This is a genomic window from Pelagibius sp. Alg239-R121 (assembly GCF_947331435.1).
In the GTDB taxonomy this organism is placed as follows: Bacteria; Pseudomonadota; Alphaproteobacteria; order Kiloniellales; family Kiloniellaceae; genus Denitrobaculum.
In genome coordinates this window covers 517555-575225 of sequence record NZ_CAMZOF010000004.1, presented here as the reverse complement: position 1 = coordinate 575225, position 57671 = coordinate 517555, and the positions used below count along the sequence as shown (strand labels likewise).

Genomic DNA, 57671 nt, shown 5'->3' with positions numbered 1-57671 from the left:
ATGATGTTTCGGTTCCCGGCGATTACATGGTCGAAATCATGGCTGACGAAGGCCTGCTCGACACTTTCGAGCCGAGTGAACTGAGTAATTACGGCAACATCCAGCCGCAATGGCTTGACGTCAGTTTCGACCCGGGCCGCAAAAGCTCGATCCCCTATCAATGGGGCTCGACCAGCTTTTCCGTGAACCGCGATAAATTTAAAGGTGACATCAACACCACCAAGCTCCTGTTCGAACCACCCGCGGAACTCAGCGGCAAAATCAACGTGCTGGACACCCAAGGTGAGCTTTTGACCCTGGCCTCCATTCATCTGGGCATTCCGCAGTGCACGTCAGACCGCGAACAGCTCAAAGCGCTGAACAAGCTGGTGCAGGACGCCAAGACGCATTGGGCGTCCTTTGGCTCGGATACGGCCAAGGACGTGCTGGTCAGTGGCGACGCGGACTTAGGCATGATCTGGAGCGGCTTCTCAGCCAAGGCACGCAATGAAGGCGCCAATATCGAGTATGCCTATCCCAAGGAAGGCTATATCGTCTGGATGGACAACGTGGTCCTGTTGAAGGATGCACCCAACCGCGAAAACGCGCTGAAGTTTATGAACTTCCTGCTGGAGCCGGAAAACGCCGCCGCAGTCACCAACTTTGCCCAGTACACCGCGGGCGTCACCGGGACGGAGCCGCATCTCTCCGACGAAGTGAAGAACTCTCCTGAATCAAATCCGCCGGCGCAGCCCGTAGGCGTCTTCGTGCAGGCCTGCCCACAGGAAGTCCAGGTGCTGTATGACGCCATCTGGACCAATCTTAAGAAGTAGCCGCGAAAATCGCCAAGCAGAGACAGCAGATGAAGCTCGCGCTCTATCAGGGCCCCTCGCCCTCTGGCAATCTGGAAGCCGCTTTCGAGACCATCGAAGGCAAGCTCCTGGCTGCCGCGGCGGCCGGCGCCGATATGGTAGTGTTTCCCGAGCTGTTTCTGCCTGGCTACAATCAGCGCCAACTGCACCCTTCCCTGGCTCAGCCACAAGGCGGCCCGTGGGAGGCGCAGCTGGCGGTTTTGGCGAAATCCACAGGCTGCGGACTCACCATCGGCTGGGCCGAACGGGACGGCGCGCAGCTTTACAATGCTGCCAGCACTTTCGATAGGCATGGCCGCAGGCTAGCGCACTATCGCAAACTTCAGCTCTTCGGCGAGATGGAGCAGTCGGTCTTCATACCAGGTGCAGACTACGAGCTCTTTGATCTCGATGGTATCCGGGCCGGGCTCTTGATCTGTTACGACGTCGAGTTCGCCCCGCACTGCGGAGCATTGAAGAAACGCGGCGCCGAACTGCTCCTGGTGCCGACCGCCAATCCGGCCGGCTTTGAGCACGTCTCCGATGTCCTGCTGCCGGCACGGGCTGTAGAGACCAATATGACTATTGCCTATGCAAACTATTGCGGCAGCGATAGCGGACTAACCTTCGGTGGCAGTTCCATCCTGCTCGGTCCGGACGGCGGCATTCTTGTCAAGGCCGGTAAGACCGAAGCGCTTTTGATCGCGGATCTGGATGGATGCGCCGACATCGATCCCACCCGCATCAGCACACAATATCATGATTTCAGGGAGGCTCCGGGCAGACATGACCAGCTTTAATCCAACACTCAGCACCGACGAGATTCTGACCAAGGACGCACACCTGATCCAGTCTTTCGCAAATCTGGATGCGCTCAAGCAGAACAGCACCCGCACTGCCATCGTCCGCGGCAAAGGCGCCTATGTCTACGACAGCGAAGGCAACGAACTGATCGATGGGATTGGGGGCCTTTGGTGCGTGAATGTCGGGCACGGGCGCGAAGAGATTATCGATGCCGTCACAGCGCAGCTCAAGCAGCTCGATTACTACTCGACCTTCTACAACTTCACGCACCCTGCTGCCGCGCAGCTCGCTGAGAAGCTCACGTCACTCGCACCGGGACATTTGAACAGCGTCTACTTCAGCAACTCCGGTTCGGTCGCCAACGATACGGCCGTGCGGATGCTGCACCACTACAACAACCGCCTGGGCCGCCCGAACAAAAAGAAAGTGCTGTCGCGCGTCGGCGCCTATCACGGTTCCACACATCTGGCCATGGCAATGACCACACCGCTCTACAGCGAGGGCTGGGACACCGCCGCGGAGGGACTGGTGCACCACCTCAAGTGCCCTAATGCCTACCGCGAAGCCGGTGAGATGACCGAGGCCGAATTCTTGGACGCTCTCGCCGATGATATGCGCCAGACGATCGAAAGCCTCGGCGCGGAAAACATTGCCTGCTTCGTTGCAGAACCGGTCATGGGTGCCGGCGGTGTGATCGTGCCTCCAACGGGGTACCACAAGAAGATGGCCGCCATCTGCGCGGACAACGACATCAAGTTTATTGCCGATGAGGTCGTGACCGCCTTCGGACGCCTCGGTCACATGTTCGCGTCCAAGGACCTCTACGACAGCCAGCCCGATATCATCAATACGGCAAAGGGCCTCACCTCCGGCTACCAGCCCTTGGCCGCAACCATCGTCTCAGACGAGATCTACGACGTGATCTCCGCCCCTGGTGGCATGTTTCTGCACGGCATGACCTACTCCGGCCATCCGGCCGCGGCCGCGGCCGCTCTTGCCAACATCGCGATCATGGAGCGCGAAGGCCTGCCGCAGCAGGTGCAAACGACAGGCAAGGTTTTCGAGAATACCCTGCGCGGACTGGAAGACTTGGATATCGTCGGCGAAGTGCGCGGCAGCCACTTCATGATGGGCATCGAGTTCGTAAAGAACAAGGACACCAAGGAGGTCTTCGCCGAGGAGCATCAGGTTGGAACACGCATTGCCCAGGCGGCTCAAAAACGCGGCCTGATCGCCCGCCCGCTCGGCAACATCGCCATCCTCTCGCCGACGCTTATTCTGACTGAAGAAGAGATCGCCAAGATCGGTGGCATTCTGCGCGAGAGTATTGAGGAGGTCACGCAGACGCTGAATTTGGATTGAAAAGGGGAGTTGCCGATCCCCCGGTTTCGGGACAGTGTCACTGGGTGAAATGAAACGATCAGATTTCAGGAGCCCGCAGGATGCAGATTGATCTGACTGACGACAGAAAGGCTCTTTTCAGAGGCCAACTTCAATCGCTGTTTCGGGAAGATTTCGACGAAGAGTTATCAGACTTCCGCGCCAACGAAATTCTCGACCTCGCCATAAAAACACTGTGCCCCGACGTCTACAATCAGGCCGTGCAAGACGTGCGCGCCCATCTGCAGGTCAAGCTCGACGATCTGAACGGAGAGGTCTATGTCGACGGCTAGAGTGCATTCGGCCGGCCATCGCCATGCTTACGCGAGCTCGGCCATTTCACCGAGAATCCAATCGCGAAACTTTCTTATCTTTGGCGCGTTACGGCGGTTTTCCGGATAGGCCAGCCAGTAAGAGTAGCCGTCATCGCAGATGAGATCGAACGGCTGTACAAGCTGTCCTCGCTGCAGGGCATCGCGGCAGAGAGCAGGCGTGAGAATACCGACTCCCTGCCCCGCGATGGCGGCGTTCGCCTCGAGGATCTGCGAACCGAACTTCAAGCCTGGGCGGGCCGGAATCTGGGCATGTGAAATCCCGGCAGCTGCAAACCACTGCTGCCACCAGGGATCCGACGGTTCGATGATCGGGAGCTGCAATAGATCGGAGGGTTCCCGAAGGCCACCGGCTTGTTCGGCAAGGGCGGGACTCAGCATGGGCGTAAAGGTTGAGCGTATGAGTTCGTGGCACTTCAACCCGGGCCATTCGCCTCTGCCCGAGCGGATCGCCAAGTCAAGATCTTCAGATGCGAAGTCGGCGAGCGACTGATTAACTTCCACACGCATGGCAATTGACGGATTGTCGATTTGAAAACGGCCCAGCCGCTGAGCGAGGATGTTGGTCGCAAAAGTCGGGATCACGCTGATGACCAGCGTCTCATCGCTCTGCCCTTTGGCATCGGCGAAAGCATCGCGCAGAAGGTCAAGCGCTTCACTTGCCCGGCGCGAGAACCGCCGCCCCACATCCGTAAGCTCAACGCCCCGCGCATAGCGCAGGAAGAGCGGCGAACCGACCCGCTCTTCCAAAACCTTGATTTGATAGCTTACCGCCGCCTGGGTCATCCCAAGCTCTTCAGCAGCTTTGGTGAAAGTCCCGTGACGGGCGGCGGCTTCAAAGGCTCTGGTTGCGGCCAGCGGAGGGAGGTGAGAGCGCATAAGGTATAAAAACTCCTTATACCTTATAGCCGACATTCGATTGGAAGACAAACCCGCGATGCGACATCTCTAAGGAAGCAAGTATCGTGAGGAGTACGAACCCATGACCAAGGAGAAATCGCAGAACAGTTCCGCGAGTTTGTTGAATAAACTGGCTCGCTACCTTGTCTCCAGGAAATCTGAATCCTGTCGGAAAAAACAGGCAAGGTTGACGAAGATCCACGTACGTTCGTTACCTGAGCACACGAGACGGGACATTGGTTGGTTTGATGGATAGCTATTGAAGCAACGCTGCACCGCCGCCTGCTGAATGGCAGAATTCAGACGGACACCCGCTGCCATTATCAGCGATGCGACCAGTTGTCCGGATCATCCGAATCGTTTGGCGACAGTCCAATCTCATCGCCCTCAGTGTTGATCCCAAGCCCCAATACCGTCCGGTTGGCATATGCGAAGTAGGCCACCACCTGGTTGACTTCCAGGATCTCGCCATCGTCCAAGCCAGACTCACGCAGCGCCGCTATAGCAGTTTCGTCCATACTGGTCGGATCGACGCTCAGGACACGAGCATAGCGGGCAGCCGCCAGTTCCCGGCCCGTCAGCGCTTCCTCCGGCCGCTCTGCTTCAAGCGCGGCGCGGATCGCGTTACCCCGCGCTTCATCGCCGAGCAAACGCTGCAGGCCTTGAAAGTGATGCTCGACGCAGTAGCTGCAGCCGTTCAGCAGACTGACATAGACGCCCAACGTCTCCAGAAGTGATTTCGGCAGGCTGTTGGCCGAGTGATGCAGCACGTTCTTATAGAGTGCCATATGACCCTCCATCGAGTGCGGCCGCAGGCTGTGCGCCATCATGATGTTGTCGACGTTGTCATCCGGACCCTTGACCCGGTCATAGAGTTTACGCAAGCGGCCGGCGGCCTCTCGGTAGGGAATGGTCGTGATCCAGGTCATAAGAAAGCTCTAAAGTTCGTGTTTGATGCAAACGGCGCATTGAGACCATCCTGGGCGAGATGGAGTCATCACATCACGGAAGAAAGCCCACGCTTGGTTCAGCCAGGACGGAACGGCTAATCCCCGGCGACCTTGTCGGAAATCGCCTGCTCAAAGTCTTTATATTTGTCGTCCGTTACGTTCATCGTAATGATCAGCGCCATGCTGTGACGGATGGTCCCAAGCTGCTTTGAAGAGGATGCCGGCAGAGGAATGTTATTCCCACGGCAATAGCCCACAAGGGCTGAGAGGACTTCTTCTTCCGTCCAATCAAGAAGAATATGATCAGTCTCGCGATCCGGCGCGATGGTGATGGTAACTTTGACGCCAGGCCGGCTGTCCTGCGTGATACTGTGAATAGTGCCGGACGGTAAGGCTTCACCCTTCTTTTGGTGTGACGTTATCAACGCCCTGGAAAGTTCCTGGGTCGTGAAGATGACATAGCGAACCTCCGCTACCATGGACCCTGCTCCCGTAACAAACGCTTCATCCCGTATCCCCAGATTTTATTCGTATTTTGATTTCGTCCTAAAGCAATAATATGCAGCATAGTAGCGCCACTCTTTGGAGAAATCCCTTTCAAGCCGATTTTGACACAAACAACAAGTAATTTGATCAAGTTCAGGCAGGAAAGAAAATCGAATATTCCCTCAAGGATTGAAAATGCAAATTGACTACTACCTCTCCCTCATCTCGCCTTACTGCTACCTCGGTGGAGAACAGCTCGCCGACATTGCGAAAAAGCATGGCGCGACGGTCAACGTCAAACCGATCGACCTATCGCAAGTATTCCCCAAGACTGGCGGTTTACCTCTGGCAAAGCGGGCACCCGAGCGACAGGCTTACCGTTTCGTCGAACTTGCACGTTGGAGCAAGCATCTTGCGATGCCCCTAAACCTGAAACCCCGTTTCTTTCCCGCGGCAGAGGGCGTCGCTGCCCGTATGGTGCTCGCCATGAGCAAGACGGGCGGAGATTCACTTCGGCTGGCCAACGCCTTTGGTCGGGCTGTCTGGGCCGAGGAACGCGACATCGCCGATTCGCAATGCCTGTTGGACGTCGCGCGAGACTGTGACCTCGACGGCACCGCGTTGCTCGAAGCAGCAGCACGGACCGAGCTCGAAGTCCAAATTGAAGCGCTCACTCGCGAAGCTGTCGAACGGGGTGTTTTCGGCGTACCAAGCTATCAGTTCAACGGTGAGTTGTTCTGGGGTCAGGATCGCCTCTCATTTCTGGATAGAGCATTGAGCACCGCTTGAGCTCTGTCAGGATTATTCCCACATCTACCCAGATGGCTTTATTGTTACTGACAGGGACGCGAATTTCGGTCTAAATCGTCGCCTTAAACTTTTCGCTTTCACGGCATCTCAAAATTCATTGCCAGACAAGAGGCATTGCACTTTACCTCATGGTCGAACTCGCTCCACATGAACCCGCTGCTGTCGAAGTGGTTCGCGCCCACGGGCGTTCGCCGTTTTTCCTGACGTGCGATCATGCCAGCAAGCGAATTCCAGAGTCACTCAGTGGCCTCGGACTGCCGGATCATGAAATTGACCGCCACATCGGTTGGGATATCGGCGCCGCCGCTGTTGCCCATTCGATTTCCGAGGCCTTCGACGCCACTCTCGTTCTTCAAGGCTACTCGCGGCTGGTCATCGACTGTAACCGTCAGCCGCACGTGGAGTCCTCGATTCCCGCCGTCAGTGAAGCGACCGAGGTGCCCGGAAACGTCGGCCTAGACGCCGAAGCTGCAGCACAGCGGAAAAAAACGATCTTTGCCCCTTACCACACTGAAATTTCGGCGCGGCTGGAAGAACGGCACGCGCGGCAGCAACGCAGCGTTCTGGTCGCCCTGCACAGTTTTACGCCGGTTTATCATGGCGCCAGCCGCCCCTGGCAAATCGGTATCCAGTATAATAGGGAGCCGGGATTGAGCCGCTGCATGATTGCAGAGCTATCCACGGACGAGAGCCTGTGCATCGGAGACAATCAACCCTATTCGGTCAGCGACAAGACCGACTACACCATTCCCGTTCACGCAGAAGGACGGGGCTTGCCACATCTTCTCATTGAACTACGCCACGACCTGATCGCAGACGAAGCCGGGCAAAGCTTCTGGGCACAGCGCCTGATCGAAACGCTGCCCGCCGCACTGGCTCGTTTCGACGACCAGACCGCAAACAGCGGCTAACCGCCAAGATCAGCCCGTAAAATGAAACACGACAGACAAAGGCGCAAACGAAACGCCTGTACCCCGGGGGAATTGAGATGAATCCGAGAAACGTAAAAACAGCAGCCGACGCGCGCGCCATCGTCGAGGAACGCGGCTTCGATCACGTCAAAGTCGGTATTTTTGACGTCGACGGCGTTTTGCGCGGCAAATACATGTCAAAAGACAAATTCTTTTCGGCATTGGACAGCGGTTTTGGCTTCTGTGACGTCATCATCGGTTGGGATTCGAATGACCAGCTCTATGACAATGTCTCGATCACCGGCTGGGACACGGCTTATCCGGACGCGATGGTTCGTGTTGTTCCCGAGAGCTGCCGCGAACTGCCCATGGAGGACGGCATGCTGCTGTTCCTGGCTGAATTCACGGATCGGGCTGAAGACGTCTGTCCGCGGGGAACGCTGCGCCGCGTCCTGGAACGCGCAGATGCCATGGGACTGTCTGCCACCGCCGCCTGCGAATTCGAATTCTTCCTATTCGAGGAAACGCCCGAATCCGTTCGCGAAAAAAACTACCGCAACATGACCAACATCACGCCGGGCTTCTTCGGCTACTCCATGCTGCGCAATTCGGTCCATGCGGAATTCTACGAGGACCTCCTGAACATGTGCCAGGAGATGGACATGCCGATCGAAGGCCTGCATACGGAAACCGGTCCCGGTGTCCTGGAAGCCGCCATCGGCCACGACGACGCCTTGGAGGCCGCAGACAAAGCCGCGCTGTTCAAGACCTACACCAAGATCCTGGCGCAACGCCGCGGCTGGATGGCGACCTTCATGGCCAAGTGGTCGCCGGACTGGCCGGGACAGTCCGGACACATCCACATCTCCCTTAAAGGCAAAAAAGGCAAACCGGTTTTCCATGACCCGAAGAAGCCGCATAACATCAGCGATACCATGCGTCACTTCATCGGCGGACAGCAGGCATTGATGCCGGAGCTGCTTTCCATGATCGCCCCGACGGTCAACAGCTTCACGCGTCTCATCCCAGGTTTCTGGGCGCCGACCGACGCGGGTTGGGGAATCGAAAACCGAACCTGTGCCCTGCGAGCGATCCCAGGCAGCCCGAAGTCACAGCGGGTCGAGTACCGGCTGGCTGCCGCCGACATCAATCCCTACATCGCAGTCGCCGGCGCACTCGCCTCAGGCCTCTGGGGCATCGAGAATAAGATCGAGCCCGATGCCCCGATCCAAGGCAATGCCTACGAGCACAAGTTTCCGGCCAAGCGGAAACTGCCCGCCACCCTGATGGAAGCTGCCGGGCGCCTGCGCAAGTCCAAGGCAGCGCGTGAACTCTTCGGCGATGTCTTCGTCGACCATTACGCTGCAACCCGAGAGTGGGAAGAACGCGAATTCCGTAAAGCCATCACCGATTGGGAAATGCAGCGCTACTTCGAAATCATCTGATCCGAGACATTGGTATCAGACGAAACTTTTTAGCAAGCGTTGCGCTTAGTATAGAGAAGCAGAATGACCTTTCAGGGAAAAACGGCTGTCGTCACCGGCGCGGGCGGCGGTATGGGGCTCGCAATCACGCAGGGTTTGCTCGCTGAAGGGGCAATGGTCACGGCCATCGACGTCAAGCCTTGCCCAGCAGAGCTCCTGCAGGAGGGCGGCAGCTTTCAGTTCCTGGCAGGCGATCTGACGGACGATGCCTTTGTTGCAGATGCCATGCAACGGGCCTTTGACCAGCAAGGCAGCCTGGACTGCCTGGTCAATGCCGCAGGGGTGTTGTGGTTCGACCGCGATGTCTCCATGGTCGAGATAGACCTGGACGTCTGGGACAAGGTTCTCGAGATCGACCTGAAAACTATAGTGCACACAACCCGTCACGCAGTGCCCCTGATGAAGAAATCGCAGAGCGGCGCCATGGTCCATATCGCGAGCACCCAGGCCCTGCGTGGCGACGACAAACCGCAGGATGCCTACCAGGCCTCGAAAGCCGCAATCCTTTCTCTCTCCAAATCCCTCGCAATTCAATTCGCGGGGGATGGCATCCGATCGAACTGCGTGGTACCCGGCCCCTGCGAATCGCCCATGCAGGCTCGCTGGGTCGGCAATCCCGACAGTAAGAAGGCGACTGCGGGGGTGATCCCTCTCGGGCGGGTTGGTCAGCCACAGGATATTGCCGATGCGGTTCTGTTCCTGCTTTCTGACAAAGCGAGTTACATCACGGGAACCGATTTAATTGTGGACGGCGGCCTGACGGCGCGGCCTTAGTACCTGCAGCGCTGCCCGCAGTCTTGATATGCGTGGGTATTTTGCTAAAATTCTACGCAAAATCAGTTAGTTAAACTTTGATCGATTAATCGGTAATTAACACCCCTTCCCCTTTAATTACCCGATCATTAAAGACTTACTGAGCGAGAACCCGCGCCATGCCCAGGCTTTCGTCTATTCGACAGGGAGAAACCGACAGTCCCGCGGTGTCCGTGCCAACACGGATGCCAAGGTTCGGATTAATTGGCACCCGGTTTGCGACAATAGCCGTCGGCGCCCTGCTTACCCTGTCCTGCACGAGCACGCCGGAAAAACCGATTTCCGCCGACAGCAAGATCTACAAATCCGGCACTCTGGTTCAGGATTGCGTCGATTGCCCCAAGATGGTCGTGGTGGCGCCCGGAACCTTTGAAATGGGCTCGCGCCGCGGTGAAACGGACGAAAAACCGAGGCATGAAGTCACACTCCGCCACGGCTTTGCAGTCGGTCTCTACGAAGTCACATTTCAGGAATGGTCGACCTGCGTCGAGGAAGGCGGTTGCCGCCATACACCAAACGACGAGAACTGGGGCCGGCAACAGCGGCCACTGGTCAATGTCTCCTGGCATGACGCACAGAGCTATATCACCTGGCTAAACAAAAAGACCGGCATGGACTATCGCTTACTGAGTGAGGCCGAGTGGGAATACGCCGCCCGGGCCCAGTCGGATGCTATCGATCTGTCAGGACTGGACATTGGCAACTGCCGGTACTGTTATGCTGAAAACACTCGCAGTTCCGGCATGACCGTTCCTGTCGGTCAGCATCCGGCCAACGACTTCCGGCTCCACGATATGCTGGGCAACGTTTGGGAGTGGGTCGAAGACTGTTATGTTCCAACCTACCGCGGTGCCCCGGCGAATGGCGCCGCACGGTCAGAAGGAAGCTGCCAAGCCCACAGCATTCGCGGCGGCTCCTGGAAGAGCTTCTACGGTCAGACCCGTGCCGCCAATCGCGGGCGTGCGGAGCCTGACGTCCGAAGGAACGACATCGGTTTTCGGGTCGCGCGAACAGTCCTGCTCAAAAACGGCAGGGAAACCGCGCAGGCGACCCCAAAGGCTGCAATCATAAAGTAACGGGCATCTTTGCTTCCCGCGTCAGCTCGGGCATAATTCCAGCCCTCAATTGGGCAGGCTGACACGGGAGGTGCAAGCCATGACGGCAAGCCAGCTACGCAGCGGGGCATGCCTCTGCAACGCAGTAACGTTTGATATTACAGTCCCTGAGGCCGTCTACAATATCTGTCATTGCGGTATGTGCCGAAAATGGACCGCCGGTCCCTTGATGGCTGTTCACTGTCCCGGAAAACCAATTTTCACGAACCAAGAAGGCTTGGCTTGGTATCAAGGTACGGATTGGGCGCAACGCGGTTTCTGCGCACGCTGCGGCAGCAGCCTGTTCTGGCGGTTGGCCGAAAACCCGGACGCAATGACAATCGTGTCGGCGGAGAGTTTCGATTTCTCCGAGGATCTGAAGCTGGGCCGGCATATCTACATCGACGCCAAGCCGGAACGCTACGACTTCAGGGACGACTGCCCTCGGGTTACCGAAGCCGAACTCTTAGCCGAATTAGGCATTACGCCTGGGAGCGATTGAAGAGTGTTTCGAGGCCGGCCAGCAGGTCCACGGGCGATTCCACGACGGCGTCGGGTTTTGCCGCTTTCAGTTCACCCGGCTCGGCATAACCGTAGCTGACGGCGAGCACCTTCAGACCAACGCGACGCGCCCCCTCGACGTCGTGCTTTCGGTCGCCGACCATCGTGGCCTGTTCCGGCAAAATCCCTTCACTCAGTAGGATAAATTCGAGCAGGTCGCCTTTATTGCTGCGGGTACCATCCAGCTCCGAGCCATAAATCCCCTGGAACCAACGCGCCAGATCGAAATGCTCAAGGATGGGTTTTGCAAAGACCCGAGGCTTCGAGGTCGCGAGGAACAGACGGTATCCGGCATCCGTGAGTTCTTCCAGCACGCCAGGGATACCATCGTAGACCTGGTTTTCGAGCATCCCAATATCGGCAAAGCGCTCCCGGTACAGCCGCAAAGCCTCCTTTGCCTCGGTTTCGATCGCCACATCAGTTCGCCTCTCATTCGTCTTGTAGCCTTGTTCTGCCAGCAATCGCTCAAACGACTGCAGCAGAGGCGGTCCGATGCACCAGGCCAGTTCCCCTGCCGGCGGCGCAGAGCGGCCAAGCTCCTCAAGAGCGAAGCGGACAGAGCGCGTGATCCCTTCGAATGGATCCGTCAGAGTGCCGTCCAGATCAAACAAGATAACCAGATGCTTTTGAGCTTGAGAGGCCATTGTCACCTTGCTCCAATCCCAATTAAAACCACTGGATTCGCCTGTTCAAACCAGTTGAACCACAGCACAGGTTTCAACCCTGCACGACTTCCCTTGCAGCATCTTGTTTCACCTCTATAAAGTCACTCGGAATTTGTCAGGAGATAGAGGAATTATGGCTGACAGCCTCAAGTGTGTTTCGCCGGTCGACGGCAGCGTTTACGTGGAACGCCCGCTGGCACAATCAAGCGATATAGCGTCGGCGCTGGAAAAGGCTAAAGCCGCCCAGGCTTCCTGGAAATTCACGCCCCTTTCTGAACGGCAGGCGCTTCTGACAAAAGCAATCGACGCCTTCGTGGCAAAGCGAGACGAGATCGCTGAGGAAATCACCTGGCAGATGGGGCGGCCGCTGAGTCAGTCGCCGGGAGAAGTCGCGGGCTTCGAGGAGCGTGCACGCCACATGATTGCGATTGGGCCGGAGGTTCTGGCGGACGTCGCCGTCGAACCAAAAGAAGGCTTCACCCGCTTCATCCGCCGCGATCCCCTGGGTGTGGTCTTTATCGTCGCTCCCTGGAATTTCCCTTATTTGACGGCGGTCAATTCGGTCATCCCGGCTTTGATGGCCGGCAATGCGGTGATCTTGAAGCACTCAGCGCAAACCCCACTCTGCGCCGAGCGCTTTGCCGAAGCCTTCACGGCAGCGGGTCTGCCCGACGGGTTGTTTCAGTTTCTGCACCTTGGACACAGCGATGCTTTAAAGTTGATTGGCAGCGAGGGAATTGACTTCGTCGCCTTCACCGGTTCGGTCAACGCCGGCCGGGCTGTTCAGGAAGCAGGCGCTCAGCGCTTTATCGGGATGGGCTTGGAACTCGGGGGCAAGGATCCCGCCTACGTCCGGCCCGACGTCAAGCTTGAACATGCCGTCGAAACCCTGGTCGACGGCGCCTTCTTCAACAGTGGGCAGTCCTGTTGCGGGATCGAGCGCATCTACATCCATTCGGATGTCTACGATCGCTTTGTCGAAGGCTACGCAGACCTGGCACGCGGTTACCGGTTGGGCAACCCGCTGGAGGGCGAAACCAATCTCGGGCCGATGGTCCGTGCCTCAGCCGCCGACTTCGTGCGCGGCCAGACTGTCGAAGCCATTTCCAAAGGTGCCAGCGCCCTGATTGATACAACGGCATTCGCCATGGACCGCGAGGGGACGCCCTATCTTGCGCCGCAGGTTTTGACCGATGTGGATCACTCCATGCGCGTGATGACCGAGGAAAGCTTCGGGCCTGTTGTAGGGCTGATGAAGGTAGCCTCCGACGAAGAAGCCATAGGCCTGATGAACGACAGTGATTTCGGCCTGACCGCCTCCATTTGGACCACGGACGAGGACTCGGCGCTGACCATCGGAGACCGTATCGAGACCGGCACCTGGTTCATGAACCGCTGCGACTATCTGGATCCTGCACTGGCCTGGACCGGCGTGAAGGATTCAGGACGCGGATGCAGCCTGTCTCAGGTTGGCTACGAGCAACTGACCCGGCCAAAGTCCTTTCACCTGCGGACTGCCGTCTAGTAAACAATCGAAACAACCATCCGTCCCCGGTTCACCGGCGACCGAATTTTAAGAGCGATCGAACCATGACTGACACCAACGCGAGCTTTAAAGCCAACTGGAGCTATCCGACCCAGATCCTCTTCGGCCCTGGCCGGATCAAGAACCTAGGGGCTGCCTGCCGCAGCCTTGGCATGAGCAAGCCGCTGTTGGTCACGGACCCCGGCCTCGCGGCGTTACCGATGGTCACGGATGCGATTGCGGCCAACGCTGCTGATGGCCTGCCGACGGGTCTGTTCAGCGACGTCAAACCCAACCCAATCGGCAAGAACGTCGAAGACGGCGTCGCGGCCTTTAATGCGGGCGGGCACGACGGCGTCATCGCCTGGGGCGGCGGCAGCGGCCTGGACGCCGCCAAAGCCATCGCCTTCATGTCGGGCCAGACCCGGCCGATCTGGGACTTTGAAGATGTCGGCGACAACTGGAAGCGTGCCGACAGCGAAAAGATTGCGCCGATCGTTGCAGTGCCGACGACTGCAGGCACGGGTTCGGAAGTCGGGCGTGCCTCTGTGATCCTCGACGAAGCGAACCATACTAAGAAGGTCATCTTCCATCCGCAGTTCCTGCCCGGCGTGGTGATCTCAGACCCCGAGCTCACAGTAGGATTACCTCCACATATCACCGCGGCGACGGGTATGGACGCACTTGCCCATTGTCTGGAAGCCTATTGCGCGCCCGGTTATCACCCCATGGCCGAAGGCATTGCTGTCGAAGGAATGCGTCTGGTCAAGGATTGGCTGCCGACTGCCGTCGCCGAAGGCACCAATATCGAAGCTCGCGCCCATATGCTCTCCGCTGCCAGCATGGGTGCAACCGCCTTTCAGAAAGGTCTGGGCGCAATCCACTCCCTCAGCCATCCGATCGGCGCGCTCTATGATACTCATCACGGCCTGACCAACGCCGTTGTCATGCCTTATGTACTGAAGTTCAACCGACCCGCCATTGAAACCAAGATTACCCGCCTGGCCGCCTGGCTGGAGCTCCCGGATCCATCTTTTGACTCCTTCATGGTATGGGTTCTGAAGATGCGCAGTGACTTGAAGATCCAGCACAGCCTCGCAGAGATCGGGGTTGGCACCGATCGGATCGATGAGATCGCCGAGATGGCCGTTGTCGACCCGACAGCTCCGGGCAACCCGATCCCCCTGGAAGTGCCGGCACTCAAGGCTATGCTGGAATCATCGATTTCGGGCCAATTGTAAGGTCCAAGGAATTTGACGACCCGGCGAATTACGCAGAGTCGCGAAATAATATTTCAAAATTTGGAGAGCGGCGGATGGCGAGGAAAAGCCTTCGTCGCTTTTCTTTTTCACAAATAACGGCATCTATTCCGAAACATCTTTCCGGCCTCAATACTTCTTTTCCAAACTCTTCTCGCTGCACTGCAACAGATTTATTTCTCTCATCAACAGCAGAAACATTATTTCAGAGATGTGATTCTAATCAACACTTTCGAAAAGCGATTTCAACGACTGCATTTGCATAATAACTATCTGTTTATTCTCCATATTTTTACGTTGAATACCTATTTTTAAGACATAACACTTACAATAGCGGCAAACGAACAGGGATGTTTGAAGCGCTGCTTCGGCCAGCATCGGCCGACAGAAAACTCAAGCGGGGATCAAACGCTCCCGCTGCTGAACAGGCCACAGTTGAGGATCGCCATGACGCCCTTTTCCCATCCTGAGTTCGACGGTCACGAAGAAGTCGCCTTTTGCAATGACGCGGAAAGCGGACTGAAAGCCATCATCGCCATTCACAACACGAACCGTGGCCCTGCCCTCGGCGGTTGCCGCATGTGGCCTTACGACAGTGATGACGACGCATTGACGGATGCTTTACGTCTGTCTCGCGGGATGACCTATAAGTCGGCGCTTGCCGGCCTGGATCTGGGCGGCGGCAAGTCTGTGATCATCGGCAACCCCAAGACCATGAAGTCCGATGCCCTGTTCCGAGCCATGGGACGCTTTGTCGACAGCCTGGGCGGCCGCTATTGCGTGGCTGAAGACGTGGGTATTTCTGTCGCCGATGTCCAAATGATGGCCAAGGAAACCGAATTTTTTGCCGGCACACCTGAACGAGGTGCCGGCGATCCCTCCCCCTCAACCGCCTACGGCGTCTATATGGGAATCCGGGCCGCTGTCGCGCACCGCCTCAACCGCGCATCGGTGTCGGGTCTAACCGTTGCTGTCCAGGGACTTGGCAGCGTGGGGTGGAATCTCTGCCGCTATCTTGCCGATGACGGCGCCAAACTGATCGTCACCGATATTGATCAGGCAGCCATCACGCGTGCCGTAGAGACTTTTGGAGCAACAGCGGTCGCAACAGATGCCATCTACGCTGTGGAAGCGGATGTCTTCGCCCCCTGCGCCCTGGGTGCAATCATCAATGATGCAACGCTGAAAGTTCTTAGGGTCCCTGTTATTGCCGGATCTTCAAACAATCAGCTCGCCGAGCCCCGTCACGGTGTCGAGCTGCACAAGCGTGGCGTCCTCTACGCCCCGGACTATGTGATCAACGCTGGCGGCGTGATCAACATCAGCCACGAAGGACCTGACTACAATCAGGAAAAGGCCTTCGCTCATGTCGCGAAGATCCATGACACTCTGCGGGAGATCTTCAAGCGCTCTCAAGTGTCAGGGGTCCCAACCTTCGAGGCGGCGGATCGCATCGCGGAAGAGCGCTTCCAGAAGCAACCTCTGACGTCATCGGCCGCTTAAAGACAGAGCGTATTATGCAGAAAAGCCTGACTCTGGCTATGTGCCTTAGGCAATATTCTCGATTTTGTCGCTGCTCTGCTCGTGAATGACGACACGATCGCGGCCGCCTTCCTTGGCTTCGTACAGCGCTTCGTCAGCCCGGTTCAGAATAACGTCGGTTTTCTCTTCACCTTTGCAGACTTCGGTCAAGCCCATGCTGACGGTAAAGCGAAGAACATCCTCATCCGTATCAACCTCGGTCTCGCGAATGGCAGTAAGCAAACGTTCGCAAAATATCTTTGCACCCGTAACCTCGGTTTCAGGCAAGAGGATCGCGAACTCTTCGCCCCCCAGCCGTCCGACGCAATCGACGTCCCTGACCTCACCAGACATGAGATTGGAGAGGCGTTTCAAGACCCGGTCACCGACTTCGTGTCCATAGGTGTCATTAACCGATTTGAAGTGATCGGCATCGACCATCGCAACGGAAAAGGGCCGCCCATAACGTTGGCAGCGCGCGATCTCTTCGCGTAACTTATCCAGAAAATGGCGGCGATTGGCGAGGCCGGTCAGCGAATCTGTCGTTGCCAGAACAAGAAGGCGCTCATTGGCCTCCGCCAGTTCAAGCTGTCGGGCACGCAGTTGGAGCATGTTGTTGGCACGCGCTATCAGTTCCAGATCATCGACCGGCTTGCGTAAGAAATCGTTGGCGCCAGCTTCCAGCGCCGAATAAAGCGCTTCCTTCTGCTCGGCAGCTGTAATCACGACAACCGGAATATCGATCAATCCCTCGATTTTGCGAAAATGCTGCAGAAACTCGGTACCGTCCATCTCCGGCATGAGGTAGTCGAGCATCACCAGGTCTGGTATGTGCTCCGCGCACCAACTGAGGGCTTCCACCGGGTCGGTGAAGGTGAAAGCCTCGACATCCTCCAGACGCCTGGTATAGCCCTTTAGCAGAAGGGCGTTCGGTAAAACGTCATCAATGATCGCAATCTTTCGCATCTGCTTTCCACCTCGTTGGTCCGGCAATAGGTAGCTCGGACAACCCTTAAGCCGATTTCAGCTGATCGATCTCAACCTGGGTCTGGGTCAAGGTCTCCTCGAGATCGACGAGCTTTTGCGACACCGTATCGATATCGGGACTCTCGACCTCGATTTCGCGCGCGATGGTGAGCAGACGCATGGCACCGAAGTTGCTCGCCATTCCCTTGATAGAGTGGGCGGCCCGCTGCGCATTCTCCAGATCACCTGCAGTGATGGATTCCTTGATTTGAGCCAGCGACTTTGAGGCTTCGGCCGGCACACAGGCGAGGGCTTCGTGCAAGCCTTCGTCACCGAGTGCTTCGCGCAACTCGTTGAATTTGTCATGATCGAAAATCGGAAGTTCGCTTATCACGTCGGTATCCTTTTCTTCAACAGCGATGGTTTCAGACACCACCCCCATCGGCTCTTCACGCGAGTCATTCACAGCAATTGGCTCTGGCCGTTGCACTACAGCAGACGGGTCGTGCCGCAATTCTTGAGTCGTCTCCTGTTGAGTGCTCTCATGGATCTCAGCAGGTGCCGCGCCGGTATTCACTGGTTCCTTGTCGCGCGCGGTCTCATCATCACGAGCCTTCGCCACCCTCGCCAGGGCCGCGAAGAGTTGTCGTGGATCGATGGGCTTAGTGACATAATCGTTCATCCCCGCAGCCAGGTATTCTTCACGGTGACCGGCCATCGCATTTGCTGTAAGGGCCACGATGGGTGTTTCAGATAGCGGTGGCGCGAGCTTGCGGATCTCCATCGTGGCGGTGGGTCCATCCATTTCCGGCATCTGGATGTCCATCAGCACAAGGTCGAAGACGGCCTCCTGAACCGCAGCAACGGCCTCAGCGCCATTGTTGACCACTTCGACCTCGTGTCCGACCTTGGTCAGCATGGTCCGTGCCACAAGCTGGTTCACGGTATTGTCTTCCGCGATCAGAATCTTCAGCTTGAGAGGACCGTCATCTCCCTCCTGGGAATCCTCTGTCCGCGGCTGTTCAACCGGCGCTTCGCCGATCGCGCTGCGGATCGTGAACCAGAAGGTACTGCCCTGCCCAAGCTCACTGTGAAGACCCACGCCGCCGCCCATTATTTGTGCGAGTTGCCTGCAAATTACCAAGCCAAGGCCGCTGCCGCCGAAACGGCGCGTCGTTGAGCTGTCGGCCTGGGAAAAGCGCGCGAAGAGCTTACTCTGCGCCTCTTTTGGTATGCCAATTCCCGTGTCTTTGACGTCAACTCTGAGTTCAACTTCCTCTTCAACCATCTTAAAGGTCGCTATAACGCGAACCCCGCCCTTCTCAGTGAACTTCACAGCATTACCGATCAGGTTGAATAGAATCTGCCGAAGCCGGGTCGGATCGCCACGCAACCAGGTCGGCAGGTCAGCGGTTCCTTCTGTCGCCAGGGTCAGCCCAACATCGGCAGCTTTTGAGGACAGCAGAGAAACCACACCGTCGATCACCTGCTCGGGGCTGTAATCCACCGATTCAAGATCGATACGGCCTTCTTCCAGTTTCGAATAGTCGAGAATGTCATCGATGATCGACAGAAGGCTTTCCGCTGAATCCCTGGCCAGCTTGGTGTACTTGCGCTGATCGTCGGTCAAGCTGGTATCCGACAGAATACCGATCATACCAAGTACGCCATTCATAGGCGTGCGGATCTCGTGACTCATTGTAGCCAGGAATTGTGATTTTGCCTTGTTGGCCGCGTTGGCTTCGTCTCGCGCGACAGAAAGCTCCTCCGCAAGCGCGATTTGCTTCACTGCCTCCGCTTCAACCCGTTCCCGTGCGTCCTGAAGTTCATCCAGCCGCCTATTCAATTCCGCCTGTGTGTCGAGCATTGCAGCTTCACGCGCATTGCGCTCCAGAAGGCTGCGATGCACGAAAAACGACCAAGCCAGACCGACAAGAAGCAAAAGAGCAGCGATCCCCATGAATATATACGATCCGACATCGCGGAATTCTGCGTCCTTCGGCGTCATATCGACGTAGACTTCAATGGCACCGCGAAACACACCGGCAGTCATGACCGGTACATAAGCTTCGCTGACGACAGTCCGGTCTTCGCCAAACGCTTCGCTCTCCTCGATCTTGACGAAGGTTTCTCCTTTTTGCACCTGTGCGATGAAATACGGCTTGGTATTCACCTTACCCAGATCCTCTGAGCGCGATGCCACGGTAATCGTGCCGTCAGGACCGAACATTTTATAGCGGAATACACCACCTGCTTGGGTGGCGAAATTCAGGACCTGTGCGGTCTCCTGTGATACTTCGCCGGAACTGAGAATACTTTCGAGATCGTGAATATGGGTCGCGAGAAACATGGCCCACTGTTTAGCGGACCGCAGCCCTTGTTCCTTGAGCAGGTGTATGCGGGCCTGATCGTTCAAAAACCAAGTCGTCGACAAAGCCGCAACCGCGACAAGCAACAGCGCGAAAAGCAGGTTTCTATCATCTTTTCTGCTGAGGGCTCTGAACATGGACCACGCTGCGGGGATTTCCGCTGTTAAGGAATTGTAAAGAAGGCGGCTCCGGCTTCTGGAACCCTCTAGTTGCCTTGAATTCCTACCACCGTTTGCATTGACTTTTAGTAAACGCAGTTGCATTCCGCGTCGGGATTTCAACGGTGACGGAATATGACGTTGTCTGTTTCGACTTGAGAATTGACAGGCCTTTTCGTGCTCCCGAACCCATACCATTCAAGGTTTCGCACCGGAAATTGGAGCTAAAGCACTGTTCGCAGAGAGCCTGCAACCTGTTGTATCCTGTTACAGAACGACGGTGTTTTTCGCATAAGCAGGGGTGAATTGGGCTCCGCCTGCACACCGGAACAGTTCAGCAATATCAGATTTTAGATTTTTGCGGCGCGGCGGAAGTCAGTTCACGCAGTCGTCGGCTTCCGTCGAGACAAGCAGCGCCCTAGCGATCGCATCGGCGCCTGCCTTCAGCATAGGAATGATTTATCTCCTGAGCTGAGAAACGCTCTATTGAGATAAATGCAAATTTTAGAGAAGACTTAGGTGCAGCAGCCTTCCGGTCGTTGAAGAGCCGGGTACAGGCACACCAATCCTGTTCAAGCATTCAAACCGAATGGTTGAAGGAACACGAGAGTCTGAGCGTTTTGACCGAATAAGTAAAAACGCAAACCAGTCTCTGATTCACATTGTGAGAACGCAGTTCACATTCCTGATTGCTTCTATCAAGAATGGTCGCACTCTGGTAGCAGACCGCAAGGCCGCGTTCCGCCTTGTGCTTTCGCAAAATCCAACCTCAACCAGGATTGTGATCTGGAAGCACAAAGGCGAAACCGCAAACGATGTCTCAGGCTAATCAACCGCTACCAAGTTCTCAGCGGAGGCTTTGCCGTTCTGTCCTGGGACGAGCTCGTATTCGACCTTCTGACCTTCGCGAAGACCCGACATACCTGCACGTTCCACAGCGGAAATGTGCACGAATGCGTCCTTGGAACCGTCATCAGGTTCGATGAACCCATAACCTTTCGTGGGGTTGAACCACTTAACCGTTCCTGTCGTCATTTTCTGTCCTTTCAACCAATAACGATCCCACCGGCGACCTCGTGCCGCACTGCGGGTTTAGGCATCACGATTTCTCGAGGGGTAACGCGGCTGCGCGCAAAGGCGTCGAGGAGGACACGCCAGGAGAATGTGTAACCGAATTAATTTTTTCGCCCGTTTCGCATAAAAGTGCAAGCAAATTCAACACTTACACACCAAAGACTTCCAGAGCAAATGCACACAAAAACTTCGCACATCCATGATGTTCGTGACGTATTTCCATCCGCACCAACTCTGAGTAGCAGCTTACACTCGCAACCTCGAATTGCAACAGTATATCGGACCTGTCTACCGAAATTCTCAGCTTTTTGGAGCCTGCAAGACGTCTGCTCTGGCAAGGCGGAATTCTCAGACCTTCCAGTCTTTTAGATCGACATCAAAGACGCATTACCGCCCGCCGCCGTGGTATCAGTCGTCACGGTCCGTTCCGTGGCATAGCGGTGCAGATAGTGCGGCCCACCGGCCTTGGGTCCGGTTCCAGACAATCCTTCGCCACCGAAGGGTTGGACACCGACGACAGCACCAATAGTGTTGCGGTTGACGTAGGCATTACCGACCCGCAAGCGCTTCAGAACGTGATCCACGGTCGAATCGATCCTGCTGTGAATCCCAAAGGTCAGCCCGTAGCCCGCCGCATTGATGCTGTCGATGACATCATCCAGACGCTCCGCCTGAAAGCGGACAACATGCAGAACGGGTCCGAAAACCTCTCTTTTCAGCTGATCGATAGAGTCGATTTCGAATGCCGCCGGCGCGACGAAGGTGCCATGGGCTGTCTCAGCGGAAAGTGGCGTCCGGTGCAACAGGCGCGCCCCCTTGGTCATGCGCGCGATATGCGCTTCGAGGTTCGTTTTCGCCTCGCCGTCAATGACCGGCCCCACATCCGTCGCGAGGCGCGCGGGGTCACCGACGACCAATTCGTCCATAGCGCCCGACAGCATCGTGATGACTTTATCGGCGATATCGCGCTGCAGGAACAGGACACGCAGTGCAGAACAGCGCTGCCCGGCACTTTGGAAAGACGACGCGACCACATCGTTGACCACCTGCTCCGGCAGGGCCGTGGAATCGACGATCATGCCGTTCTGCCCGCCGGTTTCGGCGATTAAAGGCACGATGGCTCCATCGCGCGTCGCCAGCGTCTGGTTGATCAGCCGTGCCGTCTCTGTCGATCCCGTGAAGGCAACGCCGGATATCCGTTGATCCCGCACCAGTTGTGCACCGACTGTCGCACCATCGCCTGGCAAAAGGTGCACGATATCGCCTGGCACGCCGGCCCGGTGCATCAACTTGACGGCTTCGGTTGCTATGATCCCGGTCTGTTCGGCGGGCTTGGCAATAACGGCATTACCGGCCGCCAAGGCGGCGGATATCTGACCGACGAAGATCGCCAGGGGAAAATTCCACGGCGAAATGCAAAGGAACACGCCCCGCCCATGCAAGGAAATCTCGTTGGTCTCGCCAGTGGGCCCGGGCAAGCGCTTAGGCGCGCCGAAATCCTCACAGGCGCGCGCGGCATAGTAACGGCAAAAATCGACCGCCTCGCGTATTTCGGCAATAGCATCCGCGATCGTCTTCCCGGCCTCTCGAACGCAAAGCGCCATGAGATTGGCTTGATTGCTTTCCAGTAAATCGGCCAGTCGGCGCAGGCAGTCCGCGCGTTCGGCAGCCGGCGTTGAATTCCAGGCAGGGGCCGCCCTGCTGGCACGCGCCAGGGCCGTTTCGATGTCTTCGGGTGTCGACCAGCGCAGCTCACCTACTTTGCTACGCAAGTCGGCAGGATTGTGAACCGGTCGGGCCTCCCCCCCGGTTTCACGACCGGCCACCAAGGGACCACCGCTCCAGCCGCGGTCCGCCATGCGTGCCATCGCCTGTCCTAACGGTGCCAGATCCTGCGGGGCAGTCAGGTCCAAACCGGCCGAGTTTGCGCGCTCTCGACCATAAAGACCGACCGGCAAAGGGATCTTGGGATGCGGCAGGATGTCGAGGCGACGGGCTGCCATAAGCGGATCGGCGATGATCTCGTCAATCGGCAGTTTTTCATCCTGAATGCGGTTCACGAAGGAAGAGTTCGCTCCATTCTCCAACAACCGCCGGACCAGATAAGCCAGCAAATCCTCATGGCTGCCGACCGGCGCATAGATCCGGACCGGACGGTTCATCTTCGACGGACCGACGATCTGCGCATAGAGCGCTTCACCCATGCCGTGCAGACGTTGGAATTCGTAATCTTCAGAGCCCCCTGCCAGCTCGATGATAGCAGCCACCGTATGTGCATTGTGGGTTGCAAACTGAGGATAGAAGGCCGCAGGGTCAGCGAACAGCCGTTTGACACAGGCCAGGTAGGAGACATCGGTTGAAAGCTTGCGGGTGTAGACCGGATAGCCCTTAAGGCCTTCGGTCTGTGCCAGCTTCACCTCCGTATCCCAATAGGCCCCCTTGACCAGCCGGACCATGAAGCGGCGCCCGTGCCGGGCCGCGACGGACGCCAACCAGTCCAAAACAAAGGGCGCGCGTTTCTGGTAGGCCTGCACAGCCAGTCCGAACCCGTCCCATCCGGCGAGATCGGGATCGCCGGCAAGCGCCTCAATCACATCGAGCGACAGATCGAGCCGGTCGGCTTCCTCCGCGTCCACAGTCAGACCGATGCCGAACCGCGCAGCATCTGCTGCAAGCGCCTTTAAACGCGGCACCACCTCAGACATCACTCGGTCACGCTGAGCAAATTCGTACCGCGGGTGCAGAGCCGAGAGCTTTACCGAAATACCCGGCGCGTCCTGAACTCCCTTACCGGCTGCAACAGCGCCGATTGCCGCGATCGCATTCTTATAAGATTCGAAGTAGCGGTCGGCATCCGGCATTGTCCGGGCACCCTCGCCGAGCATGTCATAGGAATAACGATAGCCGCGCGCCTCATCCGGTTTGGCCCGGGTGACAGCCTCCTTGATGCTGCGGCCCATAACGAACTGCTGCCCCAGGATCCGCATTGCGCGGGTGATGGCGGTTCGGATGACCGGCTCACCGCTACGATGGACCAGTCGGCGCAGAACACCACCGAAGTCCTTGGTTTCCTCATCCTCCAGCTTGACCACCCGTCCCGTCAGCATCAGCGCCCAGGTCGAAGCATTGACGAAGATCGAATCACTGTGGCCCAGATGCGCATGCCAATCGGCGGTCGCGATCTTATCCTTGATCAGCTTGTCGAGCGTATGCGCGTCCGGAACCCTCAGCAACGCCTCGGCCAAACACATCAGCACCACACCTTCTTTGCTCGACAGCTCGAACTCATGCATGAAGGCGTCGATCCCACCCTGCCCGATGCGCGACCGGCGCACCTCACCGACCAGTGCCCGGGCACGCTCGGCAATGCGGTCGTGCGCATCGTGCGGCAATTCGACTTCGCTCAGCAGACGGCGTACCACCCCGGCTTCGTCGGCACGATAAGCGTCATGAATTGCCGTTCGAAGATCGGATGTTTGCGCCAACACCGGGTCGATGATCATTTTCTTGGTCCTCTAAGCTAACAAGGTAGAAACGCTATAATCAGGACGTTTATTAACTGAATCTCAGAAGAATGTGCTTCTGTTTTTGGCGTTTAGCCGAGATAATGAACTGCACATTTACCTATTATCAGCAGAATCCACTATGAATCAGATCACACACAAGACTTTGGACAGAATTGACCGGAGGATCCTGGCAACACTTCAGGATAACGGCAGGATCTCCAATGTCGAACTGGCCCGCGCAGTGAACCTGAGTCCGACCCCCTGCCTGGAGCGGGTCCGGCGCCTGGAGTCCGCAGGATACATTGAAGGATACAGCGCTCGGCTGTCGGCTGAAAAGCTCGGCGTGGGACTAACGGTCTTCGTACAGTTGACTTTGGACCGGACGAAACCAGACGTCTTTGACCGCTTCCGTGAAGCGGTGGCTGAAATTCCCGAGATTGCGGAATGCCATATGGTGGCCGGCGGCTTCGATTACCTCATAAAAATCCGCACCAGCGATATGAACGCCTACCGCCTTATGCTCGGCAACAAACTTGCCGCCCTGAAGTCGGTTCAGAACACCCATAGTTACGTCGTGATGGAAGAAGTCAAAAACGACCGCAGTTTACGGGTTCCGGAAACGCCTTAAATTCACGAGAGCGCAAGCGGCCAGTAAACGGCGTCACAGCGGCCAAAGCACCCGATCCGTGGCGGCGGTACCGTTATAGCCGTAGAAATAGAAGGACCAATCGTCTGCTTTGGTACTTGCCGCCCATTTCACCTTGTTCATGGTAAAGCCCAGCCGGGCTTTGGTGCCGAGCACAAAACCCATATAACCTTCATAGGTCTGCGCACCGGCAACTCCTGGCGTGGCCGCGTAAACCAGGCGTGCGACGTCCGTCGGCGCGGCGTAGAGTCCCTTGATGGCGTTCACATAGCCGAGCTTGGTCAGCATGTTGTTGTCCTTCTGTAACGGGCTCATTGCCGTCCAATCCGTCCCCGTATTGGCGTTGGCATGAACGAGCACGGTCGTACCACCCGATTCAAAAGCCCACACAGTGCAGGCCGACAACGGTCCGGTTAGAACGAGCTGCGCATTCGGGTCGATCTCCATATAAGTCACGCCGCTCGGCTGCCACGGCAAAAAGCCATAGGACTTGTTGCTGTCCGGCGCCACTTTCACCATGCCGCCGCCGCGATCCACCTTGCACTGGGCATTCGCCCAGGTAATCACTTCGGTATTGGGCAGTCCCGCTCCGGTCAACTTGGGGCGAAACTTACCACTGTCGCCGATCGACCAGTGGTCTTCGAGCAGCCATGTCGGCTGCATTGAGAGAAGGGAACCGATCGTCATAAAGAAATACCCCCATTTACCGAGTGTCTTCGCCGCATCGATTGCATTGGCCAGAGCAGACCGAACGCCCCGCTGACTATAGGGCGCCTAATTTTGCAGCACAATTGTCGCGCAGCTCAAAGCTAAGGATTGATCACCGTTTTACCAACGAGACTTATGTCTGCAGACATCCTCAAGCCAAAGCGATAGCATTTCACCCTTCCCCCGCCTTTTGGAGACTTTAAGTGACCCGGGAATATAGCTGGCCGGAAGGCCATTGGAACTGGCCCGTCCCGCTCAGGCACAAACATGGTGTTCGGTCGGGCGACATGATCTTCACCGGCGGTCAGGTCGACATGGATGCGCAGGGACAGGTCCGGAACCCGGGCGATGTGACGCTGCAGTGTGACAACGCAATGGCCTATCTCGCTACTGTCCTGCAGGATCTCGGTACGGATTTGGACGATCTGGTGAAGCTGGTCGTCTACTTTGTCGGCGACGCGTCTGTCGAAGCCGGGATCCTACATCAGATTGGTGCGATGATCGGACAGGAGGCGAAACCAGCCATCAGCACCATCCCCATGCCGGAACTCTGTTACCCCGGGCTTGCCATCGAGATCGAAGGTATTGCCATGCGCTCGCAGTCAGGCGGCCGTATGACACGCCGCTGTTTCCGCCCCGACAATATGCCACTGCTGCCACCGGCCTTTTCCCATGCAATTCACTGTGGCGATATGATCTTCACCAGCGACATCTCTGCGGTATCCCCTGAAGGCAACATTGAAGCTGTAGGCGACATCGTCGAGCAAACCCGGCGCATGATGGATCGCCTTTGCAGCCTGCTATCGGCCATCGGCGCCGACGCGCAGGATGTGCTCAAGCTGAATGCATTCTACGTTGGCGACGGCACGGCCGAAGACTGGGCGACCTCGGCTAGAATCCGTGCAGGCTACTTTCCCGATCCCGGACCAGCCGCGACCGGAATTCCGGTCAGGGAATTCGCCCAACCGGGGCTTATGACCAAGATCGCTGTGACGGCCATGCGTGGCACCAACGGGGAGCACCTGGAAAAACACTACGCCTGGCCCAAGGGACATTGGGACTGGACAACTCCCTTGCCTTACAAGCACGGCAATCTCTGCGGTAAAATGATCCACCTCGGCGGCCAGGTGTCGCTCGACAGTTCTGCGAATGTCGTCGACCCAGACGATATGCCGGCCCAGACCCGGCGCGCCATGGACAACATCGCAAAGGTTCTGGCGGAACTGGGCGCCTCCCTGGACGACGTCGTCAAAGTCACAACCTTCTACCAGGGTTCAGCCTCGGCGGAAGCTCTACATGAAAACCTGTTGATCCGCTCCAATTCCTATCGCGAGCCCGGTCCGGCAACGACCGGCATTCCCGTGCCCGCGCTGGTCTACGCGCAGATGGTGATCGAGATCGAAGTCATCGCGATGTTGGAGGCGTGAAGGGCGATTACGATTGACAATACGTTATTTTGTTACCATGGTAACATTATGACGAAATCAATCGAACGCGTTCAGACCGGTGTCCGGGTCGAGAAACGAACCCTGAAGGTGCTTAAGGGGCTCGCGGAGCATCTCGATCTCTCGCTTGGCGATTTGCTTGAGGGGATGGCGCTGCACTGTTTTGAAAACCTGCCGCCCTTCTCCAATGAAACCCTCAAAAAGATCGAACAGCTCAAGTCTGTCTATGACCTTGATCTGAAGGCGTCGGATAGCCACAGCCTTCGTGAAACAGGAGACAAAGCATGAGTAAGAGCTACTCGGAACTCACCCAGTCCTTTGAACGGCGCAGCATCGACCCCAGTATCTTCCGACATGGCGATCATGTCGGCGTCGCGTATGAAATGCTGTGCAAATACGACTTCATGGACGCCACAATGAAGTATGGCGAATGCCTGAACATGATTGCCACCAAGGCCGGTGCGGCCAAAAAATTCAATACGACGATCACGGTCGCCTTCATGAGTCTGATTGCCGAGCGCATGAAAAAGTCCGAGCACACCGGCTACGAGGATTTCATAACGCAGAACCAGGACCTCCTGTCCAAGGACGTTCTCAAGCAATGGTACTCGGCGGAGCGTCTGAAGTCGGATCTGGCGCGTAGTGTCTTCCTCATGCCCGATGCCTGTAACGAATCCCGCGCCAACGAAGCCAGCACCAGCGCGCTTGGAGCTACGGCCGGCTAGCGCGCAAACCAGTTTGGTGATGATCAGATGCTGCCTATGGCGGGCATCCAAGACGATCAGCCAACGGCGATTGACCATCTGGACAATCACCGCACCGAAAGGCAGTCTTTCTGCCTATGACAAAAGATGACCAGAGCTCGATTCCAGACACCGGACGAATCCAGGGCGGGTTCGCCGATTTGGTCGACTATCAATTGCATGTCTGGCGTGAGGATTATGCCGAAGTGGTTCTTGATGTCCGGCCACAGCACCTGAACCGCAGTGGTGTTCTGCACGGTGGCGCCGTTTCAACCCTGATCGACACGGCCTGCGGCTACGCGGGGTGTTATTGCACGGTCGAAGGCAACTTCCGTCGCGCTCTGACTCTGTCTCTGGAGACGCAGTTCATTGGTGCGATCACCGAGGGAAAGCGGGTGACGGTTATCGGACGCAAGACCGGCGGCGGGCGTTCGATTTTCTTCAGCACGGCCGAAGTTCGCGACCAGAACGGTACGCTGCTCGCCCAGGGCACAGGGACCTTCAAATACCGCCGAGGCAGCGAAAATCCGGAAGGCGTACCGGCAGAAGCGCCAAAGCCTCTCCGCGCCCGGAGCGAGAAACATTAATCTCTTTCACTAAGAACTGTATTCCTGCCAAGTGATATCTAGATTGCTCAGAGCCGCCAAATACTCGTCTCGACTAACAAAACCGATACAAGGATGAGCTCCTGTCTGTTTCACTTCATCACGCGCAAGATTCTTTGCCAATAGAATAGCAGGCACACAAGGAATGTAAGGCCCATCGCCTGAACAGGCCGTTAGCTCGAATGTTATGGTTTTATAATTATCGTCATGGCCGTTACCTGATAGTTGCATGTGAAAACCGCTGTTTGCACTACCCAGCCAGTCAAACAGATAAGAAGTCTTGAGCATTAAGGGAGCGGCCTTCTCCAATCGGCGGATGAAGCCAATACGCACCAGCCATGACATCATCCACAAAGCAATGTGGATGAAGGGTATCTCTAGACCTGCATAAAACCGAACATTTTTAAGTTCAGGATAATACCTGGGAAATAAGTTAAGGTCCGGTACTTCGCAGTTGCCTAAAAAACGCCAACCTAATTCTCTATACTTGCGAAGGTGTAGATTCTGCCACCCAAAAACCTTTTTCATCTCGCCATTAAGCAGCGTTTTAAAAGGCTTTCCTGTGTAGCTAAGAATGGCGGAAGTCGTTGCTAAGCCACGCGTAGTCTTTTGTGCCGTTGTTATACCATAGTCGAGATCTTCAAGCGTTTTGAATTCTTTTCTGTAATGTTCAACCAACGCTGATGTTAAGCAGGGAACTGAACTGGCGCCACTGACAACAAGAATGTTTTTCTCCTGTGCCTTTGTATTTAATTTCGTGATGCCACTCACAAATACTCGACCATCCGCTAAATCAATGTAATGACACCCGTATTCAATACAGGCCTCTGCTACGCCATATCCCTGTGCTTGAAAAGGTCCGGAGGTATGAACCACAATATCGGGCCTGATGGCCCCTAGTGCCTCTGTAATACCTATGTTTATATCGAGCGTGTATGCTTCAGGTTTATGAACTGAATCTAATTCAGAAATTAGCTTATTAGCTTTATCGCTCGACCTGCCTGCGACAATAACTTGAATGTTATCATCTTGCGCCAATTTCTTCGTAATGAAACTGCCGAAATTGCCGTAACCCCCAATAACGAGCACGCGTTTATTCATACTTCCTTCGTTACCTGAAATTTATCACACCTTACTTCCATTCCATTTAAGCCCTTGGGAGTTATGAAGTTCATGCAATACTCTGCAACAGAAAGCAATTCTCAGAATAACTCAGCTATTGCGCAGTGAAGTTGGGTGATTCCTTGGCAAGGAATGCGCGGATGCCTTCGCGGTAATCTTCGCTGTCGCAAATCTCGAAGGGTGCGGCCCAGTCCTTGTCCTGCAGGTCCGAAGGGGCCGCGGCTTTGCGTGAAAAGATCTTGTGTGCCCGCGCCACCAGAGGGGCTCCGGCGGCTATGCGGCCAGCCGTCGCCTGAACCTCGGCCTCCAGCGCACCGTCCTCGACAACCCGTGTGATCAGACCCTTCGCGCAGGCCTCTTCGGCGTCGAAAATCCGGCCTTCCAGCAACAGTTCCAACACCGTGGGCCGCCCCACTGCCTCAACCAGCGCAATCATGGCCGCGTAGGGCAGAGCATTGCCGATCCGGTTAATGGGAATCCCGATCCGTCCGGACCGTCCCGAAATCCGCAGATCACAATGAATGGCCAATTCCAGGCCGCCGCCGACACAGGCTCCACGAATCATGGCGAGGGTCGGATGCGGACAGTCCCGTACCGCATCGGTTGCCCGGTCCATCGTTTCCGCATAGGCCTCCGCCTGTTTGGCGCTGAACCGGACTTTCGAGAATTCGGCAATATCGGCACCGGCGGCAAAGGCCTTGTCACCGGCGCCGCGCAACACAACGCAACGCAAGCCGTCGTCGCCATTGAGATCCGCCATAACGTCCCCAAGCGCCGACCACATTTCCAGATTGAAGGCATTGCGCCGTTCCGGCCGATTGAGGGTTATGGTGGCTATCGCGCCGTCACGCTGCAAAAGAACGGTGTCTGACATCGGCGTTTCCCTGCTAAATCTTGCCTACAATTCAAACTGCCGCCCGGGGATAACAGGTGGCCGGCAATGGCAGTTCGGAGGTTGTTCGGCCTCTCAGGACAGGGTACGATTTTGCACTGCACAAGAGCAAGATGCGACGACACAGACGGCTCACCTCAACATCGGCCCCAATCACCAGAAAGCAGTTGAATGGTCTCGAAACCCAGGACGGCAGGCACCCGCAAGAGTAAAACGCAAGCCGGAAAGACACCGCCAAAACCCGCATATGCCAAACCCTCCGCTGCGAAAAATTCCAAGGCGAAAGCTTCCAAAGCAAAAGCTTCCAAATCGAACGCCAGCGCCGCTAAGTCTTCTTCATCGCGCCGGCAGGGCGCGGCACCTGCGCCCCACAACCCTTGCTCGCCCTGGCCTCAGGGTCAGGATGTAAAGCGGATCAATGTTGCGCTGCAGGGCGGCGGTGCCCACGGTGCCCTGACCTGGGGCGTGCTGGATCGCCTTCTGGAAGACGACGGCATTTCGATCGAAGGAATTTCGGGCACCAGTGCCGGCGCAGTGAACGGCGTTCTGCTGGCCTATGGCATCACGGCCGGCGACAGGGCCTTCACCCGCGACCTTCTGCGCCGGTTTTGGCGGCGCATCTCCGAGATCGCCGCAACCTCGCCTCTCCAGCCGACACCCTTCGACCGCATGCTCGGCATTGGCCGCATGGATTACTCTCCTGCCTTTATGGCGCTGGATATCATGTCGCGCCTCTTCTCTCCCTACCAGTTCAACGCTCTGGCGCTAAACCCCTTGCGGGATACGCTGGACGAATTTGTCGATTTCGAGGTCGTGAAGCACTGCAAGGAAGTGAAGCTCTTCGTCAGTGCCACCAGCGTCAAACGCGGCCGGGTCAAGATCTTCGGCCTGGAAGAACTCTCGCTCGATGCGGTCATGGCGTCTGCCTGCCTGCCCTTCCTGCAGCCAGCCGTGGAGATCGATGGCGAACCCTATTGGGACGGCGGCTATATGGGGAATCCGGCGATATTTCCGCTGATCTATCATACGGACAGCCGGGACGTGTTGCTGATTCAGCTCAACCCGATCAACATCCAGCACACGCCGAAAACGGCCCAGGAAATTCTCGACCGGCTGAACACCCTGACCTTCAATTCCAGCCTGATGCGCGAGATGCGCGCCATCAAGTTCGTCACCGACATCATTGACGACGGGTTCGACGATGAGGGCAGATTGAAACGCATGTTAATGCATGTGATCGATGCAGAAGACGTGATGGACGACCTGGGTGTTTCCAGCAAGCTCAACGCTGATTGGGAGTTCCTTCAATACCTCCACAAAATCGGCTATGAGCGCACCGAGATCTGGCTCAGCGAGAATCGCGACGCCCTGGGCGAGCGCTCCACCATGGATATCGAAGAGATGTATCTGTGACCGCTGCCGATCCGTTCCTCTTCAAATTCAGCGCGGCAATTCTGACCGAGGAACTGTACTACGATGTAGACGTCCCCTACGGGGCTTTTGCACTCAAAGCCTCCACAAACGATATCGAACTAACCCGCGATGTCGATCCGACAAGCTATCGCCTACCCTCCGGCGCCAGTGTGACAGTATGGCAGAACACCAATGGTCGTCTTGAGCTTTTTCGATCCAGTGTGACCGGCCAGCTTTATGAGGGTGCTTACGTCGATGGTTGCGAGGCCGCGATATGGCGCTTCCAAGCGCTGCGCGACGACATTTCCCTAAAATCTCAATGCACTTGGACATCACTGCCCGACAAGGCTGACGGTGGACCTGACGCAGGACAAAACCTCGATGCCTTAACATGGGACATCGGCTCAACGCGCGTTTCTCTTGGAACAGAAGATGATGAATGCCTGAAAGAATTCGCGAGACAGGGGAGATTACCCGCTAGATGGGAATCCTTGATCAGCTCAGACACTGTGCGCTATCGAACTGACGGCTTACAAGTGGTGTTGCCCGAACTCGAATTTGGTGAAGAATGCGAAATCATATTCTTGGTGGCCTGGAATATCCCGCCGAACGACGATGACGCCTCCACCTGGGCTTCCGTCAAAACTGGTGCAACCGTCATTCTGGAGCGGGCTGGGTGTCGTTAATGTTGCAGGGACAGGATGACCCATTTGGATTCGACAATGAACAGCCGGAAACGGCGTTGCCCGAAGGCCGATGAGCAGATAAACAAGGGCCGCAGAAATTCGGTCTGGGAAGCCAGGATCGCAACAAGGAAAGTCACAGGAATGACGACGGAAATGACAGGCGAAGGCGCTCCGGCGACTGAGGCAGCGCGGACGACGGCGCGTATTCTGATGGAGATCGAAGCGGTTCTCTTTCGTCCCGACGATCCTTTCACCTTTACCTCCGGCCGGGTCAGCCCCGTCTATGTCGACTGCCGAAAGATCATTTCCTTTCCCCGCGCCCGCGCCCAGCTGATGGACGCGGCTGTTGAAATGATAACGCGCGAAATCGGCTACGAATCTCTGGAAGCCATCGCAGGGGGCGAGACGGCAGGCATTCCTTTCGCGGCCTGGATCGCCGAACGCCTGAGCCTGCCCATGCTTTACGTGCGCAAAAAGCCCAAAGGCTTTGGGCGTGACGCGCAGATCGAGGGCGCCATGAAGGAAGGCGACCGTATCCTGCTGGTCGAGGATCTGGCCACCGACGGCGGCTCGAAACTGAACTTCGTCGAGGCTTTGCGGACCGCGGGCGCCCAGGTCGCGGACACCTTCGTCGTTTTCCATTACGGTATCTTCCCCAAGGGCATCCAGGACCTCGCCGACAAGGGGGTCCGCCTGCACGCCCTCGCCACCTGGTGGGATGCCCTGGCAGTCGCGGAAGAACAGGGTTACCTGAACGCCGAAGGCCTGGAACAGGTGCGCGCTTTTCTCAAGGATCCGAACGGCTGGTCGGCGGCACGCGGCGGCAAGGCTGACTGACCGGCAGCAGGATTCCCCGCCCGGCTCGATCACAAGCCCGAGCACAAAACCGAAAAGCCCCTGCCCCGCAGGCGCTTTTGTGTCTAAACTCCCGCCATTCGAATTTGTAACGGGACGCAGACTCTATGCGGCGACTTCTCACAGCCATTGGCGCTCTTATCTATAGCGCTGCAAGCCTGCCCGCTTTTGCCGCCGAAACCCTCACGATTGGCATTACACAGTACCCTGCCAGTTTTCATCCCACGCTCGCCTCCATGCTGGCACAACGTTACGTGGAGGGACTCACGCTTCGCCCCGTCACCGCGTACGACCAGGACTGGAAACTGGTGTGCATGCTTTGTACTGATCTGCCGACAATTGAAAACGGCGGGGCGCAGCGCGAAAGCTACCAACAGGACGGCGAGACCAAGGAAGGTATGGCCGTCACCTACAGCCTGCATCCGGACGCGACCTGGGGCGACGGCACGCCTGTGACCAGCGACGACATGCTCTTCACCTGGCAGATGGGCCGTGACGAACGCTCCGGCGCAGTATCGCTGGAAGCCTTTCAGCGTATCCGCTCGATCGACATTGTCGACGACAAGACCTTCACACTGCATCTGGATCGGATCACCTACAGCTACAACGCCTTTTCACTGGCTCTGTTGCCTGCCCACATCGAACGCCCGATCTTTGAGGCAAATCCGTCCGAGTACCGCAACCGCACCGCCTTCGACCGCGACCCTTTCAATCCCGGTTTGGCTTTCGGCCCCTATCGTCTGGTCGCGACGGAACAAGGGGCAACGATGGAATTCCTTCCCAACCCGACCTGGTGGGGCCCTAAACCGGCGTTCGACAAGATCATCGTACGGGCAATTGAAAACACTGCGGCCCTGGAAGCGAACCTGCTGTCCGGTGCGGTTGATACCATCGCCGGCGAGCTGGGGCTCACACTCGATCAGGCACTAGCCTTTGAAAAGCGCAATGGCGGCAAGTTCGATATGGTCTACAAGTCGGGCCTGATCTACGAACACATTGATCTCAACCTCGACAACCCGGTTCTGACCGACAAGCGCGTGCGTAAAGCGCTGGTCATGGCCTTGGACCGCAAGACCATCAGCGAACAGCTGTTCCAGGGTCGCCAGCCGGTTGCAGACGCCTCCGTCAGCCCGCTGGATTCGATACACAGCCCGGAGACGCTGCAGTACGCCTATAATCCAGCCAAAGCCAAGGCGCTGCTTGACGAAGCCGGCTGGTCCGTGATGAAGCGGGGCCTGCGCCACAACGCGGCCGGTGAACGCCTGACACTCGAAATCATGACGACCGCCGGCAACCGGTCGAGAGAGCTGGTTCAGCAGGTCCTGCAGAGCCAATGGCGCCAGATCGGCATCGACGTCACCATTCGAAACCAGCCCGCACGGGTCTTTTTCGGCGAAACAGTAAGCCGGCGAAAATTTTCCGCCATGGCTATGTTCGCGTGGATCTCCGCGCCTGAAAGCGTCCCGCTGACCACTCTGAAGTCCGATCAGGTTCCGATGGAAGCAAACGGCTGGTCGGGTCAGAACTACACCGGCTTCAAAAATGCCGAGATGGACCAGCTGATCGACGGCATTGAACGCGAGCTGGATTTCGAGAAACGCAAAGCACTCTGGGCACAACTCCAGTCACTCTACGTGGAAGAGCTTCCCGTGATCCCTCTCTATTGGCGCGCCAACGCATTTCCCCTCCCCAAGTGGCTCAAAGGCGTGCGCCCGACCGGGCATCAACTGACCACCACCCTCTGGATCGAAGAATGGCGCGTCGAAGGGCGAAACTGAAACGCGGCGGTCAACGGGTATGATCAAAGTCATCCTGAGCAGGCTGGGCGAATCGGCAGTGGTCCTGCTGGTGATGTCCTTCGTCATCTACGCCCTGATCGGGCTGATGCCAGGCGATCCGATCGACATCATGGTCAGCTCTGATCCCAATTTGACCGCAGCGGATGCCGCACGTTTGCGCGCTCTACATGGCCTGGACCGTCCGATCGTCGACCGTTATTTCTCCTGGTTGTCGGCCGCCCTGCAGGGTGATTTCGGTTACTCCCGCATCACCAATCAGCCGGTGCTGGAGGTTCTCGTTCCCAGGCTCGGCAATACGGTGCTGTTGATGGGCTGCAGCTTCGTGCTGGCACTGGTCCTCGCCTTGCCCGCGGGCATCCTCGCAGCACTGGTTCCACGCTCAATGTGGGACCACGCGATCAATCTAACGGCTTTTGCCGGTATTTCGGTGCCGCCCTTTTGGTTGGCCATTCTCCTGATCATTCTCTTTTCGGTTATCCTGGGGTGGCTGCCGGCGGGCGGTATGGGAGCTGCCGATGCCGACTTCTCGACCAGGCTCTCCCACCTCGTGCTACCGGTTTTAACTTTAACGCTGGCGACGCTGGGGGGTTTGATCCGCTTCATGCGCGCGGCCATGATCGAAGCGCTGCGTCAGGATTATGTTCGGACGGCTCACGCCAAGGGCCTGCACCCGATTCAGGTCGTGCTTGGCCATGCACTCCGCAACGCCATGATCCCGGTGACGACCATCCTCGCCTTAAACTTCGGCAGCCTTTTTTCGGGGGCCCTGATCACCGAAACCATGTTCGGCTATCTGGGTATGGGCAAAGCCATTTATGACGCGATTTTGGGCAATGACTATAATCTCGCGCTCGTCGGCCTGCTGTTCGCCACATTAACCACCCTGCTGGCAAACCTGCTCGCCGATCTGGCCTACTCCTGGTTGGACCCTCGAGTCTCACTGGCATAAGCGATTAATTTTACCAAATTTGCCCACCAATTATTAACCACTGTCAGCCCATACTCTCCATCATTCGCGGCCAACCTCAGGATGAAATAGAGCCCCCCGCTTATGTTTTGGAAGCCCAAACCGACAGTTCAGCGCAGACGGCACCCCAGAAGTGACATTCCCCTGGAGATTCGCTTCGGAAACGAAGTGGTATCAACCGTCAACTGGAGTTTAGGCGGGTTTCTGATCAAAACCGGTACCCATCGTCACAAAGGCACCCGGCATCGTATTCAGCTTGAAGTTCATGACGTGGCAACAGGCAAAGCCTGGGCTAACGCCGAATGTATCCGCAGCTACGGCGGCCGCAGCGCCTTCCGTTTCAAGGATCTTTCAAAACCGGCTTACCGCGCCCTGCGCCAGATGATCGCAGAGAAACAGGCGGCGTAATCCCCCTGTTGCCCAGCCAAGCGGCGCAGAGTCTCTCTTCCTCTATTTTGCAGGTGCGTCCGGCATCGTCTCGGCAATAGACCTGCGCTTGGAAACTTCGGCAAACCAGCCACTCAGCTTTGGATAGCTGCCACGCCAGTTTCTCTCATCGTAGCGAAAATCCATGTATCCGAGCGCGCAGGCGAGCCCAATCTGCGCAATATTCAGCAGATCCGGGTTCGGGTCCCCGCAAGATTCCGGATTTGCTTCGAAGCATTCCAGCCCGGTGTTGACCTTGTTCCATTGATCCTGGGTCCAGGCGTCCCAGCGAAACTCCTCAGGCCGCAACCAGGTCTCGTACCGGATCAGGACCGCCGCGTCGCAAATTCCATTCGCCAACGCATGATCCCGCAACATCGTCCATCGCGCTTCCCCACCGCCCGGCAGGATACGCCCGCCGCCTGCGCGCGCATCGAGATATTCACAAATCACGCCGGAATCGTAGAGAACCGACCCGTCGGTGCGAACCAGCGCGGGAATCTTGCGTAGAGGGTTCCCCTTCTGGGCATAATCCTTGTTCTCCATACCTGGCGCGACCGCAATCGGAATAAGCTCCAGCTCGTCGATCAAGCCGAGTTCAATCGCGGCAATATGAACTTTGCGTACGAAGGGGGATGGCGGTGCATGAAAGAGTTTCATTGCAATCTCTCGCTAGCATTAAAGGAAACACCGAGGCTTGATCGAACCGAAACCCTGGTGGGAACGGCACGCAGCCCTGCATGATGCAGCAGATTGCCGCTGCAGGTACAGCGATATCCTGACAGGCGGTGGCTGCGTGGGGTAGTATGCCGATACCAGAGTCGGATTGTTCCCGGATTTAACTCTTTATGTCGGTCCCGCCCCTCGACACCTCTCCCAATCAGCTCGCCTCCGCCGCAGCCCTGGCGGTCGGCCCGGCCCGTTCGGTCCGCGCGCTGCTGTTCCGCCGCTTTCTGCGGCATCACCTGGCCCTCGTCAGTCTCGCGGTTCTTGTTACACTCGGCGGCCTAGCCGCAGCGGCGCCGTTGGTCGAGGCTTTACTGGGAGTGGACGCCAATTACGTAAACCTGCTTGCCCTCAAACAAACGCCTTCTTTGGCACATCCCCTGGGCACCGACGAACTGGGGCGCGACCTCCTGGTTCGGCTGCTCTATGGCGGACAAATCTCACTGTTGGTTGCTATCATCACAGCGCTTATTTCCGCGGTGATCGGAACGGTTATAGGAGTCATCGCCGGCTATTACGGCGGGCCGCTGGATACGTTGCTGATGCGGTTCACGGACGGCGTAATCGCCCTGCCTTTGCTTCCGCTGCTGATCGTACTTGCGGCTGTGGACCTGTCGAAAACCGGCCTCCCGGACAGCATCGTTGCGTCAGACAATGTCAGTCTCTACCGGATCGTCATTCTGATTTCTCTCGTGGGCTGGACGACCGTCGCGCGCCTGGTGCGCGGCGCCACCCTCAGCATGAAGACACGGGAATTCGTGCGCGCGGCACTGGGCCTGGGCGCCGGTGCTCCCAGAATCATGATGGTACACATCCTGCCGAACGTGATTTCCCCGGTGATCGTCGCGACGACACTTTCGATCGGAAACATCATCCTGCTGGAATCAGTGTTGAGCTTCCTGGGTCTTGGGATCCAACCGCCTATCCCTAGCTGGGGTAACATGCTGACCAATGCTCAGGAACTGATCTGGGACGCACCGATGCTCGCCATGTGGCCCGGCCTGATGATCTTCATCACCGTCATCGCCTTCAATTTCCTGGGCGATGGCTTGCAGGACGCGTTGGACCCGAGGGCGGTCGAGAAGAATTAACACTCGACCGTTCGATATTGCATCAAGCGAGACGGACTTCGTTACAGCCCCAACTGCGCCGGCAATGCCATCATATCGGTGATGATTTCGGCGCCATCCCGCACCAACCGTGTGTCATGACCGGTGGGGTCGTAGCCGAACACTCTCATTCCTGCCGCCCGTGCCGCCTGAACGCCCAGCGGACTATCCTCGACGACTACGCAACGCGCGGGTTCGTGGCCCATCGAACGCGCAGCATGCAAAAAGAGGTCGGGATGCGGTTTGCCGCGCTCGACCTCGTATGCAGAGAAAATCCGGCCTTCAAAACGCGGTTGCAAGCCGGTGACCTTTAGCGTCACCGCCATCTTTTGTTGCGGCCCTTGAGAGGCTACGCAATGCGGCATGCCCTGTTCAACCAGTAGATCTAGCAATTCATGGACACCGGGTATTGCTTGCAGGTCCCGTTCGAACACAACATCGGTCCGCGCCCGCAGATCACTCAGCCAGTTGCCCGGTACAGGCTGGCCTGTCTTTTCCTCAATGGCCGCCAGGACGCTGTCGAGGTGAGAGCCTTTGAAATGCCTTAAGCAATAGTCCGTGGAGACAGGCCAGCCCAGCGCAGTAATCTCCTCCGCCATGACCGCATTGGCGATAGTCTCACTGTCAACCAGTACGCCATCGCAATCGAAGATCACGAGATCAGGTATCTGTTGCCTTTCACCGAAGGATTTGTCGCTTGTCATCCAGCCCGCGGCAAGGTCGTTTCAACCAGCTTCGCCCAATAGCTCGCACCGATGACCGAGATCTCGTCATTGAAATCATAAAGCGGGTTATGGACTGAACAGCCGCCGGGCTGGCCGTCGGCACCGTTCCCGAGCCAGATGTAGCAGCCGGGCTTTTTCTGCAGCATATAGGCAAAATCCTCTGAGCCCATCAGTGGCGGCATACCGACTTCGACATTGTTGTCCCCGACCACCTGAGCGGCGACCTCGGCGGCGATGTCGGTTTCCAGCGAAGTATTTACCACCGCTGGATAGCGGCGCTCATAACGCATCTTCATGCTAGCGCCTTGAGACTCACAGATTCCCTTGGCGATCCGTTCGATGTCGACTTCGGTTTGCGCCTGAATATCGGCATTGAAGCTACGCACGGTGCCACGGATCACTGCTTCCTGGGGGATAACGTTCCAGGTATCGCCCGCGTGAACCTGAGTCACGCTCACGACCACTGATTCCAGAGGATCCACGCGGCGTGAAGCAATACTTTGCAGTGCCGTCACAATTTGCGAAGTAACCAGAATCGCATCGACGCCAAGATGCGGCATCGCGGCATGTGCCCCAACGCCCTCCACCGTCACTTCGAAGATATCAAACGCAGCCATAGCGGGACCAACCCGCATACCGACCTGTCCTGTGGGGATACCCGGCATGTTATGCAGGCCGTATACCGCCTCGACCGGGAACTTGTCGAACAAGCCTTCCTCGACCATTACGCGGCCACCGCCTTCATTTTCCTCGGCGGGCTGAAAGATGAAGTTGACGGTCCCGTCAAAATTCTTCGTTTCCGCCAAGTAGCGGGCTGCACCCAGCAGCATGGCTGTGTGGCCGTCATGTCCGCAGCCGTGCATCTTGCCTTCATTCGTTGAACGATGATCAAACTCGTTCAGTTCGGTCAGGTGCAGCGCGTCCATATCTGCGCGCAAACCAATGGCGCGTCCGCCCTTCTTACTTCCATGCAACACGCCGACAACGCCGGTGGTCGCCAGACCACGATGCACTTCGATGCCCCATTCGTTCAGCTTCTCGGCGACGAAATCCGACGTGCGGACTTCCTCGAATGCTGTTTCCGGGTGGGCGTGCAGATCGCGGCGCCAGCCTTTTATGTCTTCATGGAATTCTGCGATACGATTGATAACAGCCATTCTTCGACTCTCTGCTTATTGGATGTAAATCTATTGCGAATGCCGCGCGGCTTCGTCATCGGCAACCTGAAGGCCTTCGCGGGACAGGTTCTCTAGCTTGGGCATCAGTTCGAGTAGATGCCGTGTATAATCATGACCAGGAGCCTCGAACAGCTGTTCGGTCTCGGCGATCTCGCAGATCTTACCATTGCGCATCACCGCGACCCGGTCGCACATCTGACGGATTACCGGCAGATCATGACTGATGAACAGCATGGTTAGTCCAAGTTCGTCCTGCAGATCTTTAAGAAGGTTCAGAATTTGCGCCTGGATCGAGACATCCAATGCCGAGGTCGGTTCATCGCAAATCAGGAAACGCGGCCGTGTCGCGAGTGCCCGCGCAATGGAAATACGCTGACGTTGTCCGCCGGAAAATTCATGAGGAAAACGCTTCGCGGCCGCCCGGCCGAGCCCCACGTGCTCCAGCAGGTCTTCGACGATTTCGACAACTTCGGCCCTTGAGGACGCAAGTTTATGAAAGCGGATCGGTTCCGCTACAATGTCGAGCACCCGCATACGCGAATTGAGCGATGAAAAGGGATCCTGAAAGATCATCTGCATTTGCTGGCGATAGGGCCGCAATTCTTTCTCGTCTTTGATCGCCGTCAGCTCGCCACCTGCGAAGTGAATACTGCCAGCGACCGGTCGATAGAGGCCCGCAATGCTGCGCGCGACCGTCGATTTGCCGCTGCCGCTTTCGCCGACCAAACCAAAGGTCTCGCCATCGCGGATCTCAAAGGAAACGTTATCGACAGCGGTAAACAGCTTCCGCCGGCTCGGGAAGATTGAACGTTCCGTCACGAACTTCATGGTCAGCGATTCGACCCGCACGAGCGTCCCGTCCGTCGACTTGCCAAAATTCTGCGCCTGCCCGAGCCAATGGGTCGAGACGTCGAAATCGCTACGCTCCGGTTCCGGCCCTTCGATGTAGTTGACCATGGGGAAGCGGTCGAGACGCAGATCGGCGCGCGGCACCGCGGAGATGAGACTCTTGGTGTAGGGATGCTCCGGCGCAGAGAGGATTTTCGTCGTTGGCCCCTTTTCGACGATCTTTCCGCGATACATAACCGCGACGTTATCGGTGATGTCGGCGATGACACCCATATCGTGGGTGATGATAACCATTCCCACCTGGCGCTGTTTGCACAGGCTGCGGATCAGATCGAGAATCTGCGCCTGGATCGAGACATCCAATGCCGTGGTCGGTTCGTCCGCTACGATCAATTCCGGCTCACCGCAGAGGGCCAAAGCGATCACCACACGTTGGCGCATACCGCCCGAGAACTGATGTGGGTAGTGCTTAACGCGCACCTCTGGTTCTGGAATTCCCACCTGATCCAGCAGCTCGATCGCGCGTGCCGTCGCCTCGACTTCGTTCAGATCAAGATGCGTCTGGATCGTCTCGACCAGTTGGTCTTCGACTGTGTAGAGCGGATTGAGACTGGTCAGCGGGTCCTGAAAGATCATTCCGATCCGCCGGCCACGGATGGCCCGCATCTTTTCGTAGGGCAGATTTTCGATGGCCGAGCCGTCCAGGGCGATATGGCCTTCGGCGACACGCCCTGGTGGTTCCAGCAAATCGATCACGGCATTGCCGATGGTCGACTTGCCGGCACCGGATTCTCCGACCAAGCCGTATATTTCGCCTGGCTCCAGCTCCAGATGGATATTTTCGACCGCAACGAAGGTGTCCAGACGACCTGGAAACTCGACTTTCAGGTCGTCGATCTTCAAGAGCGTCATAGGATCACCGCAGTTTCGGATTGAGGGCGTCACGCAGCCAGTCGCCCAGGAGATTTACGGCAAGCACCAGAACCGCCAAGGCGACGCCGGGGAAGATCGTGATCCACCATTCGCCCGAAAACAGGAAGTCGTTGCCAATGCGGATCAAGGTCCCGAGTGACGGTTCTGTCGGCGGCACGCCAACTCCCAGAAAGCTCAAGGTTGCCTCGGTAATGATCGCCAGCGCCAGATTGATGGTCGCAATCACCAGCAAGGGGCCAGTGACATTTGGCAGGATATGACGGAACACGATCAGGAAAGGCGGCAACCCGGTGACCCGCGCCGCCTCCACGTATTCTTTGCCTTTTTCCACCAAGGTCGAACTGCGCACGGTTCTGGCGTATTGCACCCAGAAGGACAGACCGATCGCCAGGATCATGACATAGACCGCGAGTTCGTCATGAGTCTTGGCATCAAGTGCGCCGCGGAAGATCCCGTCGATCAGCAGCGCAATTAGGATCGCCGGAAAGCTCAGCTGAATCTCAGCGGCACGCATGATGAAAGAATCCAGGAACCCGCCGGCATACCCGCTGATCAACCCGAGGCTGACTCCCAGTACCATGGCGAACAACACGCTGGCAAAGCCCACGAAAAGAGATACCCGCGCGCCGTGCATGATGGCCGAGAGCATGTCCCGCCCCTGATCGTCGGTCCCCAGCAGAAATCGGGAATCGCCGTCTTCCATCCAGACCGGTGGTGTCAGGGAATCGATCAGACTGATACTTGCCAGATCGAGCGTATTGTGCGGTGCCAGGATCGGCGAAAAGGTTGCGCCAATGATCATGACCGCGCTGACCACGGCCGCGACCATGACCATCTTGGAGCTGCGGAAGGAATGATAGATATCGCTGTTAACCGCGCGCTGAAGAAGATCCAGGGCCCGTGCCGTTGTGGTAATCGACATGCCTTAGCGCCCCTTAATTCGTGCTGTCGACCCGCAAACGCGGATCGACGACGTAGTAGAGCATGTCAACAATCAGGTTGATCATGACGAAGAAGAAGGCAATCAACATCAAGTAGGCTGCCATGATTGGGATATCCACGACCTGGATCGCCTGCAGGAACATCAGCCCCATACCCGGCCATTGGAACACGGTTTCGGTTATGATCGCGAAGGCGATGAGCGAGCCGAGCTGTAGACCCGCGATGGTGATCACCGGTACCAGAGTGTTCTTTAAAGCATGGCCGAAGTTGATTGCCCGGCTGGGAAGACCCCGGGCGCGCGCGAACTTGATATAGTCACTGCGCAGTACCTCGAGCATCTCCGAACGCACAAGCCGCATGATCAGGGTCATCTGAAACAGTCCCAGTGTGACCGCCGGCATGATAATCGCTTTCCAACCGGTTGCGGTCAGCAATCCGGTTGACCAAAAACCCAAGTCCACGACCTCGCCTCGGCCGAAAGAGGGCAACCACTGCAATTGTACGGAAAAGATAAAAATCAGAAGAATACCGATCAGGAAGGTCGGCAGGGAAACACCGACCAGCGAGACCGTCATGAATATCTTGGATACCAGTGAATTGCGATGAAGGCCGGTATGAACTCCCATGGGAACCCCGACCGCCAGGGTGAAAATCGCCGAAATCAAGCTCAGTTCGAGAGTCGCCGGCAGCCGGTCGAGAATCAAACCCGAAACCGCACGCTTGTGCTGGTAGGATTGTCCGAACTCAAACTGAAGTGCATTGCCGATAAAGCGCGCGAACTGCGCGTACAAAGGATCATTTAATCCCAGCCGATCCCGCAGAGCCTCCCGGTCTGCAGCGGAGGTATCGATGCCCACCATCTGATTGACCGGATCGCCGAGGAAATTGAACATCGTAAAGGCCAGCATCGCGACCAAAAACATTACGATGAAAGATTGAAAAAACCGCTTGAGGATAAAGCCGATCATAAGAACCTGGATCTAAATCCATTGCCGCGCCGAACGCGGATCAGTCGCAGGAACAAAGAGTCCGGCCTTTCGGGTCACTCCACGTTGTAAAATTTACAGATCGCGGATCCAGGCCCGAAAGGCCGGGGTTTTTAGCGAAGAGTCGAAGCTATCACTTCACATTGACGAAATGCAGCATGAACTGATTGTCGGCACGCTGCACGAGATCCACAGAGTCTTTCTTAGCCCATGCCAGGCCCTGCTGATGAAGCGGGATATACCCGATATCGGCGGCGAGCATGTCATATGCGGCTTCGATCTTACTGTCGCGTGTCGCCGGATCGGTTTCGACCAGCACTTCATCGGTCAACTTGTCGAGTTCCGCGTTACAGTAGCCGCCCAGATTGAATTTGGCTCGGCCAACTGCGTCATCACGGCAAGACAGCAGGTTGTACATGACGTTCCAGCTGTCGAAGCTGCCCGGCGTCCAGCCCAGCAGATAGAAGCTGGTGTCGTACCCCAGCACCTTTTTAAAGTACTGCGCCTTCGGCTGTGCCAGAAGATTGACTTTCACGCCGACCTTGGCAAGCATTGCGACAACGGCCTGACAAATCGCCTCGTCATTAACGTAGCGATTGTTCGGACAGTCCATGCCCAACTCGAAACCATCCGGATAGCCGGCGTCGGCCAGCAGCGCTTTCGAGGCCTCGGGGTCGTAACCGATCCGCTCGTACTTGGACGACTTCGAGAACAGGAACGGCGACACCATGATGGCCGACGGCGTCGAGAGGTTACGCATGATTTTCTTGCGGATCGTCTCGATATCGATGGCCTTATAGAACGCCTCGCGCACCCGTTTGTCCTTGAGCGGGTTCTTGCCCTTAACGCTGGAGTAAAGCAGTTCGTCGCGCGACTGGTCCATCCCCAGGAAGATGGTGCGCAGTTCCGGACCTGTCAGGGTCACGGTACCGCTATTGGAGTCGATACGTTTGATATCCTGTACGGGGACCGGATACATCATGTCGATTTCACCGGACAGCAATGCTGCCACACGGGTCGCGTCGGATGAGATCGGTGTAAAAATACCCTCGGTGACGTTGTGCTTTGCTTCGCCCCACCAGTCCGCATTCGGCTTGAACACCGTTCTGACATCGGTTTCGCGGCTTTCAACCGTAAAGGGGCCAGTTCCGTTGGCATTAAAGGCAGCGAAATTCTCGCTGTCCTTAGTCACGTCGGTCGGAGCGGCCGCATTGTGTTCTTCTGACCATTCCTTATCCATGATCAAGACGTTGTCCCATTCGTAATAAACGATGGGATTCGGCTTGGTCGTGATGAAATCGACGGTATGGTCGTCAACCTTAACGACCTTGGTGTCTGGCGCCACCTTGGTCTTTATGTCCGATCCATCCATGCGGATACGGTCGAAGGTGAAAACCACGTCATCGGCGTTGAAATCGTTGCCGTTGTGGAATTTAACACCTTTGCGCAGGGTGAAGCGCCAGTGATTGGGATCCAAAAGCTCCCAGCTTTCCGCAAGGCTTGGTTCGATTTGAAGATCAGGTCCGCGCCGGACCAGGCCTTCGTAAACGTTGCTCAGGAACCCAAGCGTAAAAGTCTCGTTCAGAGTATGCGGGTCAAGCGATTGAGCATCGCCTTGAAATGCCCATTTGAACGTTTTTGCCTGCGCGCCCGATGCAACGCAGAGTGCCGCTACACTAGCAACGGCAATGAGGCTACGTCGTAAGCCCATCTCTAAACCCCCTGTTGGTTATATTTCGATCGTTAGTTGTTTGTGAAGTATACGCCGGATCCCAAACCATAAGCCTCTTGCGGACCCTGGCCAACTTCTGTTAGCGGTCAGCGTAGTACGGTGTTGCACGAGGAAACAAGCTTCTAGGTGTAAAACCGTCGTGATTCTGAGATTAGAGGCCGCACAAAGCACGTATACCGACGATAGTTCAGATGCTTTTTGCCAAATAGACTCGATACTGAGGACGCCGCGCCGCCGGCGTAGAGCTTTTGGAGAGTTCGATGACTTCATTGCCTAATTCGACCGCCAGCCGTGACATCGCGTATCACCTGCACCCCTACACCAATGCCCGAAAACATGAGGCTGAGGGCCCTTTGGTCATCGTGAAGGGTAAAGGTGTTCACGTCTACGACGAGCAGGGTCAGGCCTATATCGAAGGCATGGCAGGTCTGTGGAGCACATCTCTCGGGTTCGGCGAAGAACGCCTTGTGGAGGCCGCGACGAAGCAGTTGCGCGAGTTACCTTACTATCACACTTTCAATCACAAGGTGTCGACACCGAGTGTCGATCTGGCAGAAAAGCTGATCGAGATTGCGCCGGTGAAGATGTCCAAGGTCGCCTTTGCCAATTCGGGGTCGGAAGCCAACGACAGTGTCGTCAAATTTGTCTGGTACTACAACAATGCGCTGGGCCGCCCCGAAAAGAAGAAAATCATCAGCCGGATTAAGGGCTACCACGGCGTTACCGTGGCTTCTGGCAGCCTCACCGGCTTACCGGCAAATCACGCGGACTTCGACCTGCCGATCGCGAACATCCTGCACACGAGCTGTCCTCATCACTACCGCTTTGGGTTGGAAGGCGAGAATGAGGAAGATTTCGCGACGCGGATGGCCGCAGATCTGGAAAAAATGATCCTTGATGAAGGCCCCGATACGGTCGCGGCCTTCATCGCCGAACCTGTCATGGGTGCCGGGGGCGTTATCGTTCCACCGGCGACCTATTGGGCCAAGGTTCAGGCGGTTCTGACAAAATATGACGTCCTGCTGATCGCCGACGAGGTCATCTGTGGTTTCGGACGTACCGGACAGTCATTCGGTTCGGTCACCTTTGACATCAAGCCCGACATTATGGTTTTGGCCAAAGCTCTGAGTTCCTCCTATCTGCCGATTTCCGCCGTTATGATTGCAGACAAGGTTTATCAGGCGATTGCAGACAACTCTGCAAAGATCGGGACCTTCGGCCACGGCTACACCTATGCGGGCAACCCGGTGAGTGCCGCAGTGGCCCTTGAGACCCTGAAAATCTATGAAGAGCGCAACCTCTTCGATCACGCGGGCCGGGTCGGCGCGCAGCTTCAGGCCGGTCTCAGAAAGTTTGCCGAACGCCCCTTCGTTGGCGAAGTGCGTGGTGTCGGCCTGATCGGCGCGATCGAATTGGTCGCCGACAAAGCCACCAAAGCGACATTCGATCCGGTCGGGAAGGTGGGCGCTTACCTGGTAACCCGTGCACAGGCACACGGGGTCATTCTAAGGAACCTTGGCGACAGCATCGCTTTTTCGCCGCCGCTGATCATCACAGAAGACCAGGTAACCGATATGCTCGCGCGTTTCGCAAAGGCGCTGGAGGAAACGGAAGACCTGATGGCGCAAGAGGCTGCTGCTTCTACCGACTAGGCTATTTCGAAAGTCTGCGCAAAAGGTGCAGACGGCTAGAACAAAAGTGCGTCGAAGTCTGCCGCTGCCGGGCACAGCCTATTGCCGTGGGGATATCCTGGATGACCCGGCCGGCGTGCGCGGAACGGGGCGGCACGCCCCGCCAGTTGTAACGTCTTCGTGAGAACTGCGACCATCGGACACGGAGACACTAAAAGAAAAGCCCTGTATTTCTACATAGAGTGTATGATTTTTTAACGCGGCCACAGATTTATGGTTAAAAAAACTGCGGCACGCTGGATTGCTGTGCAAATTTAGAGAGCGATCAGCTTCTTGGCAGAGATCGGCCGGCGGAGGCTCGCCAAAAGCTGTAAGAGTTGTTCGGGTACTTAGGAACCAAGATCATGGACTATGAAGGCTTCTTCGCGGATTCAGTTTCAGGCCTGAAGACAGAGGGCCGTTATCGGGTCTTTGCTGACCTGGAACGTCGGGCCGGCCAGTTTCCCAAGGCGACACGTCACCGCCACGACGGACAGGATAGCGTCACGGTCTGGTGTTCCAACGATTACCTGGGCATGGGCCAGCACCCCGATGTGCTCGCCGCTTTCCACGACGCTCTGGATCGTTGCGGCGCAGGTGCCGGCGGCACGCGCAATATTTCCGGTACGAACCATTACCATGTCCTGCTCGAGCGAGAGCTTGCAGACCTGCATGCCAAGGAAGCCGCGCTGCTGTTCACGTCCGGCTATGTTTCCAATTGGGCTGCATTGGGTACCCTGGCAAGCCGGCTACCCAACTGCGTTGTACTCTCGGATGCTTTTAATCACGCCTCCATGATCGAAGGGATTCGGCACAGCCGCGCAGAGCGAAAAATTTTCAAACACAGCGATCCTGAGGACCTCGATCGCCTGCTCAGCGAGATCGAGCCGGAGCGGCCCAAACTCGTCGCCTTCGAATCTGTCTATTCGATGGATGGCGACATCGCCCCGATCGCCGAACTCTGCGATGTAGCAGACAAGCACGGTGCCATGACCTATCTGGACGAAGTGCACGCTGTCGGACTCTACGGTCCGCGCGGCGGCGGCGTTGCGGAACGCGAAGGTGTCATGGATCGCCTGACCGTTATTGAGGGAACGCTGGGCAAGGCCTTCGGCGTTTTCGGCGGCTATATCGCGGCTTCCGGCGCCCTGGTCGACTTCGTCAGGAGCTTTGCGTCCGGCTTTATCTTTACCACCGCCCTGCCCCCGGCAGTCGCGGCCGGTGCCTGTGCAAGCATCAAGCATCTTAAGACAAGCAACAGCGAGCGCGAGCGCCATCAGGAACGCGCGGCGACCGTAAAAGCCCGCCTGCTTGCTGCCGGCTTACCCGTGATGCCCTCCGAAAGCCATATCGTTCCCGTGGCGGTCGGTGATCCGGTTCTCTGTCGCCGCGTGACGGATACGCTGCTGGAAAATTACGGCATTTATGTGCAGCCTATCAATTACCCCACTGTGCCGCGCGGCACTGAAAGGCTACGCCTCACCCCTTCGCCGCTGCATAGCGATCAGGATATCGACAGCCTGGTGGAGGCTCTGCTTTATATCTGGCAGGACCTGAAACTCGACCGCGCTGCCTGAGTTTATCCATACCCGGTTCTGATCGGAGTGAACGGCGTCCATTGCGGGTCGCTTGAACTGGTGTGCGTGGTGCTACCACTGGCAACATCTCAATAGTCATATTTACAATTTTTGTGAATTTCACGAGTTGAATCGCAACTTTATCAAGTGGTTATTACACTCGCCAATGTAAGCATCAATAAAGCTCATTACAGATTTCCTTAATAAATCTCGCCTTTTTTTGCGATATTCCGGCAAAAATAGCGGTTTATCGAAGCTGCTCTTTTGAATGAGACTTGCGGAACACATATTGCGTCGCAAAAAAGCTCAGTATAAGGGGTGACAATCAACCTTCATTTGTCGTAGCGTAGCCGCAACAGAGCGGGAGCACAGTGGCAAGAGACCACTGGCAACTCGCATAAATATCAGCAGGGACAGGGCTGAATGGTGGCGGATAACGAAGAAATCCTCGTACGATTCGAGGAGGTCCAGAAAAGCTATGACGGCGAAATTCTTGTCGTCAAAAACCTAAATCTTGATATCGCTAAAGGTGAATTTCTGACCATGTTGGGGCCATCTGGCTCCGGCAAAACCACATGCCTAATGATGCTCGCGGGCTTCGAGACGGCAACTCACGGTAAAATTATTCTGGATGGTAACTCCATCAACAACGTGCCGCCGCACAAGCGCGACATCGGCATGGTGTTTCAGAATTACGCCCTCTTCCCCCACATGACGGTTGCGGAGAATCTGGCATATCCGCTGGTCGTCCGGAAGATGAGCAAGGACGACATTGAAACGCGTGTTCAGCGCGCGCTGGATATGGTTCAGCTCGGCGGATTCGCGGGACGGCGGCCGGCACAGTTGTCCGGTGGTCAGGCCCAGCGAGTCGCGGTCGCCCGCGCGCTTGTGTTTGAGCCCAAACTTGTTTTGATGGACGAGCCTCTCGGTGCGCTCGACAAGCAACTGCGTGAGCAGATGCAATATGAAATCAAGCACATCCACGACAACCTGGGGGTCACCGTCGTCTACGTGACCCACGACCAGTCGGAAGCGTTGACCATGTCGGACAGGGTCGCCGTCTTCAACGATGGCGTAATCCAGCAGTTGGCGCCGCCTGACCAGCTTTATGAACTGCCCGAAAACTCCTTCGTTGCGCAGTTCATCGGCGAGAACAACAAGCTTTCAGGCAAGGTGACAGCGACGAACGGCTCGACCTGCACCGTTGAGGTGGATGGCAGTGGCGAGGTCAAGGCCGTGCCGATCAACATCGATGGCATCGGCAGCCGCTCTTCCCTGTCGTTGCGCCCCGAGCGGGTGATGGTCAATCCGACGGACGGCAGTTGCCCGAACGTATTCGACGCGAGAGTCGAAGAACTGATTTATCTTGGAGATCACATGCGCACCCGTGTTTCGGTTTGCGGTCATGATGACTTCATCGTCAAGGTTCCGAACTCCGCCGGCCATGTCCATCTTCGACCGGGTGAAACGGTGAAGGTCGGCTGGCAGGCCGAGGATTGCAGAGCATTGGATGCCTAGTGCGGCGGCGCAGTTACCTGAGGCAGGCCCCGCCGAGCATTGATATGCCCGGAAACCGGACAAGGTATTCAGATAACAATAAGAAAAAATCCCGCGGTAACCGGTAACGAAGAACCGCAACTTCCGACACTTTGTTCGAGTAGTGCGAAACTAAGGCTTAATAATGGGAGAAGTCGAGTTATGAAAACAATCATCAAGTACACGGGCGCTGCCGTTGTGGCGCTCTCGGCTGCAGTTTATGCGGCCGGGCCAGCCGCTGCAGCGGATGCCCTGACTATCGTGTCATGGGGTGGCGCCTACACCAAGAGTCAGGTCGAGGCCTACCACAAGCCTTTCACGGCAAAAACCGGTACGCCAATCAATTCCGAGGATTACAACGGCGGTTTGGCTCAGGTCCGCGCTCAGGTTGAAGCAGGCAACGTTACCTGGAACCTGGTCGATGTCGAGCTGTCCGACGCCATCCGCGGCTGCGACGAAGGTATCCTGGAGCCAATCGATCATTCGATCCTTCCAGCCGCACCCGACGGCACGCCGGCAACCGAAGACTTCATCGAAAACACTCTGACCGAGTGTGCGGTCGGTGAAATCGTCTGGTCGACGGTCTTTGCCTTCGATGCCTCCAAGTATCCGGATGCAAAGCCGACTGCTATTGGCGATCTTTTCGACACCGCTAAGTTCCCAGGCAAGCGTGGCCTTCGCAAAAGCCCGAAAGTGAACCTGGAATGGGCCTTGATGGCCGACGGCGTGCCTCTTGAGCAGGTCTACGAAGTTCTCGGAACACCAGAGGGTGTCGACCGTGCCTTCGCCAAGCTTGACACCATCAAAGACGATGTCATCTGGTGGGAAGCCGGTGCGCAGCCGCCGCAGATGCTGGCCGACGGTGAAGTCTCCATTGCTTCGGCATACAACGGCCGTCTGTTCAACGCGATCTTCACCGAGAAGAAGCCGTTCGAAATCATTTGGGACGGCCAGGTCTGGGATCTTGATCTCTGGGTGATCCCGAAGGGCGCAAAGAACATGGAGGCCACCCTGGACTTCGTGAAGTTCTCAACCGACACCCAGCGTCTGGCTGATCAGTCCAAGTGGATCTCTTACGGCCCGGTCCGGAAGTCCTCCTTCCCGCTGGTTGCGGAAGATATGCAGCCGCACATGCCGACGGCTCCGGATAACTTCAAGACCGCGCTCCAGAACGATTACGAGTTCTGGGCCGATCATACGGATGAACTGAACGAGCGCTTCGCGGCCTGGCTGGCGAAGTAATCCGACGGGAAACGTCCTATTGGATCGGCGGGAGGCTTGAGATTTGATCTCTGAGCCTCCCGCCAGTCCCAAGGCGGGAAAACCCGCCAAAAACTAAAAACGCTGAATACAGAACAGATTTAGCCAGAGTTGTTTGGCCAGGGGGATTTGGATGGCACAGGTCGAAGCTAGCGGCCCGATGTTGGATGCGGCAGGTGTACCGCTGAAGGCAAGTCTGGCTCGCGCAGAACGCCGGAACCGGTTGAAGGCTCTCGGTCTCGTGTTTCCTCTGCTCGCATTCATCCTCATTACTTTCGTTTACCCCATCGCGTTGATGGTCTTCCGTGGCGTCGATAACCCAACCGTCAGTACGATTCTTCCGAAGACCGCAGAGATCCTTCGGGCCTGGGATGGCAATGGCCTCCCCGGAGATGAAGCGTTTGTATCCCTGGCTGGTGAATTTGCCTTCGCCAGCAAAGAACGGACGCTTGGCAAGGTCGCGACACGGCTTAATTACGAGCTGGCCGGTTCGCGCAGCTTGGTCACCAAGTCAGGCCGCAAGCTCAAAAAGCTGGAAGCACCAACCAAAGAAGATCTTGTCGAGATCGACAAGCGCTGGAGCCAGCCTGAAACCTGGTCGGTCCTGAAGCGCCTCGCAGAACCCTACACCTTCGCCTATTACCTGGCGGCAATCGACAAGACTTACGACGTTGACGGTACGGTCGTGGATCAACCCGAATCCCGCCAAATCTATGTGGCGCTCTTTATGCGGACCCTTTGGGTCAGCCTGCTGATCACCGGCCTATGTGTGCTGCTCGCCTACCCCATCGCCTACCTGATGGCCATACTGCCGACCAAGACCAGCAATCTGCTGATGATCATGGTGCTGCTGCCCTTCTGGACCTCGCTGCTGGTCAGGACATCCTCCTGGATCGTATTGCTGCAGACGGAGGGCGTGCTCAACGACATTCTGGTTTGGACCGGCATCATCGGCGAAGACGGCCGCATTCAGATGATCTACAACATGACCGGCACGGTCGTCGCCATGGTGCACATTCTATTGCCCTTTATGGTCCTGCCGCTTTTCTCCGTGATGAAGACCATCTCGCCAACCTACATGCGGGCCGCCAAATCTCTTGGCGCAACGCCTGCCAGAGCCTTCTGGACGGTTTATTTCCCGCAAACCGTCCCCGGAATCGGCGCGGGTTCGATCCTCGTCTTCATCCTGGCCATTGGCTACTACATCACGCCGGCTCTGGTCGGCGGACGGACCGGACAATTGATCAGTAACTTCATCGCTTACCATATGCAGCAGTCGCTGAACTGGGGACTGGCGGCCGCGCTTGGCGGAATCCTGCTGGCCGGTGTCCTGGCGCTCTACTGGATCTACAACCGCCTTGTCGGCATCGACAACATGAAGTTGGGATAATCACAGATGGCAACTGCACTCCCTCCCTATGTCGGTCCCCTCGGCAAAGCCTGGCACTATGGTTTCCGGTTTATCTGTGCCCTGATCTTTCTATTCCTGATCCTGCCGATTCTGGTGATCATTCCGCTGTCCTTCAATGCGGAGCCCTATTTCACCTTCAGCGAAGGCATGCTGGCATTCGAACCCGAGGCCTATTCCACACGCTGGTACAAGGACATCATCGATAACGAGCAGTGGCTGTTTTCGATCAAAAACAGCTTCATTGTCGCCTTCTTCGCGACCTTTCTGGCAACCGGGCTGGGAACATTGGCCGCGCTCGGCCTGAGTCGTTCGCACCTGCCCGGGCGTAGCGCAATCATGGGCATTCTGATCTCACCGATGATCGTCCCCCTGATCATCTCGGCAGCCGGCATGTATTTCTTTTACTCCGGCGTTTGCATTCCACCGGAATGGTCCTTTGGAATGCTTGAGGAGAAAGCCTGCCTGACTCAGAGCTTCCCGGGCGTCATCCTCGCGCATGCTGCCCTCGGAACCCCCTTCGTGGTTATCACGGTGACGGCAACCCTCGTTGGCTTTGACCACAGTCTGACTCGGGCGTCGGCAAGTCTGGGCGCGACACCCACGACGACTTTCTTCAAGATCATCGTGCCGCTGATCCTGCCTGGCGTGATCTCCGGTGGCCTCTTCGCCTTTATCACCTCCTTTGACGAAGTCGTGGTGGTTCTCTTTATTTCCGGTTTCGAGCAGCGCACGGTTCCGCGTCAGATGTGGGCCGGTATCCGCGAGCAGATCAGCCCGACGATCCTGGCGGTGGCAACAATGCTTATCCTCTTTTCGGTGGCGCTGATGACGGTGCTTGAGCTTTTGCGTCGAAGGAACGATCGCCTGCGCGGAGTTCAGGAAACCTGATCCGGAGCCCGGATGCGACCAATCTGCCCAAAGCCGATCGAAAGATCGGGGCATTCAGACAAAAAGGGAGGCAATGCCTCCCTTTTCTTTTGCGCTTTCCGGAGGCATCGAAATGCCGAACACCGCGGTAAATCGGAATCAACACAGCATTCTTAATTGCGAATGCGTCTCAATAACAAATACTGGACAAAAGCCTCGTAAGCGATTATCTTCCTGCTACCTACAGAGGACACCTGCCGATGTATCGCGACAACAGTCTGGTTCCAACCGAGGCCGTAAGGCTCCTCGCCTTGGGCTGCCTGACCGAAGCACCAATGACCTATGCGGCGCTGGCGCAGGAGGTCAAGCAGTTCACCGGTTACATCATCGGGCCGTCACTGGATCTGGTCGGCACGCCGCTTGAAGTCCTCAAAGTTGAGCGCTTGATCGAACCGCTTAAGGGTGCCCCCTCTCCGGTTGGCGAGTTGCTTGGTGTGACAAGCGACGGGATGGAGGAAATTTACCGCCTCATGAAGTCGAATTCCCGCGCGCCGGTCAACGATGTCAGCAAACTGATCATCGCCTTGAAGATGCGCTTTCTGCATCTCCTTCCGCAAGACGACCAACTGATTCAGATCGATATCCTGCATGAGATCTCACAGCGCCAGTTGGATCGATCGACAAATCTGAGAGCTCAACACGACAAAGATCTAGGCTATCTGAGCCAATGGCTCGATCACGATATCGATCAGGCGCGTGGCCATCTGAACTGGCTTGCGGAACTCCGTTCGCGGATCGCCTGAAACCTCAAAAGCCGGCCCTTTTTGGGGGCAGAATCCTACTAAAATATATAAAACGCTGGCTTTAAGTGCTGCAGCAGGCACTCGCCGCAGCCCTCATTTCTGACCACCCGTAGATTCCTTAGATCGTCAGTACAGGTGCTGACCGCCCGTAACGAAGATCTCCGTCCCTGTGACATAGCCGAAATCGGCAGTACAAAGCTGGAAAACCGCGGAGGCAACTTCCGAAGGCTCGCCCATGCGCTGCATGGGGATCCGAGGGATCAGAGCCTCATATTCTTCGCCAACCATCGAGGTTTCAATCTCACCTGGGGCGACAGCGTTAACCCGGACACCGAGACCGGCCAATTCAACGGCCAGTTCTCGCGTCAGGGCGGAGAGTGCGGCCTTGGAAGTTGAATAGGCAGATCCGGCGAAGGGATGCACGCCGTGGCCGGCGATCGAGGTAATGTTTACGACACTCCCGGTGCCCCGGCCCAGATGCGCCGCAAAGCCGCGCGCCAGCATTAAGGGGGCGAAGAAATTAAGTTCGAAGACTTCCCGCCAAGTCCCCACATCGCCATTCAAGCAGCCAAGGCGCTCCTGAAAGGGAGTCTTGGGCGATACAGCGGCGTTATTCACGAGGGCGTGCAGCGGGCCATCGCCCAGCAGACCTGTCGCCTCTTCCACAAAGGAATCTGTGCTGCCGGGTTCGGCCAGATCGGCGGTAATATGGTGGGTCCAGTTGGGGTCGCGTTGACATTCCATGGGAATGACTTCGCGCGAACAGGTGATGACTCTCCAACCCTCATCGCTGAAGCGTTTGACGGTCGCATGGCCGATCCCGCGGCTAGCGCCGGTCAGGATCATGGTTTTCCGATCTGGATCTGCTGTCATGGGCGAATATTACCCAATCCACTGGCAACCGCCAGTCCAGACCGCGCCCCGATCAGTCTTTCTGTTTTTTGACGCGAAATACGGTTCGTTTCCGCCCGGAATCTTCGCGATCCACCACCGATACGTCTGCAACCCATCAATCAGGCAGAAACCGCCAATGCCGGATTGACCTTCACGACTTTAAAAGTCCGCATCGCCCCATCCTGCTCGTGGACGGACACATACTCTCCTTGCCGAAAAACGTGATGGTCGAATTTGAAACCGGCTTCATCATCCCCCGGTTCATTGACACCAACGCCATTGAAGGTTGCTCGGTTGTCGGCATCACCCGCTGAGATATCGTAGTGAAATACCCAAGACCGTCCCTTGGTGTGGATGAGGTGCCCTGACTGATCGTCCTCGCCGGCCCAGAAACGCCGCACCGTGCAGTGGCGGCGGTCCTTGCGCCAAGTCTCTGCATCGATATGGCCCTCCGGCGTCAAAGGCGCCGTAAATTCATAACCGTGCAATGCGCTCCCTTGCGGAAAGTCGTGATCGCGTGCCAGTTCCATGCGTACTTTTGTCAGTGTCATGCCGTCATCCTCGATCTCATTGGTTTCGTCTTTATCTGGATACAGGTGGCATCGACCGCCATGAAAACAGCCACTGTCCAAACCAGTTTCTAAAATTGCCGTCTCAGGCACAGGCCACAGCTTGCATCAAGCCGATTAAATCCCGCCGCCACCCAAGCCTCCGGAGTGCGATCAGACTCTAATGCGCAAGGAACACCGGAAGCCGTGCATCGCTCAACACGCTGCGGGTCACGCCGCCAAGCACCATTTCCCTGAAGCGGCTGTGGCCGTAGGCGCCCATCACCAGAAGAGTTGCTCCGGCTTTTCCGACCTCGGCCAGAATTGCCTCCCCGGTCGGTTCTTCCCCCGGGATGAATGCCCAGGTTTTTGCCTCTATGCCCTGACCGGCGAGATAATTTGTAAGCTCGCTTGGTTCGGACTTGACCGAAGTCTCCCGCGCCGTCACCACGACAACACGCTCTGCCTGCATTATCAGCGGAAGGGCGATTGCCACGGCGCGCGAAGCTTCCCTTGAGCCGTCCCAGGCGATCGCAACAGTCTCAAGCGCGCGTTCGGGAGGTGCTCCCGAAACCAGCATTACCGGCCGTCCCGTATCGAACAGCGCAGCATCAAGCGTTTGCGACAGGTCAAGATCACTGTCAACGGCCGGCCGGGCCAGAATCGTCAGGTCCGCCAAACCGCCGCGGCGGGAGACTTCGTCGGCCTCAACACCCACGACATGCGTGAAACTGACGTTAAAACTTCCGTGCTTCAACGGTTCCGTAGGCTCAACCACCGGCAGGCCCTTGCGGACACAGAGTTCGTCAAAAACGCGGGAGGCCTGCTCCCGCCGGGTTTGCGCTGTCTCACGCAGACTATCGATCATCTGGGTGACCACCGTACCGGACATGCCATCGCCGAGTATGGGAATCGAGGCCTCTGCGTCCATTTCGACATGCAGAACATCGACACGGCAGGAATAGCGCTGCCCCAAATCCAATGCTGTAGCGAGTGCATGCTCAGCAGATGGCGTTCCATCTACAATAACGAGCACCTTCGACAGGCCCATTGCGCTCTCCAATTCATCCCTGAGGTTGTCATGAAGGCATTTTATGGCGAAGCCGTTGTTCTCAATATGACCTAAATCAAGGCAATTTACGAGGCCTCATTGAGGTTTGCTGAAAGCATCACCCGGTTGATCCATGTCCAGATTTTCCGGAACGCCATGGCGTTCTTCT

At 56.8% G+C, this 57671-nt stretch carries 54 protein-coding genes (2 of these 54 only partly in view); 32 read left to right on the top strand and 22 right to left on the bottom strand.

The genetic code is table 11. From position 1 onward, the window contains the following. From QMZ18_RS16195 to QMZ18_RS16180, 4 genes are all read left to right on the top strand, one after another. Positions 1-812: the 3' portion of an extracellular solute-binding protein gene (locus tag QMZ18_RS16195; RefSeq protein WP_282607350.1), read on the top strand. The gene continues 223 nt to the left of window position 1, outside the view; the window shows 812 of its 1035 coding nt (coding positions 224-1035); its start codon lies off the left edge, out of view; the stop codon is at positions 810-812. 29 nt (positions 813-841) lie between these two features. After that, positions 842-1630, top strand: a complete 789-nt coding sequence (locus tag QMZ18_RS16190; protein WP_282607349.1) for a carbon-nitrogen hydrolase family protein — start codon at positions 842-844, stop codon at positions 1628-1630. Then, positions 1617-2996, top strand: a complete 1380-nt coding sequence (locus tag QMZ18_RS16185; RefSeq protein WP_282607348.1) for an aminotransferase class III-fold pyridoxal phosphate-dependent enzyme — start codon at positions 1617-1619, stop codon at positions 2994-2996. Before QMZ18_RS16190 ends, QMZ18_RS16185 begins: the two co-directional genes overlap by 14 nt. Positions 2997-3076: 80 nt before the next feature. Next, positions 3077-3307, top strand: a complete 231-nt coding sequence (locus QMZ18_RS16180) for a DUF2164 domain-containing protein (RefSeq protein ID WP_282607347.1) — start codon at positions 3077-3079, stop codon at positions 3305-3307. Between the two features lie 27 nt (positions 3308-3334). Here the strand turns inward: QMZ18_RS16180 and QMZ18_RS16175 are convergent, their stop codons facing one another. The 3 genes from QMZ18_RS16175 to QMZ18_RS16165 all read right to left on the bottom strand — a co-directional run bounded on the left by QMZ18_RS16175 (position 3335) and on the right by QMZ18_RS16165 (position 5675). Next, a complete protein-coding gene (locus QMZ18_RS16175) occupies positions 3335-4225 on the bottom strand; it encodes a LysR substrate-binding domain-containing protein (RefSeq protein ID WP_282607346.1) in 891 nt (296 codons plus the stop codon). 344 nt (positions 4226-4569) lie between these two features. Then, on the bottom strand, positions 4570-5175 hold the full coding sequence (locus QMZ18_RS16170) for a carboxymuconolactone decarboxylase family protein (protein ID WP_282607345.1): 606 nt from the start codon (positions 5173-5175) through the stop codon (positions 4570-4572). A 116-nt stretch (positions 5176-5291) separates the two neighbouring features. Beyond that, a complete protein-coding gene (locus QMZ18_RS16165; protein ID WP_282607344.1) occupies positions 5292-5675 on the bottom strand; it encodes a hypothetical protein in 384 nt (127 codons plus the stop codon). A 202-nt stretch (positions 5676-5877) separates the two neighbouring features. Between QMZ18_RS16165 and QMZ18_RS16160 the strand changes: the two genes are divergently transcribed. The 6 genes from QMZ18_RS16160 (at position 5878) to QMZ18_RS16135 (ending at position 11296) form a co-directional block, all read left to right on the top strand. Further along, a complete protein-coding gene (locus tag QMZ18_RS16160) occupies positions 5878-6471 on the top strand; it encodes a 2-hydroxychromene-2-carboxylate isomerase (protein WP_282607343.1) in 594 nt (197 codons plus the stop codon). Positions 6472-6620: 149 nt separating this feature from the next. Continuing rightward, positions 6621-7403 carry an N-formylglutamate amidohydrolase gene (locus tag QMZ18_RS16155; protein ID WP_282607342.1) on the top strand — a complete coding sequence of 261 codons (783 nt, stop codon included), beginning with the start codon at positions 6621-6623 and terminating at the stop codon, positions 7401-7403. A gap of 77 nt (positions 7404-7480) precedes the next feature. Next, the gene (locus QMZ18_RS16150) at positions 7481-8848 is read left to right on the top strand and encodes a glutamine synthetase family protein (RefSeq protein WP_282607341.1); all 1368 of its coding nucleotides are present in this window, start codon (positions 7481-7483) and stop codon (positions 8846-8848) included. Between the two features lie 63 nt (positions 8849-8911). Next, positions 8912-9661, top strand: a complete 750-nt coding sequence (locus QMZ18_RS16145; protein ID WP_282607340.1) for an SDR family NAD(P)-dependent oxidoreductase — start codon at positions 8912-8914, stop codon at positions 9659-9661. A 158-nt stretch (positions 9662-9819) separates the two neighbouring features. Continuing rightward, positions 9820-10776 (top strand): formylglycine-generating enzyme family protein, encoded by a 957-nt coding sequence (locus tag QMZ18_RS16140; RefSeq protein ID WP_282607339.1) that lies wholly within the window; start codon positions 9820-9822, stop codon positions 10774-10776. 79 nt (positions 10777-10855) lie between these two features. Further along, positions 10856-11296 (top strand): GFA family protein, encoded by a 441-nt coding sequence (locus QMZ18_RS16135; RefSeq protein WP_282607338.1) that lies wholly within the window; start codon positions 10856-10858, stop codon positions 11294-11296. Here QMZ18_RS16135 and QMZ18_RS16130 read toward each other — a convergent pair. Beyond that, positions 11277-11999, bottom strand: coding sequence for an HAD family hydrolase (locus QMZ18_RS16130; protein ID WP_282607337.1), 723 nt, complete (start codon positions 11997-11999; stop codon positions 11277-11279). The genes QMZ18_RS16135 and QMZ18_RS16130 overlap by 20 nt on opposite strands. Positions 12000-12153: 154 nt before the next feature. Here QMZ18_RS16130 and QMZ18_RS16125 point away from each other — a divergent pair, with 154 nt between their 5' ends. From QMZ18_RS16125 to QMZ18_RS16115, 3 genes are all read left to right on the top strand, one after another. Continuing rightward, positions 12154-13545, top strand: a complete 1392-nt coding sequence (locus QMZ18_RS16125; RefSeq protein ID WP_282607336.1) for an aldehyde dehydrogenase family protein — start codon at positions 12154-12156, stop codon at positions 13543-13545. 65 nt (positions 13546-13610) lie between these two features. Then, positions 13611-14786 carry an iron-containing alcohol dehydrogenase gene (locus QMZ18_RS16120; RefSeq protein ID WP_282607335.1) on the top strand — a complete coding sequence of 392 codons (1176 nt, stop codon included), beginning with the start codon at positions 13611-13613 and terminating at the stop codon, positions 14784-14786. A gap of 465 nt (positions 14787-15251) precedes the next feature. Beyond that, entirely contained in the window at positions 15252-16307 is a 1056-nt protein-coding gene (locus QMZ18_RS16115; RefSeq protein ID WP_282607334.1) for a Glu/Leu/Phe/Val dehydrogenase dimerization domain-containing protein, read from the top strand. 45 nt (positions 16308-16352) lie between these two features. Here the strand turns inward: QMZ18_RS16115 and QMZ18_RS16110 are convergent, their stop codons facing one another. The 4 genes from QMZ18_RS16110 to putA all read right to left on the bottom strand — a co-directional run bounded on the left by QMZ18_RS16110 (position 16353) and on the right by putA (position 24395). After that, positions 16353-17291 carry a diguanylate cyclase gene (locus QMZ18_RS16110; protein WP_282607333.1) on the bottom strand — a complete coding sequence of 313 codons (939 nt, stop codon included), beginning with the start codon at positions 17289-17291 and terminating at the stop codon, positions 16353-16355. A gap of 46 nt (positions 17292-17337) precedes the next feature. Continuing rightward, positions 17338-19797: an ATP-binding protein gene (locus tag QMZ18_RS16105; RefSeq protein WP_282607332.1), complete on the bottom strand. Its 2460-nt coding sequence runs from the start codon at positions 19795-19797 to the stop codon at positions 17338-17340. An 846-nt stretch (positions 19798-20643) separates the two neighbouring features. Beyond that, positions 20644-20853, bottom strand: a complete 210-nt coding sequence (locus QMZ18_RS16100; protein ID WP_142895671.1) for a cold-shock protein — start codon at positions 20851-20853, stop codon at positions 20644-20646. A gap of 404 nt (positions 20854-21257) precedes the next feature. Continuing rightward, the gene (putA, locus tag QMZ18_RS16095) at positions 21258-24395 is read right to left on the bottom strand and encodes a bifunctional proline dehydrogenase/L-glutamate gamma-semialdehyde dehydrogenase PutA (protein ID WP_282607331.1); all 3138 of its coding nucleotides are present in this window, start codon (positions 24393-24395) and stop codon (positions 21258-21260) included. A gap of 142 nt (positions 24396-24537) precedes the next feature. On the opposite strand from putA, the gene QMZ18_RS16090 reads away from it, so the two are divergent. After that, positions 24538-25026 (top strand): winged helix-turn-helix transcriptional regulator, encoded by a 489-nt coding sequence (locus tag QMZ18_RS16090; RefSeq protein ID WP_282607330.1) that lies wholly within the window; start codon positions 24538-24540, stop codon positions 25024-25026. Positions 25027-25059: 33 nt separating this feature from the next. Here QMZ18_RS16090 and QMZ18_RS16085 read toward each other — a convergent pair whose 3' ends face one another. Then, positions 25060-25731: a hypothetical protein gene (locus QMZ18_RS16085; protein WP_282607329.1), complete on the bottom strand. Its 672-nt coding sequence runs from the start codon at positions 25729-25731 to the stop codon at positions 25060-25062. A 224-nt stretch (positions 25732-25955) separates the two neighbouring features. Between QMZ18_RS16085 and QMZ18_RS16080 the strand changes: the two genes are divergently transcribed. The 4 genes from QMZ18_RS16080 (at position 25956) to QMZ18_RS16065 (ending at position 28527) form a co-directional block, all read left to right on the top strand. Beyond that, positions 25956-27179, top strand: coding sequence for a RidA family protein (locus QMZ18_RS16080; protein WP_282607328.1), 1224 nt, complete (start codon positions 25956-25958; stop codon positions 27177-27179). A gap of 48 nt (positions 27180-27227) precedes the next feature. Further along, a complete protein-coding gene (locus QMZ18_RS16075) occupies positions 27228-27485 on the top strand; it encodes a hypothetical protein (protein ID WP_282607327.1) in 258 nt (85 codons plus the stop codon). Continuing rightward, on the top strand, positions 27482-27922 hold the full coding sequence (locus tag QMZ18_RS16070; protein ID WP_282607326.1) for a hypothetical protein: 441 nt from the start codon (positions 27482-27484) through the stop codon (positions 27920-27922). The genes QMZ18_RS16075 and QMZ18_RS16070 overlap by 4 nt, the downstream gene beginning before the upstream one ends. A gap of 116 nt (positions 27923-28038) precedes the next feature. Beyond that, the gene (locus tag QMZ18_RS16065) at positions 28039-28527 is read left to right on the top strand and encodes a PaaI family thioesterase (RefSeq protein WP_282607325.1); all 489 of its coding nucleotides are present in this window, start codon (positions 28039-28041) and stop codon (positions 28525-28527) included. A gap of 9 nt (positions 28528-28536) precedes the next feature. Here QMZ18_RS16065 and QMZ18_RS16060 read toward each other — a convergent pair whose 3' ends face one another. Both QMZ18_RS16060 and QMZ18_RS16055 read right to left on the bottom strand, forming a co-directional pair. Then, positions 28537-29646, bottom strand: a complete 1110-nt coding sequence (locus tag QMZ18_RS16060; protein WP_282607324.1) for a saccharopine dehydrogenase family protein — start codon at positions 29644-29646, stop codon at positions 28537-28539. 115 nt (positions 29647-29761) lie between these two features. Then, positions 29762-30541, bottom strand: coding sequence for an enoyl-CoA hydratase-related protein (locus QMZ18_RS16055; RefSeq protein WP_282607323.1), 780 nt, complete (start codon positions 30539-30541; stop codon positions 29762-29764). Between the two features lie 189 nt (positions 30542-30730). Between QMZ18_RS16055 and QMZ18_RS16050 the strand changes: the two genes are divergently transcribed. The 6 genes from QMZ18_RS16050 (at position 30731) to QMZ18_RS16025 (ending at position 36687) form a co-directional block, all read left to right on the top strand. Beyond that, positions 30731-31972 (top strand): patatin-like phospholipase family protein, encoded by a 1242-nt coding sequence (locus QMZ18_RS16050; protein ID WP_282607322.1) that lies wholly within the window; start codon positions 30731-30733, stop codon positions 31970-31972. Next, the gene (locus QMZ18_RS16045) at positions 31969-32658 is read left to right on the top strand and encodes a hypothetical protein (RefSeq protein WP_282607321.1); all 690 of its coding nucleotides are present in this window, start codon (positions 31969-31971) and stop codon (positions 32656-32658) included. The genes QMZ18_RS16050 and QMZ18_RS16045 overlap by 4 nt, the downstream gene beginning before the upstream one ends. A 141-nt stretch (positions 32659-32799) precedes the next feature. Continuing rightward, positions 32800-33495, top strand: a complete 696-nt coding sequence (locus QMZ18_RS16040) for an orotate phosphoribosyltransferase (RefSeq protein ID WP_282607320.1) — start codon at positions 32800-32802, stop codon at positions 33493-33495. 125 nt (positions 33496-33620) lie between these two features. Further along, positions 33621-35291 (top strand): peptide ABC transporter substrate-binding protein, encoded by a 1671-nt coding sequence (locus QMZ18_RS16035; RefSeq protein ID WP_282607319.1) that lies wholly within the window; start codon positions 33621-33623, stop codon positions 35289-35291. A gap of 19 nt (positions 35292-35310) precedes the next feature. Beyond that, on the top strand, positions 35311-36261 hold the full coding sequence (locus tag QMZ18_RS16030) for an ABC transporter permease (protein WP_282607318.1): 951 nt from the start codon (positions 35311-35313) through the stop codon (positions 36259-36261). A gap of 102 nt (positions 36262-36363) precedes the next feature. Continuing rightward, the gene (locus tag QMZ18_RS16025) at positions 36364-36687 is read left to right on the top strand and encodes a PilZ domain-containing protein (RefSeq protein ID WP_282607317.1); all 324 of its coding nucleotides are present in this window, start codon (positions 36364-36366) and stop codon (positions 36685-36687) included. 42 nt (positions 36688-36729) lie between these two features. On the opposite strand, the gene QMZ18_RS16020 is transcribed toward QMZ18_RS16025, so the two are convergent. Beyond that, positions 36730-37365, bottom strand: coding sequence for a glutathione S-transferase (locus QMZ18_RS16020; RefSeq protein WP_282607316.1), 636 nt, complete (start codon positions 37363-37365; stop codon positions 36730-36732). Between the two features lie 188 nt (positions 37366-37553). Here QMZ18_RS16020 and QMZ18_RS16015 point away from each other — a divergent pair, with 188 nt between their 5' ends. Beyond that, positions 37554-38522, top strand: a complete 969-nt coding sequence (locus QMZ18_RS16015; protein WP_282607315.1) for an ABC transporter permease — start codon at positions 37554-37556, stop codon at positions 38520-38522. 41 nt (positions 38523-38563) lie between these two features. Here the strand turns inward: QMZ18_RS16015 and QMZ18_RS16010 are convergent, their stop codons facing one another. The 6 genes from QMZ18_RS16010 to QMZ18_RS15985 all read right to left on the bottom strand — a co-directional run bounded on the left by QMZ18_RS16010 (position 38564) and on the right by QMZ18_RS15985 (position 45864). Then, positions 38564-39244 (bottom strand): HAD family phosphatase, encoded by a 681-nt coding sequence (locus QMZ18_RS16010; RefSeq protein ID WP_282607314.1) that lies wholly within the window; start codon positions 39242-39244, stop codon positions 38564-38566. Next, on the bottom strand, positions 39241-40422 hold the full coding sequence (locus tag QMZ18_RS16005) for a M20 aminoacylase family protein (protein WP_282607313.1): 1182 nt from the start codon (positions 40420-40422) through the stop codon (positions 39241-39243). Before QMZ18_RS16005 ends, QMZ18_RS16010 begins: the two co-directional genes overlap by 4 nt. 30 nt (positions 40423-40452) lie before the next feature. Beyond that, positions 40453-42204, bottom strand: a complete 1752-nt coding sequence (locus tag QMZ18_RS16000) for an ABC transporter ATP-binding protein (RefSeq protein ID WP_282607312.1) — start codon at positions 42202-42204, stop codon at positions 40453-40455. Positions 42205-42208: 4 nt separating this feature from the next. Beyond that, the gene (locus QMZ18_RS15995; protein ID WP_282607311.1) at positions 42209-43147 is read right to left on the bottom strand and encodes an ABC transporter permease; all 939 of its coding nucleotides are present in this window, start codon (positions 43145-43147) and stop codon (positions 42209-42211) included. Positions 43148-43160: 13 nt separating this feature from the next. Further along, on the bottom strand, positions 43161-44135 hold the full coding sequence (locus QMZ18_RS15990) for an ABC transporter permease (protein ID WP_282607310.1): 975 nt from the start codon (positions 44133-44135) through the stop codon (positions 43161-43163). A gap of 151 nt (positions 44136-44286) precedes the next feature. Continuing rightward, on the bottom strand, positions 44287-45864 hold the full coding sequence (locus QMZ18_RS15985) for an ABC transporter substrate-binding protein (RefSeq protein WP_282607309.1): 1578 nt from the start codon (positions 45862-45864) through the stop codon (positions 44287-44289). Positions 45865-46145: 281 nt separating this feature from the next. Here QMZ18_RS15985 and QMZ18_RS15980 point away from each other — a divergent pair, with 281 nt between their 5' ends. From QMZ18_RS15980 to QMZ18_RS15950, 7 genes are all read left to right on the top strand, one after another. Further along, positions 46146-47537, top strand: coding sequence for an aspartate aminotransferase family protein (locus tag QMZ18_RS15980; RefSeq protein ID WP_282607308.1), 1392 nt, complete (start codon positions 46146-46148; stop codon positions 47535-47537). Positions 47538-47920: 383 nt separating this feature from the next. Then, complete coding sequence (hemA, locus tag QMZ18_RS15975) at positions 47921-49132, top strand: 5-aminolevulinate synthase (RefSeq protein WP_282607307.1); 1212 nt, start codon at positions 47921-47923, stop codon at positions 49130-49132. Positions 49133-49555: 423 nt separating this feature from the next. After that, the gene (locus tag QMZ18_RS15970; RefSeq protein WP_282607306.1) at positions 49556-50650 is read left to right on the top strand and encodes an ABC transporter ATP-binding protein; all 1095 of its coding nucleotides are present in this window, start codon (positions 49556-49558) and stop codon (positions 50648-50650) included. Between the two features lie 180 nt (positions 50651-50830). Then, positions 50831-51910 (top strand): polyamine ABC transporter substrate-binding protein, encoded by a 1080-nt coding sequence (locus tag QMZ18_RS15965; RefSeq protein ID WP_282607305.1) that lies wholly within the window; start codon positions 50831-50833, stop codon positions 51908-51910. A 151-nt stretch (positions 51911-52061) separates the two neighbouring features. Next, positions 52062-53318: an ABC transporter permease gene (locus QMZ18_RS15960; protein WP_282607304.1), complete on the top strand. Its 1257-nt coding sequence runs from the start codon at positions 52062-52064 to the stop codon at positions 53316-53318. Positions 53319-53324: 6 nt separating this feature from the next. Then, complete coding sequence (locus tag QMZ18_RS15955; protein WP_282607303.1) at positions 53325-54227, top strand: ABC transporter permease; 903 nt, start codon at positions 53325-53327, stop codon at positions 54225-54227. 239 nt (positions 54228-54466) lie between these two features. Then, positions 54467-55009, top strand: a complete 543-nt coding sequence (locus tag QMZ18_RS15950; protein ID WP_282607302.1) for a hypothetical protein — start codon at positions 54467-54469, stop codon at positions 55007-55009. Between the two features lie 126 nt (positions 55010-55135). Here QMZ18_RS15950 and QMZ18_RS15945 read toward each other — a convergent pair whose 3' ends face one another. From QMZ18_RS15945 to QMZ18_RS15930, 4 genes are all read right to left on the bottom strand, one after another. After that, positions 55136-55882, bottom strand: coding sequence for an SDR family NAD(P)-dependent oxidoreductase (locus QMZ18_RS15945; RefSeq protein WP_282607301.1), 747 nt, complete (start codon positions 55880-55882; stop codon positions 55136-55138). Between the two features lie 140 nt (positions 55883-56022). Next, positions 56023-56454 carry a hypothetical protein gene (locus QMZ18_RS15940; protein ID WP_282607300.1) on the bottom strand — a complete coding sequence of 144 codons (432 nt, stop codon included), beginning with the start codon at positions 56452-56454 and terminating at the stop codon, positions 56023-56025. A gap of 178 nt (positions 56455-56632) precedes the next feature. After that, entirely contained in the window at positions 56633-57502 is an 870-nt protein-coding gene (locus QMZ18_RS15935) for a universal stress protein (RefSeq protein ID WP_282607299.1), read from the bottom strand. A 96-nt stretch (positions 57503-57598) separates the two neighbouring features. After that, a protein-coding gene (locus tag QMZ18_RS15930; RefSeq protein WP_282607298.1) for a cation diffusion facilitator family transporter crosses the window boundary here: on the bottom strand, positions 57599-57671 show its 3' portion. It continues 923 nt past the right edge of the window; 73 of the gene's 996 nt are visible here — the last part of the coding sequence; the start codon falls outside the window, past its right edge; it ends in the stop codon at positions 57599-57601.

Coding starts and splice junctions, on each gene's coding strand:
- QMZ18_RS16190 (WP_282607349.1), top strand. CDS start 842: ATGAAGCTCGCGCTCTATCAGGGCCCCTCGCCCTCTGGCAATCTGGAA.
- QMZ18_RS16185 (WP_282607348.1), top strand. CDS start 1,617: ATGACCAGCTTTAATCCAACACTCAGCACCGACGAGATTCTGACCAAG.
- QMZ18_RS16180 (WP_282607347.1), top strand. CDS start 3,077: ATGCAGATTGATCTGACTGACGACAGAAAGGCTCTTTTCAGAGGCCAA.
- QMZ18_RS16175 (WP_282607346.1), bottom strand. CDS start 4,225: ATGCGCTCTCACCTCCCTCCGCTGGCCGCAACCAGAGCCTTTGAAGCC.
- QMZ18_RS16170 (WP_282607345.1), bottom strand. CDS start 5,175: ATGACCTGGATCACGACCATTCCCTACCGAGAGGCCGCCGGCCGCTTG.
- QMZ18_RS16165 (WP_282607344.1), bottom strand. CDS start 5,675: ATGGTAGCGGAGGTTCGCTATGTCATCTTCACGACCCAGGAACTTTCC.
- QMZ18_RS16160 (WP_282607343.1), top strand. CDS start 5,878: ATGCAAATTGACTACTACCTCTCCCTCATCTCGCCTTACTGCTACCTC.
- QMZ18_RS16155 (WP_282607342.1), top strand. CDS start 6,621: ATGGTCGAACTCGCTCCACATGAACCCGCTGCTGTCGAAGTGGTTCGC.
- QMZ18_RS16150 (WP_282607341.1), top strand. CDS start 7,481: ATGAATCCGAGAAACGTAAAAACAGCAGCCGACGCGCGCGCCATCGTC.
- QMZ18_RS16145 (WP_282607340.1), top strand. CDS start 8,912: ATGACCTTTCAGGGAAAAACGGCTGTCGTCACCGGCGCGGGCGGCGGT.
- QMZ18_RS16140 (WP_282607339.1), top strand. CDS start 9,820: ATGCCCAGGCTTTCGTCTATTCGACAGGGAGAAACCGACAGTCCCGCG.
- QMZ18_RS16135 (WP_282607338.1), top strand. CDS start 10,856: ATGACGGCAAGCCAGCTACGCAGCGGGGCATGCCTCTGCAACGCAGTA.
- QMZ18_RS16130 (WP_282607337.1), bottom strand. CDS start 11,999: ATGGCCTCTCAAGCTCAAAAGCATCTGGTTATCTTGTTTGATCTGGAC.
- QMZ18_RS16125 (WP_282607336.1), top strand. CDS start 12,154: ATGGCTGACAGCCTCAAGTGTGTTTCGCCGGTCGACGGCAGCGTTTAC.
- QMZ18_RS16120 (WP_282607335.1), top strand. CDS start 13,611: ATGACTGACACCAACGCGAGCTTTAAAGCCAACTGGAGCTATCCGACC.
- QMZ18_RS16115 (WP_282607334.1), top strand. CDS start 15,252: ATGACGCCCTTTTCCCATCCTGAGTTCGACGGTCACGAAGAAGTCGCC.
- QMZ18_RS16110 (WP_282607333.1), bottom strand. CDS start 17,291: ATGCGAAAGATTGCGATCATTGATGACGTTTTACCGAACGCCCTTCTG.
- QMZ18_RS16105 (WP_282607332.1), bottom strand. CDS start 19,797: ATGTTCAGAGCCCTCAGCAGAAAAGATGATAGAAACCTGCTTTTCGCG.
- QMZ18_RS16100 (WP_142895671.1), bottom strand. CDS start 20,853: ATGACGACAGGAACGGTTAAGTGGTTCAACCCCACGAAAGGTTATGGG.
- putA (WP_282607331.1), bottom strand. CDS start 24,395: ATGATCATCGACCCGGTGTTGGCGCAAACATCCGATCTTCGAACGGCA.
- QMZ18_RS16090 (WP_282607330.1), top strand. CDS start 24,538: ATGAATCAGATCACACACAAGACTTTGGACAGAATTGACCGGAGGATC.
- QMZ18_RS16085 (WP_282607329.1), bottom strand. CDS start 25,731: ATGACGATCGGTTCCCTTCTCTCAATGCAGCCGACATGGCTGCTCGAA.
- QMZ18_RS16075 (WP_282607327.1), top strand. CDS start 27,228: ATGACGAAATCAATCGAACGCGTTCAGACCGGTGTCCGGGTCGAGAAA.
- QMZ18_RS16070 (WP_282607326.1), top strand. CDS start 27,482: ATGAGTAAGAGCTACTCGGAACTCACCCAGTCCTTTGAACGGCGCAGC.
- QMZ18_RS16065 (WP_282607325.1), top strand. CDS start 28,039: ATGACAAAAGATGACCAGAGCTCGATTCCAGACACCGGACGAATCCAG.
- QMZ18_RS16060 (WP_282607324.1), bottom strand. CDS start 29,646: ATGAATAAACGCGTGCTCGTTATTGGGGGTTACGGCAATTTCGGCAGT.
- QMZ18_RS16055 (WP_282607323.1), bottom strand. CDS start 30,541: ATGTCAGACACCGTTCTTTTGCAGCGTGACGGCGCGATAGCCACCATA.
- QMZ18_RS16050 (WP_282607322.1), top strand. CDS start 30,731: ATGGTCTCGAAACCCAGGACGGCAGGCACCCGCAAGAGTAAAACGCAA.
- QMZ18_RS16040 (WP_282607320.1), top strand. CDS start 32,800: ATGACGACGGAAATGACAGGCGAAGGCGCTCCGGCGACTGAGGCAGCG.
- QMZ18_RS16035 (WP_282607319.1), top strand. CDS start 33,621: ATGCGGCGACTTCTCACAGCCATTGGCGCTCTTATCTATAGCGCTGCA.
- QMZ18_RS16030 (WP_282607318.1), top strand. CDS start 35,311: ATGATCAAAGTCATCCTGAGCAGGCTGGGCGAATCGGCAGTGGTCCTG.
- QMZ18_RS16025 (WP_282607317.1), top strand. CDS start 36,364: ATGTTTTGGAAGCCCAAACCGACAGTTCAGCGCAGACGGCACCCCAGA.
- QMZ18_RS16020 (WP_282607316.1), bottom strand. CDS start 37,365: ATGAAACTCTTTCATGCACCGCCATCCCCCTTCGTACGCAAAGTTCAT.
- QMZ18_RS16015 (WP_282607315.1), top strand. CDS start 37,554: ATGTCGGTCCCGCCCCTCGACACCTCTCCCAATCAGCTCGCCTCCGCC.
- QMZ18_RS16010 (WP_282607314.1), bottom strand. CDS start 39,244: ATGACAAGCGACAAATCCTTCGGTGAAAGGCAACAGATACCTGATCTC.
- QMZ18_RS16005 (WP_282607313.1), bottom strand. CDS start 40,422: ATGGCTGTTATCAATCGTATCGCAGAATTCCATGAAGACATAAAAGGC.
- QMZ18_RS16000 (WP_282607312.1), bottom strand. CDS start 42,204: ATGACGCTCTTGAAGATCGACGACCTGAAAGTCGAGTTTCCAGGTCGT.
- QMZ18_RS15995 (WP_282607311.1), bottom strand. CDS start 43,147: ATGTCGATTACCACAACGGCACGGGCCCTGGATCTTCTTCAGCGCGCG.
- QMZ18_RS15990 (WP_282607310.1), bottom strand. CDS start 44,135: ATGATCGGCTTTATCCTCAAGCGGTTTTTTCAATCTTTCATCGTAATG.
- QMZ18_RS15985 (WP_282607309.1), bottom strand. CDS start 45,864: ATGGGCTTACGACGTAGCCTCATTGCCGTTGCTAGTGTAGCGGCACTC.
- QMZ18_RS15980 (WP_282607308.1), top strand. CDS start 46,146: ATGACTTCATTGCCTAATTCGACCGCCAGCCGTGACATCGCGTATCAC.
- hemA (WP_282607307.1), top strand. CDS start 47,921: ATGGACTATGAAGGCTTCTTCGCGGATTCAGTTTCAGGCCTGAAGACA.
- QMZ18_RS15970 (WP_282607306.1), top strand. CDS start 49,556: ATGGTGGCGGATAACGAAGAAATCCTCGTACGATTCGAGGAGGTCCAG.
- QMZ18_RS15965 (WP_282607305.1), top strand. CDS start 50,831: ATGAAAACAATCATCAAGTACACGGGCGCTGCCGTTGTGGCGCTCTCG.
- QMZ18_RS15960 (WP_282607304.1), top strand. CDS start 52,062: ATGGCACAGGTCGAAGCTAGCGGCCCGATGTTGGATGCGGCAGGTGTA.
- QMZ18_RS15955 (WP_282607303.1), top strand. CDS start 53,325: ATGGCAACTGCACTCCCTCCCTATGTCGGTCCCCTCGGCAAAGCCTGG.
- QMZ18_RS15950 (WP_282607302.1), top strand. CDS start 54,467: ATGTATCGCGACAACAGTCTGGTTCCAACCGAGGCCGTAAGGCTCCTC.
- QMZ18_RS15945 (WP_282607301.1), bottom strand. CDS start 55,882: ATGACAGCAGATCCAGATCGGAAAACCATGATCCTGACCGGCGCTAGC.
- QMZ18_RS15940 (WP_282607300.1), bottom strand. CDS start 56,454: ATGACACTGACAAAAGTACGCATGGAACTGGCACGCGATCACGACTTT.
- QMZ18_RS15935 (WP_282607299.1), bottom strand. CDS start 57,502: ATGGGCCTGTCGAAGGTGCTCGTTATTGTAGATGGAACGCCATCTGCT.